Genomic DNA, 57,372 nt, shown 5'->3' on the forward strand with positions numbered 1-57,372 from the left:
GTCTTGCGGATATGGAGAGCGCCCGCACCGAGATCTATGCCTACCTGACAAAACTGATCGGCCACTATCGGAATCATCCCGCCGACAACCTGCTAAGTGCGCTCGTCGCAGCCCGCGACGAAGACGACAGTCTCATCGAGGACGAGATCGTTTCGTTCGCGGTGACTCTTCTGGTAGCCGGATACGAGACGACAGCCAGTCAGATCAGCAACTTTGTCTACCTACTGCTCACCCGTGCGGGGCTGTGGGAACGACTGCTCCGAGACCCCTCGCTCATCCCCGATGCCGTTGAGGAGTTGCTGCGCTTCGTCCCATTCGCCGCCAGCGCAGATTTTGCGCGAGTCGCCACAGAGGACCTCATGCTGGGAGGAGTCAAGATCTCTGCAGGCGACGCGGTGGTCGTCCTCGAGGCTGCGGCAAACCGAGATCCAGCGGTCTTCGATTCCGCTGATGACATTGATTTCGACCGCCCGACAAATCCACACCTGGCCTTCGGCCATGGCGTACACCAGTGCATCGGATCAGCCTTGGCCCGAATGGAGCTACGGGTGGCGCTCGAAACGCTGGTTGACAGGCTCCCAGGTCTAAGCCTGGCGGTGCCCGCCGAAGCGGTGGAGTGGCGAGAGAATCGTCTCGTCCGCGGTGTCCAGCAGCTGCCCGTCAGATGGTGAACCCATCGGCTGATTCGGTACCCCCGAGCAAATCGAATGGATCCGGGATTCAGCGTTGACGGTCCCGCCCGCGCCAGGAAACTGCCTATCTGTCGAGAGCAAGGTGTGTCGTGCCAGACGTAGCGGCGGGGGGGTGAAGACGTGCGGCAGGATGTCGGAGGGGGCAGGGCTGCGGTAGCTGCCGGTCGGTGGGCTGATGAGCCGCGCGGCGGTGCCGTAGTTGGTGGTGACGGTCGCGTCCAGCGCGAACGACAGGACGGTGGCGAGGTCCTCGATGATCGCGGTGCCGCCGGTGGAGATCATGAACTCGTCGGTGCCATCCTCGCGAACCGCTTCGAGGCGTTCGGTGAGGCAGGCAAGCATGGTCGCGACCTGTGCGGTGTAATCGGTCGTGGGAACCAGATGCCCGATGCCGAGGTCGATCCGGTCGCGTCGCCACGGTCCCCCTACATTGGTGTAGAGGGTCTGGCGATGGTGGGTCGCGTGCAGTTCGACGTCTCGGAAGTACATCCCGGTGATGACTTGCAGCATCGTGCCAGCATCGCATGGGGCACAAGCGGTTTGATCATCCGCCGGGTACCGCAAACGACGCCAGGTGCCGCAGGAGGTCGGGCGGTGGGCGGGAGCGAGCCCGCACCGCTCGCGACCGGTCATGCTCTCGCACACGTCGCGGAGTGTCAGCTGCACAACAGAATTGGGCAGCCAAGCCCGCCGGCCGAGCACCCGCCCGCAGCGACAGGTTCCAGCAGACCGGTTTACGCCCAGACGGAGGGTTCTCCACATAGAGGGTCGAAGTCGTCTTCGAGGGCGCGGCCGGCGCTGGTGAGGGCCTTGCGGACGGCGGTGAGGTCGACGGTGCCGGCGGCGACTGTGTCGAGCAGCGCCACGACCACGTGAAGACTCGAAAGCCTGTCCAGGGGAGGGGTGCTCCAGAATCGGGGCATCCATACTCGCTGACAACTAGAACGCGACAGTCACAGCGAAACCGGATCTGCCGACAATCTCACCGCGACAGCGAGCAGGGGAACCCGGAGACGCTGACAACTACAACGCGACAACCCGCTGGCGGAGGAGCGCTCCGTCTGGCTCGAAAGGGCCAGGCCGGATGGGCAATCCAGCGGATCAACTAGGCTCCAGAAGGGATCACAAGGCCTGGGGGGTGACGGTTGATCCGGATCCGCTGCCAACTGTGTCGCGACAACGGCATCGAAAGCGGATCTTCTGACAACTACACCGCGAAAACAAGCACCGATTCCGGAGGCTGACCAGCCTCAGATCCCATAGTCATGCGCATCGCGAATTTCCGCAGGTCAGATTGGTCGTGACGATCGGGGCGTGACTGACGTCTATGCTGCGACAGCGGCCTCGAAATCCGGAGACTGACACGTTCTGTGCGAAAACTGACAGATACAGTGCGAACGGATGTCCGTTCGCAGTTAAGTTGGCAGCGTTGACCTGGGGATTGACAGATTGGATGCGACGGATTCCGGGTACACTGTCTCATCCTATTTGTCAGTTCCAGACGAATTCGCGTTCTATTTGTCAGTTCCGGCGGGGTTTTGCCGCCGAGATGTGTCACTGTGACGAAAGCTGATGGCCTTCCGGGTCTGCCTGGTATCGGGATCGAAATCTGCGCGGTGGCAACTCGTTTCGGCCTGGCCGAACTGTTTGGAGCGGCGGAGGTCGATGTGGGGTGTCGGGCTGTTGAGCGGGTGCCGCGGTGTATGGCCATGTGTCGGTCCGTGCGGGCAGCCCCAAAAGCACAGGTCGACGGCCGATCTCGCAGAGGAGCTCCATGGCCAACTTGACTGCGACAGCCCGCTGAATTCCGGAATTGGTCACGTTCAGTGCGAAAATGGCCACCTACAACGCGAACGGACACGCAGATCCATTGTGGGGGAGTCCGACTAGACACTCAGAGCACGGATCCCGACACTTCAACTTGACATAGTTGCCTATTATCGGCGAAAAATGTTGCAACACAACACAACCCAGGGGAGAGGAGGCCCCCAACGCAGTCCAAAAGGACCCGAGAGTGCCGAATCTGTGCCCGATTCCGTCCAGAAAGACATGAGACCGCCGAACCCAGCCCGCCCGATCCACGCCACGAACAACCCGGCGACGGCGCAGGATCCACACACAGTTGAGAGTCCCGAAGGCCTAAAACACCAGGAAGCGAGAAGGGCCGGCCCCAACCAGCCCGGCAATCCCGACCAAACTGAGAGCTCCATACGCACCGCCAAATGACAACTCCAGTCACACCAGCTACATACGTCACAGTGACGCAACTGGATCCCGAATGACTATGCGCACCCATGAATCAAACCGAGCCCAGCACTCAGGTTTTCCCGGATTCACACCCGACGCCGAAGCACTCTCACAACTTCGTGGATTACTCTCAACTTTTCCTGGACCGAACAAACACGCTACGCACACAACATCTTTCAAGATCAACACCGTCGCCGTAAGCGCGCCGATAATCAACATTATGTTAAGTCGAAGTGTCGACCCCCGGGTCTGGCGCTCACCCATCGCCTCTCCTGCGCTGGCGTGGTCGAGCGAAGTTTGCTGGGTTCAACCACCGCTCAGGTTCGCCGCGTGCCGGCCTTTACCCGTATCGCGCGACGATTCCTTGGGGAATCCACCCTCCTACTCATCGCGGACTGCTCCGGAATCCACCCCAGCCTCCGGCGCGTTCAATCCAGGCCGACCAGTGATCAATCCCGAGTTCCAGGCCATATTACATGGCAAGCCATGTAATATGGGACTCTGAACCCGCCGACGAAGGGCAGGCATGAACCCGATCGAGAAGCAGCCGATCAATCGCACAACCTCACTGGGATACCTGGTCAACCACCTCGCGCGACTCATGGAGCAGGCATTGCGCGATCACATCGCCGAACACGGCGTAGTGCCCGGGCAATTCGCGCAGCTACTCGCGCTCTACGAGAAAGAGGGTGTCACCCAGAACGAACTGTGCGAGAAGGTCCACATCGATCAGTCGACCATGGCACACACCCTCAAACGGATGGAACGCGACGGACTGATCCAGCGCACCACCGACCCCGCCGACGGTCGGCGAGCGCAGATCCACCTCACCGACCGAGCCCGAAACCTGCACGCCCCCTTGACCACTGCCGCCGCCGAGGTCAACGCGATCGCCACCGCCGGGTTCACTCAGCAGCAGGGCGAGCAGCTATTGCGCTTGGTCGCGCAGGCGATCGGCAACCTCGAACACGCCCGCACCACCTGACCCACCGAAGAGAGGTACACCATGCTCTCTCGCATCCACCCGCTGGCCGGCGTCCTCGGATTGGCCACCAGCCTCACCTTCTGGCTCGCGACCGTCGTGACCGAGCTCAGCGGATCCGAACACGCCGTCACAACGGTCAAACAAACCATCCCCTGGGCACTGCCCATCCTGGTGCTCACACTGGCAGTCACCGGAGCCAGCGGTCTTCGACTGGCCGGAGATTCCGCCAACCCGATAATCCTGGCGAAGAGACGCCGAATGCCGATAATCGCGGCCAACGGGCTCCTGATCCTGGTTCCCTGCGCGATAACCCTTGCCATCCTCGCCGGCCGCAGCCAGTTCACGCTCGCCTTCTACTGCATCCAGGCGCTCGAACTACTCGCCGGCGCGACCAACATCGCCCTGATGTCGCTCAATATCCGCGACGGCCTCCGGCTGACCGCCCGCCGAGACGAACGGTCGGCGGCCGCCGGCGAAAGGACGGCCGCGAGCCCGAAGTGAGGCCTCTCCCCTACTACATCGGCGTGATCGCGCGGACGACGAGCATGCGCTGGGGGCTCGGGCAGATCAGGTTGTCCCAGGGCAGGGACAGGGATTCGGTGTTGTCGGGCGGGTAGACGCGCAGGGTGTTGGAGCGGAGGGCGGCGCAGTCGTTGACCTGCTTGGGGTAGCTGATGAATTCGAACTGGGCGGCGCCGCCGTTGGCGGTCAGGGTGACCAAGGTGGGCGTCGGAGCCTGGGGGCCCTTGTCTCGTTCGGCGGGCTCGCCGACCGGGTCGCCCTGGGGGCCGTTGGTCTGGGAGACGCCGGGGAAGCCTTCGAGGGTGCAGGGCGTGGAGCTCTTGTTGATGAACTTCAGGAACCAGGTTCCGCCGATCTGGCCGCCATGGCCCTTGTCCAGGATCAGTTGGGACGTTGTGCATTTCGCGGTGCCGGTGGGGGCCGTTGTGGTGGGGTCCCCTGCCGGGGCTCCGGTCGTCGGGGCCGGGGCGTCGGTGGTTCCGGGGGTGTTGCCGCCGGGCTGGGTGGGCTGGCCCGGTTGGGTGGGTTGACCCGGCTGGCCCGGTTGGGCGGTGGGTTGGGTGGTCTGGCCGGCGGGGGCCGTGGTGGGCAGTGGCTTGGGTGTGTCGGACGGGTCGCAGGCGGTGGTGCCGAGAGCGACCCCCGCGGCGAGTGCGGCGACAACCAGTGACTTGATTCCCATGAGAAACCTCCAGATGCGAAACCCGACCAAAGACATGCATGGTCCACATCAGTGGGGTCGGAGCGGCCGTTACGGGGCTTCGGGCAGGGAATCCGTGGAATCGCCTGTGGGTCAACGTGGTTCGTCGTAGACTGCCGCGAAAACCCCTGATCCGGGTGCGCTTCGCGAAACCGTTAACAGGCACCTGATCTTTTTGTGCCCCCAAAAGATGGGGCCGAACGGGGTGCTTCTCCCCCGCCACCGCCGCACGACGCGCGTGGACATCGTTCACCCTCCCCGGCCACAAAATCACCTACTGTCTGGAACAGGCCCTCAGATCGGCCGCTTCCCCGGGAATTCCCCCACACGCCGAAACCAATACTTGATTGATTCCAGAAAAAGGGGCAGACTTCGTGCTGTGCCCACGTCCACCGATTTCGAGCGCATGTTGCGCGGGGCCGCTCTGCGTGTGACCGCACCGCGGCTCGCGGTACTGACCGCTGTGCACGACCACCCCCACTCCGACACCGACACCATCCTCGGCTTCGTCCGCGAAACCCTGGGCGGGGTGTCCCACCAGGCCGTGTACGACGTACTCAAAGCCCTGACCACCGCGGGGCTGATCCGCCGAATCCAACCCATGGGATCGGTCGCGCTCTACGAAACCCGCGTCGGTGACAACCACCACCACGTCGTGTGCCGCACCTGCGGCGTCATCGCGGACGTGGACTGCGCCGTCGGCGAGGCCCCCTGCCTCACCGCCTCCGACACCAACGGCTTCGCGCTCGACGAAGCCGAGGTCATCTACTGGGGTTTGTGCCCCGAATGCTCCAAAACCGCTGCCACACAAAACAAGTAGCGGCCACACTCGTGGTCGACAACAAGATCACATCCATGGAAGGACGACACACCGTGCCTGAAACCCCGCCCATCGGTGAAGCCAATACCGAACCCGCCGCCGGTGGCTGCCCCGTCTTGCACGACCGGAATTCCGACCCGGCCGAGGGCGGTAACGCCAACCGTCAGTGGTGGCCCAACCAGCTGAACCTGAAGATCCTGCAGAAGAACCCGGCCGTCGCCAACCCCATGGACGAGGGCTTCGACTACGCCGCCGAGTTCAAGACCCTCGACCTGGCCGCCGTCAAGGCCGACATCGTCGAGGTCATGCACACCTCGCAGGACTGGTGGCCCGCCGACTTCGGTCACTACGGCCCCTTCTTCATCCGCATGTCCTGGCACGCCGCCGGGACCTACCGCATCCACGACGGCCGCGGCGGCGCCGGAGCTGGCATGCAGCGCTTCGCGCCCCTGAACTCCTGGCCCGACAACGCCTCCCTCGACAAAGCCCGCCGCCTGCTGTGGCCGGTCAAGAAGAAGTACGGCAAGAAGCTGTCGTGGGCCGACCTCATCGTCTACGCCGGCAACGTCGCCATCGAGGACATGGGCCTCCCGACCTTCGGCTTCGGCGGCGGCCGCGTCGACCAGTGGGAGCCCGAAGAGGACGTGTACTGGGGGCCGGAGACCGAATGGCTCGGCGACGCCCGCTACACCGGCAAGCGCGACTTGGAGAACCCGCTCGCCGCGGTCCAGATGGGTCTGATCTACGTCAACCCTGAAGGCCCCAACGCCAACCCGGACCCGATGGCCGCCGCGGTCGACATCCGCGAGACCTTCGCCCGGATGGCGATGAACGACGAGGAGACCGCCGCACTGATCGTCGGCGGCCACACCTTCGGCAAGACCCACGGCGCGGGCCCCGCCGACCACGTCGGCGCCGAGCCCGAAGCCGCACCGCTCGAGGAGCAGGGCCTGGGCTGGGTGTCCAGCTACGGCACCGGCGTCGGCAAGGACGCCATCACCTCCGGCATCGAGGTCACCTGGACCCCCACCCCGACCAAGTGGGACAACACCTTCCTCGAGACGCTCTACGGTTACGAGTGGGAACTGTCGGCCTCCCCCGCCGGCGCCAACCAGTGGGTCGCCAAGAACGCCGAAGCGATCATCCCTGACGCCTTCGACGGCCCGGCCAAGCTGCCGACGATGCTCACCACCGACCTGTCGCTGCGCATCGACCCGGTCTACGAGCAGATCACCCGCCGCTGGCTCGAGCACCCCGAAGAGCTCGCCGACGCCTTCGCCAAGGCCTGGTACAAGCTCATCCACCGCGACATGGGCCCCAAGGTCCGCTACCTCGGTCCCGAGGTGCCCGAGGAGACCCTGCTGTGGCAGGACCCGATCCCGGCCGTCGACCACGAGCTCATCTCCGACGCCGACGCCAAGGCCCTCAAGGCCAAGATCCTCGACTCGGGCCTGACCGTGGCGCAGCTGGTCTCCACCGCGTGGGCCGCGGCCTCGTCCTACCGTGGCTCCGACATGCGCGGCGGCGTCAACGGCGGCCGCATCCGCCTGCAGCCGCAGGCCGGCTGGGAGGTCAACCAGCCCGACGAGCTGGCCCAGGTGGTCCGCGTCCTCGAAGGCATCCAGGCCGACTTCGGCAAGCCGGTGTCCTTCGCCGACCTGGTCGTGCTGGCCGGTAACGCCGGTGTCGAGAAGGCCGCGCAGGCAGGCGGTTTCGACGTCGAGGTGCCGTTCCGCGCTGGCCGCGCCGACGCCACCCAGGAGCTGACCGACGTGGAGTCCTTCGCCGCGCTCGAGCCGGCCGCCGACGGCTTCCGCAACTGGGTCGGCAAGGGCACCCGCGTCCCCGCGGAGTACCTGCTGCTCGACAAGGCCAACCTGCTGACCCTGTCCGCGCCGGAGATGACCGTGCTCGTGGGTGGTCTGCGCGTCCTGGGCGCCAACCACTCCGGTTCGCAGCTGGGTGTGTTCACCGACAAGCCGGGCGTGCTCTCGACCGACTTCTTCGTGAACCTGCTCGACATGTCCACCAAGTGGGCTCCGGCCGACTCCGAGGACAGCAGCTACGTCGGCACCGACCGCGCCACCGGCAAGACCGTGTGGACCGCCTCCCGTGTCGACCTCGCCTTCGGCTCCAACTCGCAGCTGCGGGCCCTGGCCGAGGTGTACGCCGAGGACGACTCCAAGGAGAAGTTCGCCAAGGACTTCGTCGCGGCCTGGACGAAGGTCATGGAACTGGACCGCTTCGACCTCGCCTGAGGTTGATCCGGCCGGTGTGACCGGTTGAGACGATGCCCCCGAACCGTCCGGTTCGGGGGCATCGCGCGTCTCGGGGATCGGTCAGTCGACTACTTGGGTGCGGACGCGGCCGACGAAACGGCGCGCCACATCGGTGCCCTCGTGGTTGTAGGCGTTCATCAGATCGGTGAGTTCATCGACCAGGGCGCGCAAGGCCGCGGAGTCGAAACCGTCAGCGTCGGTGGCCCACTCGCGGGGCACAGCGCCGACCGTGATCAGAATGCCTGTCTCGGCAGGAGCTTCCACCGCGTAGGTGAGCTGGTCCGGAGCATCGTGCACAGCGTTCAGCACCGCGATGTCCTCGGTGATCATCTCCGCGATGCGCGACAGGCTCGCGTGTCGACCCGGACGCGCGTGGCGCGCACCGTAACTGCGCTCCCCCGGGCGCGCGGCGGACCGACTGGTCTTGGCCAGTATCCGATCCAGCATGCGTTGCGCGGCCGCGCGTTCGGCCGCACCGGTGCGCGGATGCTCGATCAGACTGCGCAGCCGCTGGATTCGGCCGATCGTTCCCGTGGGCATGCCCTCCCCTTTCGCCGTGGAACCTCGATCATGCCAGCGGGCCTGCCCTGTCGTGGCCGGGGTTGTCGGCCACGATCTTTCGAGTGGACAGTGACGCATACGCATGTCTGCATGCGACTATAAATCTTTTGCCGACATATCGGTGACATAACAGTGAAACCTGTTCTATCGTGGTGGAGTGGATGTCACATACGAGAACACCCGACGCGAAATCGCCACGGACAAAGGCGTTCTGCGCTACCACGAAGCCGGAGACGGCCCTCCCCTACTGCTGCTCCACGGATCCGGGATCGGCGTCAACGGGTGGCGGAACTTCCGCAACAACCTGGGCTTCTACGCCGACCACTTCCATTGCTACGTCCTGGAATTCCCCGGATTCGGCGTCAGCGACCCGGTCCCCGGACACCCCGTGCTCACCGCCGTCGACGCCGTCATCCGCTTCATGGACGCCCTGGACCTCGACTCCGCGGCCATGATCGGCAACTCCATGGGCGGCGTCGTCGCCTTCAATGTCGCCATGGCGCACCCGCAACGGGTCGAGAAGATCATCGCCATCGGCGGCGTCGGACAGAGCCTGCTCGCCATGACTCCCAGTGAAGGCACCCGGCTGCTGTCCGAATTCGCCGACGCCCCCTCGCGCGAAGGACTCATGCGGTGGCTGCGCTGCATGATCTACGACCCCAAGATGATCACCGACGACCTCGTCGAGGAGCGCTGGGCCGCCGCCACCGATCCGGCGGCGCAAGCCAGCCTGAAGGCCATGTACGGGTCGGAAGCGCTTGCGCTGCAACAGCAGTTCCTGGAAAACTCCCCCACCCCGCCCTACTGGTCCATGCTGCACAAGATCAAGAGCCCGGTCCTCATGACCTGGGGCGGCGACGACCGCCAATGCCCCACCGACATGGCCCTCATCCCCCTGCGACAGATCCCCAACGCCGAACTGCACGTCTTCCCCAAGTGCGGGCACTGGGTGATGTACGAGGCCAAGGAAGCCTTCGAACGCGTCACCCTCGAATTCCTGCATCGCTGAACAGGACCACCGGGTGGGCCGCGACCAGCCCACCCGGATCTCGATCAGCGGCTGCCGAACACCGTGGCGTGACACGAGGTGAGCAGCGCCGCCAGCTCGTCGCCCTGCTTGTCGTCCAGCACCGCGAACGCGGGCGCGATCAGATCCTCGGTGATCTGCTCGGCCTGCATCCAGCGGCCCTTCAACTCCGCGGTGATCTCGTCGAACGGCTCCGGCCAGCCGAAATTGCGCGCCTGATCCGGACCCGGCTTCAACGGCGAGCCCGCGATCAGAACCGCCTGCAGCGGGGTCAGACCGCTGCCCAGCACGCCGATCAGATGCAAGCCGCCGCGCAGCTCCCGCAGAATGTGGATCAGCTGCAGCACCAGGCCCGGCGCGTCCTCCGCCAGCGGCAGCGCCCGCCACCCGGCGAACAACGGCACACCCGCCGGATTCGCCGCGGCCACCACCGGTAGCAGTAGCTCCGCCAGCCGGCCCGAATCATCGAAGTCGGCCAGCTTGCGGCGGCCGAAGTCCTGGCAGGCCTTCAGATAGCCCGCCGCGCCCGCCTCCGCCGTCATCCCCGCGGTCGACTCCCACGCCTGCCGGATGGCATCGGGACGGAAGAACCCGAACGCCGCGGTCACCACGTCCGCGTCCACATCACCCAGCACACCGCCGCGGCCACGCGTATAGCCCGGCAGGAAGCCGGGGACACCGGTGCTCTCGGCGAAGGATCGGGCCTCCCGGGAGAACATGAATCCCCCGCCGATCTGCTGAATCTGATCCTTCACCGCGGACGCTACCGACATGTCCGATCCTCTCTGAACGGAAAGCGCAATCGATCCGAGACTATTGGAGGCCCGCCACCCCCTGCACCCGGGTCACCCGAAAGCGATCCGGAACACACCCCGAAAACCAAACCGGCTGCCCTGAAAAGGGATTCGAACCCGTACGTTAACCTTCAAGTGGTGCTAGGACATTCACATGCGACCAGCGGCGCGCTCGCCTGGTCGGCGGCTGCCGCGGCGCTGCCGCTCACCGTCTTGACCTATCCCGCAGTGCAATCCGGGGCCATCGGCTCCGTCGATCTGGTGATGGGCACCTTCCTCACCGCGGGCGCGGCGCTGCTCCCCGACGCCGACCACCCCTCGGGAACCATTTCCCATGTGCTCGGGCCGGTCTCGCACTACGCGTGCAAGTTCATCTCGTGGATCTCCGGCGGGCACCGCCACGGCACCCACTCCTTCGCCTTCGTCGCCGCCGTCACCTACGGCACCTGGGCCGGGGAACACCTGCTCGGCCGCAACTTCACCCTCGCCCTCGTGTTCTTCCTGCTCGCTCTCGCGGTCAAGGCGCTGGGCCTGGCCCCCAGCGGCGACGGCCTCAAATCCTGGGGCACCGTCGTCATCCTCGCCGTCTGCGGCACCTTCGCCATCGACCACTGGATCAGCGACAAACCGCTCTGGCTGCCGTTCTCCGTCGGCCTCGGGGCTCTCGCCCACCTGATCGGCGACTGCCTCACCGACCGCGGCTGCCGGCTACTGTGGCCGCTCAAACTCCGCACCCGCGTCCCGATCATCGACCGCACCGGCAACAAGGTCGAAACCATGGTGCTGGTACCGCTGTTCGCCCTCGCCACCCTCGCCCTGCTCTGGTACACGATCACCCACCAGCCCTGACCCCGGCTCGTATGATCACGAAGACCACCGCAGCGGCCAGAACGGAGTCGAGCATGAGCGATCGCGAAGAACTGAGCTGGGAACTGTTCGGAAACGCCGGCCGGGAACTGGCCCAGCTCATCGCCGACGACGGCTTCGAACCCGACCTCATCCTCTCCATCGCCCGCGGCGGGCTCTTCGTCGCCGGCTCCCTCGGCTACGCCCTCGACGTCAAGAACCTCCACGTCATGAACGTCGAGTTCTACACCGGCGTCGACCAGCGCCTGGACCTGCCGGTCATGCTGCCGCCCGTGCCCAGCGCCGTCGACCTGACCGGCGCCACCGTGCTGGTCGCCGACGACGTGGCCGACACCGGTAAGACGCTGAAACTGGTGCGCGACTTCTGCTCCGACCACGTCGCCGAGGTCCGCTGCGCGGTCATCTACCAGAAGCCGCATTCCGAAGTGGACTGCGAATACGTGTGGAAACGCACCGACAAATGGATCAACTTCCCCTGGTCGGTACAGCCGCCCGTGGTGGAACGCAAACACCGCGTCCTGGACGCCTGAGCCAAACCTCGTACGCGGCAAAGACAACGGCCCGGAACCATCAGGTTCCGGGCCGTTCGTTGAATTGTCGCGAGTAGGTCAGACCAGCTCGGCGGACAGGATGGTGATGGCCTCGACCGGGACATCCTGGTGGCCGGACTTGTTGCCGGTCTGCACACCCTCGATGGCGTCCACGACGGCCTCGCCGTCGACGACCTTGCCGAACACCGCGTACCCGAAGCCGTCCTGGCCCGGGTAGTTCAGGAAACCGTTGTTGCTGGTGTTGATGAAGAACTGCGCGCTGGCCGAATGCGGGGCCGAGGTGCGCGCCATGGCGACGGTGTACTTGTCATTCTTCAGGCCGTTGGCGGCCTCGTTCTCGACCGTCTGCGGGGCCGGCTTCTGCTGCATGTTCGCAGTCAGGCCGCCACCCTGAATCATGAAGTTCGGGATCACGCGGTGGAACACGGTGTCCGCGTAGTGGCCCGACTTCACGTAGTCGACGAAGTTGGCAACGGTCTTCGGTGCCTTGGCGTCGTCCAGTTCCAGGGTGATGTCCCCGGCGGAGGTCTTCAGGAGCACTTTGGTCATGTTGCCCATCGTATGGGAGCGCCCAATCCAGCGACCGAGCGGCATCGAATACCCGCTCCCCTCTTCGAGGTTCGCTGGTGATGGGTGTGGTCAGGAAGGTGCGCGCGGTAGTGCGTACCGGAGGTGGTTCGAAACGGAGCTACATGCGTAGATGCGCATAGTTCCATTTCCTAATGGTCGAGTTAGAAGGTCCCGGCGGGGCCGGGATCCAACCTCATGCTTCGTACAGTTCGAGCGGCAGTCCGTCGGGATCGGCGAAGAACGCGAACCGCTTCCCCGTGTACTCGTCGACCCGCTCCTCCTCCACGGCCACTCCCCTCCCCCGCAGCTCGGCCAGGGCCTCCCCCACATTCGGCACCACGAACGCCAGGTGCCGCAGGCCGGCCGCCTCGGGGCGCGAGGGGCGTGGCGGCGGCTCCGGAAACGAGAACAGTTCCAGCTGCCCGCCATCCGGCAGGGCGAGATCCAGCTTGTACGAGCGCCTTTCAGCCCGATAATTCTCCGCGAGAATCCGCAGGCCGAGAATTTCGGTGTAAAAGGACTTCGACTTCTCGTAATCCGACGCGATGATCGCGACGTGGTGAATTCGCAGCAGCTGCACCTCCGCAACGCTAGCGCACACCATTTCGCAAGGCGGGAATGGCGAGGTCGAGGAATTCGCGGACGAGTTTGGCCGGGTCGGCGGCGACGGCCAGACAGGTTTCGGAGCCGGGAGCGTCGGCGACGGGGCGGTGGACGAGGTCGGGGCGGACGTAGGCGCGGGCGACGCTGCGCGGAACGATGAGGAGGCCGTGGCCGGAGGCGATGAGTTCGAATTTCTCCTCGAGGGTGGGGGTTCGGCGGGCGGCGACGTCGAGCATGCGTTCGCCGTCGAGGTCGGCGAGGGTGAGTTCGGGGCGCGCGGCGAGGCGGTGGGCGGCGGGGAGGCAGGCGACGCCGGGGTCGTGGCCGATGGGGATGACGCGGAGGCCGGTTTCGTCGAAAGGCCGCCGGAGGTAGGCGATCTGGGCGCGACCGTCGCGCAGGGGTGCGTCGCGTTCCCACCAGCGGGCAGGCACGACGTCGGTTTCGACGTCGGGGTGGCGGGTGGAGAAGTCGCGGAGGATCTCGGAGACGTGGAGTCCGACGGAGAAGGCGACGACGAGGCGGCGGACGCCGCGGTCGGCGTTGTGGACGCGGCGGAGGGCGGCGTCGACGGCGGCGAGGATGCCTTGGGCTTCCTCGTAGAGCTGGTGGCCGGCGGCGGTGAGTTCGACGCTGCGGGTGGTGCGGATGAGCAGGGTGCAGTCGAGTTCGCGTTCGAAGGCCTTGATCTGGCGGCTGAGGACGGGTTGGGCGATGTAGAGCTGTTGCGCGGCGCGGCCGAAGTTGCGGTGCTCGGCTACGGCGGCGAAGTAGCGGAGCTTGCGCAGGTCCAGATCCATACCCTCACGGTATCAATTGCTGGAAAGGGTCTTGGACGTCGCGACGGCCGGTCACGAGACTCGAAGCATGATCGTTCTTACCGCTCCCACCGGGCACATCGGTGGCCAGTTGTTGCAGATACTCCTCGAAACCTCTTCTCGCACCGATGAATTACGTGTGATCGTGCGTGATCCGGCGAAGTTGCCGGAGTCGGTCCGGTCCCGGGTCGATGTCGTCACCGGGTCGCACGGTGATCCCGATGTGGTGGATCGGGCGTTCGCCGGTGCCGACGCGGTCTTCTGGCTGGTTCCGCCGGATCCCGCCGGGGCGAGTCTGGATGCCGCGTTCTCCGGGTTCACCCAGGCCGCGGCGAAGGCGTTCACCGCGCACGGGGTCGGGCATGTGGTGGGTGTGTCCGCGCTCGGACGCGGGACTGCGGTGGCGGGTCGTGCCGGGCATGTGACGGCGTCGCTGGCGATGGACGACCTCATCGCGGGTTCGGGTGTGGCGTATCGGGCGCTGGCCAACCCGTCGTTCATGGACAACCTGGTGTGGCAGGCGAACTCGATCCGCGAGGACGGGGTGTTCACCGGCACGGTGCCGGCCGATCGCAAGGCCCCGACGGTGGCGACGCGTGATATCGCGGCGGCGGCCGCGGGTCTGCTGCTGGACCGTTCCTGGTCGGGCGCCGGGGAGGTGGCGTTGCTGGGGCCGGAGGATCTGTCGCCGAACGATATGGCGCACATCGTGTCCGAGGTGCTCGGCCGGTCGGTGCGGTACGAGCGTCAGTCTCTGGAGCAGGCTCACGCCGTGCAGATCGCGCGTGGGGTGAGTGAGGCGATGGCGACCGCGTTCGTGGACATGATGCGTGCCAAGAACGAGGGTCTCGATGATGGTGTGCCGCGCGCGGAGGCGGCCGCGAGCCCGACGACGTTCCGTGCGTGGTGCGAGCAGGTCCTGGCTCCCGTGGTCGGTGCCTGACCGATCCGCGAGAGCTGAGACGTCAGCCCGCGAGGGCTGAGGCCGCGGCGGCGAGCAGCATCCCGCGATAGGACCCGCCGAAGAGCACCACGTGCACCAGCAGGGGATGCAGCTGGTGCAGTGGGACCCGTTGCCGCCAGCCCGAACTCAGGGGTGCGGCGTCCTGGTACGCGCCGAGGATGCGGTCGAGGTAGGGCGCGCCGAACAGGGCGAGCATGGCGAGGTCCGTCTCCCGGTGTCCGCCGTGTGCGGCCGGGTCGATGAGCAGTGCGCGGCCGGCCGACCACAGGATGTTTCCGGACCAGAGGTCTCCGTGCAGGCGGGCGGGTGGTTCGGGTGGTCCGGCGAGGTCGGTGATGCGCTCCATGACGCGTTCGATCAGGCGTTGGCCGTCGCGGCCGAGTTCGGGGGCGGCGGCGGGGAGGTAGGGGGCCAGGCGGTGTTCGGCGTACCAGGTTCCCCACTCCCCTGTGCCGGGTGTGTTGTCCAGGGGCAGGGTCGCGATGTATCCGGGCCAGGGCGCTCCGAATGTCTCGGGGTGGGTCGTGTGCAGGGTGGCGAGGTCGTGTCCGAGGTGTTCGGCGGCTGCGGGGTCGGCGGGTTGTGGTGGCTGCCAGGGCAGGACGAGCATGCGTTCGTCGGCGGCGACGACGGTGGGGACGAGGCCGGCGTGCCCGGTGGCGAGCCAGTGCAGCCCGGCGGCTTCGGCGGTCAAGATTCCGTCGATGCCCGGGTCGTTGTCGTCGACGGCTTTGACGAACAGTTCTCGTCCGTCGGTCATGTCGGCGCGGTGGAGGGTCCAGGCGTGGCTGTGGCCGAGTGGGTGCAGGTGCGCGACGGGGGTGCCGGTGAGGTGGGCGAGGTGCGCGGGCACGTCCATGGATCCTCATTGTGCGGTATCGGACCACCCGCGCGGACCGACTAGTCGGATGGAGTGAGTCGTTCCCGGAGCAGGGCCGCGGTGGCGGCGTCGGCGGGCAGGAACGCTTCGATGGCGAGTTCGGCGACGGTCACGTTCATGGGTGTGCCGAAAACCGTGGTGGCGCTGAGGAAGGCGAGTTCGTGTCCGTCGAGCCGCATCCGCAGCGGCACCACGGCCTGGTCGGGTTCGGGCAGGCCGGGGCCGTCCTCGCCGCCGGGGTAGGTGCGCATTTCGTCGAGCAGGTCGGTGAGTTCGGGTGATCCGGTGACGTCGATCTGGCGTTGCAGCCGTTCGAACAGGTGGCCGCGCCATTCGGCGAGGTTGATGATGCTGCCCGCGAGGCCGTCGGGGTGCAGGGTCAGTCGCAGGGCGTTCACCGGTGGGCGCAGCAGCGCCGGGTCGAGTCCGTCGAGGAACAGGGCGATCCCGGCATTGGCGTCGATCATGGTCCAGGCGGCGTCGATGGCGAGGGCGGGGTGGGGTTCGAGGCCGGTGAGGATCTGCCGGACGGCGTCGCGGATGGGGCGCATGGCGGGGGTGTCGAGTTCGGGTTCGGCGTACACGGGGGCGTATCCGGCGGCGAGCAGCATCCGGTTGCGTTCGCGCAGCGGGATGTCGAGTTCGTCGGACAGGTGCAGCAGCATGTGGCGGCTGGGGGTGGCGCGGCCGGTTTCGATGAAGCTCAGGTGCCGGGTGGAGGTGTCCGCGCGGCCGGCGAGTTCGAGCTGGCTGAGCCGGCGCGCGGTGCGCCAGTGTCGCAGCAGGTCGCCAGCGGTGGGTGTCGCCATCCTCCGATCCTACGAACGATCAACCACGCCAAGCCATTACCCCGCGGGTAATGCTCACAGTTCGCGGATGACGCGGGCCGGGTTGCCCGCGGCGAACACCTTGGCGGGCAGGTCGCGGGTGACGACGCTGCCCGCGCCGACGACGGTGTTGGCGCCGATGGTCACGCCCGGGCAGACGATGACTCCGCCGCCGAGCCACGCGTTGTCGCCGATGCTGATGGGTGCGGCGGTTTCCCAGCGGGCGCGGCGCAGTTCGTGGTCGTCCATGGGGTGCAGGGCGGTGAGCAGTTGGGCGCGCGGGCCGATGGAGACGTCGTCGCCGATGGTGACCGGGGCGCAGTCGAGGATGATGGCGTCGTAGTTGAGGAAGCTGTTGCGGCCCAGCCGGATCAGGTGGCCGTAGTCGCATTGGAAGCGCGGCATGATCCAGGAGCCCTCGCCGATGGCGCCGAGCAGTTGTTCGAGTACGGCGCGCCGTTGTGCGTCCTCCCCGGCGCGGGTGGCGTTGAAGGTGTCGAGCAGTTCTTGGCAGCGGCGGCGTTCGGCGACGAGTTCGGGGTCGTTGTCGCGGTAGAGCTCGCCGGCGAGCATGCGGTCCTTGTGTTCACCCACGCTCCCATCCTGTCTGGTATCACCGGAGGAGTGAAAATTGGTTTCTCGCTTCCACAGTTCGGTGCCCAGGCCCGGGAGGGCGCACGGATCGCGCAGTACGCGACGGCGTTGGAGGAGGCGGGCGCCGACAGTTTGTGGGTGGGTGACCGGCTCATCGCCGCGACCAACCCGTCGGTCGGGTACGGCGGGACCGACCGGATTCCCGACGAGTTCAACGCGGTGCTGGATCCGTTCCTGGTGCTGGGGATCGCGGCGGCGGTGACCGAGCGGGTGCGGTTGGGCGCGAATGTGCTGATCGCGCCGATGTATCGGCCCGCGCTGCTGGCGCGGTCGCTGACCACGATCGATGTGGTGAGTCAGGGGCGGCTGATTCCCGGATTCGGGATCGGGTGGTCGCCGGAGGAGTACGCGGCCGCGGGTGTGCCGTTCGCGCAGCGCGGGGCGCGGCTGGACGAGACCCTGGACGCGCTCGAGGCCATCTGGTCCAGCGACCCGGCCGGGTACGAGGGCCGGTTCGTGTCGGTGCCCGAGCATCGCAGCGAGTTGAAGCCGGTGCGGCGGCCCCCGATTCACCTGGGCGCGTTCAATCCGGCCGCGTTGGCCCGCATCGGGCGGCGCGGGGACGGGTGGCTGCCGGTGGTTCCGGTGCCGGGTCCGCCCGGATGGGGCAAGCAGCTGCTGGCTCTGCGGGGGATGATCGACGACGCGGCGGTGGCGGCGGGTCGTGATCCGGCTGCCATCGGGACGGTGCTGCGGGTGAACGTGGCGGCGGGCACCGATCTCGAGCAGGTGGCGCAGACCGTCGAAACGGTCGCGGCCGATACCGGATTCGACGACTTCTTCATCGACCTGCTCTACGTCACCGACTCCGTCGACGGCATGCGGGACGCGGCGTTGCGGCTGCTGGAGCGGCTGAACGGCTGAAACGCCTGGCATCGGTCCGGTGCGGGCGGACGGCCCGGTACCGTCGAGTCGGACGAAGCTCTCTCCCCGAGCTACGGAAGGGTGGCCGTACATGACAGAGCCCGAGACCGTCGACGACTATCTGGCCGCCCAGCCCGCCCCGGCCCGCGCCGCCCTCGAGAAGATTCGCGCCACCATCCACGCCGCCCTGCCCGACGCGTCGGAGACCATCAGCTACCAGATCCCCGCGGTGCAGGTGAACGGCAAGGCCGTCATGTATTTCGCGGGCTGGAAGACCTTCCTGTCGGTGTACCCGGTGCCCGCCGGTGACGACGGGTTCCAGCGGGCGATCGCGCCCTACCTGAAGGGCAAGGGCACGTTGAAGTTCCCGCTGCGCGACCCCATCCCCTACGACCTCATCGGGGACGTCGCGGTCCGGCTGGCCGCGCAGCGCGGAGGCCGCTGACCTCGGGATGGGCGTAACCGGCCGGCAACGGGCATACTCGATCCCGTTGTGCCACAGGGCCGCCGGGCGACCGTCCGGGAACACGGCCCGGGTTCGTGTCGAAGGGAGTCCCGACCGGTGCGGTTGCGGGCGAATCCGGTCGTACTGGCCGGAGTCATCGGGGTCGGAATGCCGGTGCTCGCGGCGGGGGTGATCGCGGGGCTCACCATCGACGACGGTGACAGTGGGCCGGACTCGGCGAGCAGAACCACGACCACACCGGAGGCGGCGACTCCCCAACCCACATCTGCGGCGCCGACCGCGACTCCGGTGGCCACGCTCGCCGCGGACCCGGATCCGGTGGGCTTCCAACCCGATTCGATCAACTTCGTCTCCGCGGACGAGGGCTGGGTGCTGGGCCGCAGCTATCCGTGCCCGGCCCTGCTGTGCCAGGCGTTGCGGCACACCACCGATGGGGGGCGCACCTGGCGGGAGATGCCGCTCCCGGCACCGCTGCGCGACGCCGGTCACCATGGTGGATGGGTGAAGTTCGCCGACGCCCGCAACGGCTGGATCGGGACCCGCGACAAGCTGTTCGCCACCCACGACGGCGGAACCAGCTGGCGTGAGACCGATATCGACATCAAGACGGCGGAACCGGCCTGGTCGCTCACCGTGTCCGAGGGCGCCGTCTGGGTGGCGGCCGCGCGAGCCGATGAGCAGACCGCGGTGTTCACCAGCCCCATCACTCGCGACGCGTGGACCGGACCGATCGAGGTCGCGGTGCCCGGCGCCGGCGGCCCCTACCCGGTCCCCGTGGTGTCGGCTGCCGGAAGCCGTGCCTGGATGGTGGTCACCGGCCGCGGCAGGAACGGCGCCCGCATGGTCGACGGCACCTGGACGCCGTGGCAGTTGCCGTGCGGGAGCAGCGGGCCCGCCGACTGGCACGCGGTATCGGAGAAGCGGCTCGTGGCGCTGTGTGGTCTCCCGGCATCCGCTGACGGCAGCGCCACCCGGGTGGTGACCTCGGTCGACGGGGGCGTCACGTTCACCGAGACCGGGCAGCTGTCCCCGTCCCGGTCCGCCAAGGCCGTGTTGCTGCCCGCCGATGCCGCCCATCTGGTCGCCGCCGTCGACGAACACCTGCTGACATCCACCGACGGCGGCGAGACCTGGACCACCGCCTACACCGCACCCGACCGCGGCTGGCAGCCGGTCTCGGGTGAGTTCGTCACCGAGACAACCGGTTTCGTGGTGCTGAGCCGCCCCGGAAACGGACCGGTGCCCACCATGATGCTCGTCACCCGCGACGCGGGTCAGAGCTGGACACCGGTCGGCTTCGGCTGATCAGCGGGTCGCGGTCGCGCGCGAGAAGTTCCAGCCCTGCCAGGAATCGTCCTTCAGGCGTTCGCGGACGGCATTCGCGATGGCGGAGCGCTGGGGCTCGGGCAGCCGGTCGGTGGCGGGCAGCACGTCCGGGGACAGGTCCGACAGGTAGTAGGTGTCGAGGGGCTTGCCCGACTGCCAGCGCGCGATATTGCGGTCGGCGACGAAACCCTCCGGGTTCAGGACCGACAGGGCGAGCAGGGTCGTCAGGGCGGCGCCGACGGCCACGCGCGGCACCCAGTACCGGCGCAGGCGCACCAGGCTGGCGAGCAGCATCAGGTACACCAGGGCGATCCAGCCTTCGAACACCTGCACCAGCAGCCGCAGCAGGGTGAACCCGTACGCCTGCTGATAGGTCCACATGCGGTGCATCGCCGACGCCACGATCACCAGCGCCAGGCCGATCACCACGGCGATCGCGATCCGCAGCCAGCGGCGCTCGGTGACATCGTCCTGCGCGGCGAAACGCAGCACGACACCGATCACGGCGAGAGTCAGCAGGCTCACGACCAACAGCTGCCAGAAGCCGCTGCGCGCGTACTCGGCGTAGGTGAGGCTCGCGGTGCGCTGCACGTAGCCGTCGCCACCGAACAGCACCGCCACCTGGGTGGCCACGAACGCCGCGAACACGATCGTCAACGCGCCCACCGGGATTCCCCACTCCAGCGGCGAGAACCGGCGCACGCCCCGGCCCTGGCCGGAGTGCGAGTCGTCGTCCACCGCCGCCGGAGGCGGACCGGCCAGCAGGTACAGCGCCCCGGCCACCCCGGACCCGGCGACCAGGAACACCGCACCCCACCGCATCACGGCCGGAACGTCGACGGCCGGGATCAGCCCGTCCACCAGACCCGCGAACACCGCGTCGGCCCCCGCCAGCAGCGGCACCATGATCAGCAGCAGCGCGGCAGCCGCACCGATCGACCACCACACCCGCGCGGTGCCCGTTCCCACCCGCTCCCGAGTGCGGGTCATGGCCCGATACAGCCACGGCCACGAATTCAGGCCCGCGAACGGCACCGCGAGCACGTCGAACCAGGCCCCGTACGCCGACCGCGGCACCACCGCCAGCGACCCGGCCACCGCCGCACCGGCCAGGCACAGCACGAAAAGCCAGGGCGCGGCCCGGAAAGCACCCACCGACAGCAGGGCCAACGCCACACCCGTCCACCAGACACGACCCCAGGGCACGTCCCCGAGACCGGCGGGCAGCAGGCCACCGATACCCGTGACAGGCCCGGTGTTCGCCGACGACGGTGTTTCGGCCGCTGCCTGATCGGCGCGGGCCGCGCGGTCACTCGCGACATCGTCGCGGGCGTCACCGGGTTCGCCCGCTCCGCTCAGGCGCGTCTGCGGTCCCTCGTCCACGCGGTCGACGTCACTCCGGTCCGAGTCGTCCTCGGCGTTCCGCGCCGCGTTCCGCGCCGCGCGATCGACCGCGTACACCGTGCCGGTGATCGCGATGCCGGCGAGCAACCATCCGATGCCGGGACGATCCAGGGGTACCAGTACCGCGGCCGCACACCCCGCAGCGGCCGTGGCGGCAAGCAACCCGTTCGGCGCCGGAACACGCTCCGACCGCGACGGAATCCGTTGCGGCGCAGCACGAAACGGCCACGGCTGAGCGGATGGTGGAACTGCGGCGGTACGGGGCTGCCACGCGCCCGGCCACGCGGCCGGCCACTGCGCGGGACCACCGGCACCCGTCGGCGCGGCACCCGCCATCGCAGGCGCCTGCTGCGGTACCGCGGCCGCCGAGACCAGAGGCCGGGTCGGATCGGCGAGTGCGGGATCGGCGATCGCCCCTCCCACCACGGGCACAGCCGCGTTCTCGGTGGCCATGGCCGGTTCGGGAACCGGCGCGGCGGCACGCTCGGCCGACGCCGCCGGATCAAGGGCGGCCGATTCGACAGCCGGAGTCTCGGTGGCGGAGGAGCTCACCGATGCCGATGCCGTGGGATCGGGAGGTGGTGTTGGTGTGGGTTTGTCGGGCATAGGTTCCTCCATCGGGGTGTGCGGGACCGGCCCGGGGAGCGCGGTGCGCCGCCGGGACACGGTCGGGAATGGGTGAAAAGACTGTCGGTCAGGATGAGGGCAGGGTGATGCGGATGCGGGAGCCCGGGTCGGCGACGGCGATGGTGCCGCCGTGCAGGTCGACGATCCAGCGGGCGATGGCCAGACCCAGGCCGGTGCCGCCGCCGCTGGCGCGGCCGCCGCGGGTGAAGCGTTCGAAGACGCGGGCGCGTTCGGCGGCGGGAATGCCGGGGCCGTCGTCGGAGACCTCGATGACGACGCGGCCGTGGAAGGTATGGGCGTGGACGCGGACCTCACCGTGGGCGGGGCCGTGACGGGTCGCGTTGTCGAGCAGGTTGAGCAGCACCTGGTGCAGGCGGGCGGGGTCGGCGTGCACGGTCAGGCCGGGGGCGACGGCGACGGTGAAGCGGACCGGCCGGTCCACGGCGGCGGCCATCACCTCCGCTTCGGCGACCACCTCGCTCAGCAGCGGCTCGAGCTCCACCGGTTCGCGGTCCAGACGCACCGCGCCCGCCTCGATGCTCGACAGGGCGAGCAGTTCCGAGACCAGCAGGCTCAGCCGCTGGGTCTGGGCGAGGGCGGTGCGCAGGGTCGCCGGATCCGGTTGGGCGACACCGTCGACCAGGTTCTCCAGCACCGCGCCCAGGGCGGTGATCGGGGTGCGCAGTTCGTGGGACACATTGGCGATGAACTCGCGCCGCTGCTGATCGGCGGCGGCCAGGTCGGCGGCCATCTGGTTGAACGCCACCGCCAGCTGACCGACCTCGTCGCGGGAGGTGGCGCGCACCCGGCGCGAATAGTCGCCCTGCGCCATGTGTTTGGCGGCGGCGGTCATCTCCCGCAATGGCATCGTCATCCCGTGGGCCAGCACCTGGGAGATCAGCAGCGCGAACACCATGGCGACGACGGTGGCGCGCGGCGGCAGCACACCGATGCGGATCGCGAAGTAGCCGAACGCGGCCGTGCCGGAGCCGACCATGAGGATCGCCAGTTTCGCCTTGATCGACGGCACCCGGTCCAGGGGCCGCGGCAGGCGGGCCGCCACCCGGTTCGCGAACGCCCGCACCCCGCTCGCCGGAGCCGCGGTCTCGCCGATCACCGGGTCTCCAGGGCGTAGCCGACGCCGTGTACGGTGCGAATGAGGTCCGCGCCCAGCTTGCGGCGCAACGCCTTGATGTGGCTGTCCACCGCACGCGTGCCCGAGGCGTCGGACCACCCCCACACCTCGCTGAGTAGTCGTTCGCGCGCGAGCACCGTGCGCGGCCGCCGCGCCAGGTGCACGAGCAGTTCGAATTCCAGTGGTGTGAGCTGGGTTTCGCTGTCCGCGCGCCACACCCGCCGCTGATCGGTGTCGATGCGCAGGTCACCGACGAGGATGGTGGCCACGGTCGCGGCGGTGCGTTCCACCCGGCGCAGCAGGGCGTGGACGCGGGCGGCGAGCACCCGCATGGAGAACGGTTTGGTCAGATAGTCGTCGGCGCCGACGCCGAGCCCGACGAGCATGTCGGTCTCGTCGGTGCGGGCGGTGAGCATGAGCACCGGGACCGGGCGGCGCGCCTGGATGCGGCGGCACACCTCGAGTCCGTCGAAACCGGGCAGCATCACATCCAGCACCACCAGGTCCGGATCCCCGGCCGCCTCGGCCGCCACCCCGGCGGGACCGTCGTGGGCGATGTCGACGACGTAGCCCTCGGCGCGCAGGCGGGCGGCGATCGATTCGGCGATGGTCGGCTCGTCCTCGACCACCAGGATCCGGCGCGCACTGGTTTCCATGCAGCCGACATTAGGCAACCGGCGTGGAGATCGAACGCGCCGCGTGTGGAGATGTTGTGGAGACCCAGGTCATACCACCTGGAAACATCGACGACGACACGACGTCGTAGCATGACGCGGTGCGCTCACCGACGGATCACACCGCGCGCCTGCGCGGCGCTGCCGTCGGCGCGTCCTCGGGGGCGGTCGCCATTCTCGCGCACGGACTCGGCGGTGGCGCGACCCTGACCCAAGGCTCCGCGCTACCCCTGCTGGTGGGCGCGTGCACGGTGATCGGGGTCGTGGTGGCGACGCTGCGGCCACGCTACGGGCTCGCCGGGACCATGGGTCTGCTGGCGGCCGGGCAGGCCCTCGGGCACGCGGCATTGTCGATGCCGCCCGGGCACCATCATCATTCGACGCCCGCGGGCATGCTGATCGCCCACCTGGTGGCGATCCCGGTGGGCGCGCTGGTGATTCGCGCCGCCGAGACCGGCCTGCGCCGCGCTGTCACCGGTGTGCGGCGGTTCCTGCTCGCTCTCGGCGCGGTTCTCACCCCGCCGACACGGCCCGTGCACGCGCGGGTGGCCGATGATCGGGCCGAAGCGCGGCGTCTGCTGGTCAGTCCGGGGATCGGACGTCGCGGCCCGCCGGTGGCCGCCGCCTCGTCCATCCACCTCGCGCCGATCTAGGTCCGCGACACCCGTTTCCCGCGCCGTCGATGAGCTCCACGGGCTCGCTCGACGAATCAGCGCTGCGCCGAACGGGGTTCGCCCGGGACCGATCCGGGGTGGTCCTTCCTTCACCCCTGACCTACGGAGTACCCCCATGTCCCAGATGCCCTTCTGCCACGGATTCCGGTTGCGCACCGGCGGGTTCGCGCGCCGCGTGGGCGCGGCCGCCGCGATCTCGACACTGGCCCTGCTGCCCGTCGCCTGCTCGAACTCCCCGTCCGCCTCCGACACCGCGGGCACCGCCGCCGAGCAGATCACCCTGACCGATCAGTGGATCAAGGCCGTCCCGACCGTGAACCCCGCCGAGCACCCCATGTCCGGCGCGTTCGGCGTCTTCCACAACAAGTCCGACAAGCCGGTCAACCTGGTCGCGGCCACCAGCCCCGCCTCGGAGACCGTCGAGATCCACGAGACCGCGCCCAACGGGGCGGGCGAGAAGATGATGCGCCCCAAGGCCGGTGGCCTGGTCATCCCCGCCCACGGTGACGCCACCCTCGCACCCGGCGGCGACCACCTGATGTTCATGGGCCTCAAGGCCCCGCTGCGCACCGGCTCGGAAACACCCATCACGCTGACCTTCTCCGACGGCTCGACCACGACCGTCACCGCGCAGGTGCGCGACTTCGCGGGCGGCAAGGAGAGCTACCAGCCCTCCGGCGACGGCGCGGGTTCCGGAGACAAGGCCGCCCACGGTGGCTGACCCGGCACAATCCCCCGCGCGAGTGTCGCGGCGGCGACTACTCGGCGGCGGGGCCGTCGCGGCGAGCGCGGCCGGCGTCGCCGGGATCGGCTGGGGCGCGGCCACACTCACCCACCGTGAACACGACCGCGACCCCGGACTGGACACCGTCGCCTTCCACGGCCCCCACCAGGCGGGCATCGCCACCGAACCGCCCCGGCACGCCACCTTCGCCGCCTTCGATCTCGCGCCGGGCGCGGGCCGCGAGGACATCATCGGGCTACTGAAGATCTGGACCGATGACGCCGCGCGTCTCACCCAGGGCAAACCCGCGCTCGCCGACACCGAACCGGAACTGGCCGCCCGGCCCGCCCGGCTCACCGTGACGGTCGGGTTCGGGCCAGGACTGTTCACCGCCGCCGGGCTCGACGCGCACCGCCCGTCCTGGCTGAAACCCTTGCCGCCGTTCACCATCGACCGGCTCGATCCCGCCTTCTGCGGCGGCGATCTGCTGGTGCAGGTGTGCGGGGAGGAGGCCACCACGGTCGCGCACGCGGTGCGGGTGCTGTCCAAGCACGTGAAATCGCTGGTGTCGATCCGGTGGGTGCAACGCGGGTTCCGGGACGCGCCGCGCGGGCAGACCATGCGGAATCTGATGGGGTCGGTCGACGGGACCGTCAACATCGCCCCGGCCACACCGGATTTCGATCGCCTGGTGTGGGACGACGGGGCGCGGCAGCCGTGGCTCGCGGGCGGCACGTCGATGGTGTTGCGGCGCATCGCCATGAACCTCGACACCTGGGACGAGCTCGACGCCGACGGGCGCGCCCTCACCGTCGGGCGCACCGTCGACACCGGCGCGCCGCTGTCGGGGACCCGCGAATTCGACGAACCCGATTTCGCGGCGACCGACCGTTACGGCATCCCGAAGATCCCGCCGTCGTCGCACATCGCGCGCGCCCACCACGCGCACGACGGGGAACGGTTCCTGCGCCGCGGCTACAACTACGACGACGCGCCCGCACCCGGGCAGGTGTCGAAGTCAGGGCTGCTGTTCGCGTCGTTCCAGCGCGACGTCGACGCCCAATACCTGCCGGTGCAGCAGCGGCTGGCCGAGTTCGACGCGCTCAACCAGTGGACCATCCCGGTCGGTTCGGCGGTGTTCGTCATCCCGCCCGGGGTGCCCGGGCCGGGCGGCTACCTCGGGCAGCGACTGTTCGAGAACGCCCCGGCGCGACCGTGATCGGCCCCGGCCGGACCGCACGCGAGGCGGTCCGGCCGGGGATCGCGCCCGGACTCTAGGGTGTGCTCCCATGACCGTGTTGCGATCGATCGTGTTGTTCGGGCTGGCCGCCGTCGCCGAAATCGGTGGCGCCTGGCTGATCTGGCAGGGGGTCCGGGAGCACCGCGGCTGGGCGTGGATGGGCGCGGGCGTGATCGCGCTCGGCTGCTACGGGTTCGTCGCCACCCTGCAACCCGACGCCCACTTCGGCCGGATCCTCGCCGCCTACGGTGGCGTGTTCGTGGCGGGATCACTGCTGTGGGGCATGGTATTCGACGGATTCCGGCCCGACCGCTGGGATGTGATCGGGGCGCTGGTGTGCGGGCTGGGGGTCGCGCTCATCATGTACGCGCCACGCCCGGCATGAAATACACCGGCGCATTGCTCCACGTGAAACCGGCTGCGCCCGAACTGCATTCACGCACTCCGCGCATTCAGGTCGAGGGTTGGCGATCAGTGCATCGAGTGCAATAAAGCCATGCGCGAACCGATCACGAATTCCCGCAGGTCACAGCCATGATCACCGCTGAGGCGCGGAACCGAGCAGGCCGTCGATGATCGCGCGCGCCGTCGGCAGTGCCGCCTCATCACCCAGACGGGTCGCGGTGTTCGCCGCCGACACCACCGCGTCGAACTGGAACGCGACTGCCCGCGGATCCAGTCCGGTCATCGCGCCCTGCTCCTGGGCGCGGCCGATCTCCTTGGCCAGCACCGTGAACCAGTCCGCGCGATCGGCGGCCAGCGCGTCACGCACCGGGCCGGGACGGCTGTCGAACTCCGGCTGGCAGGCGCCCCGGAAGCAGCCGCCGGGCAGCACCGGCTCACCGATGTAGTCGAACCAGCGGTCCATCAGCGCGCGCAGCCGCGGCAGGCCCGGGTCCGCGGTGAGGGCCGGGCGCACGACATTGTCGATGAACACCTCGCGCGCGGCGGCCACCGCGGCCAGTTGCAGGTTCTCCTTGCTGCCGAACAGGGTCGCCACCCCGGACTTGCTGACCCCGAGGTCCTCGGCCAGCCGGCCCAGACTCAGCCCCGTCAGCCCCTCGACGGAGGCGACGTCGGCGGCGTGGCGGGCGATGCTCGCGCGGGCCCGCGCGCCCTTGAGCCGACGCTGATCGGAAATCTCCTGGTCGGAAGCGCGCACCGGTTCGTCCATGAATCCATCCTCGCATCACCTGTTGCGTAAACGCACGATCGGTCGTACTTTTCAACAATACGAACGATCGTGCGTACTGTTTTGATCCCGCTCCCGACCCTCACGCAGAGAGCCCGTCATGACCGACACCACCCACCGTCCGAGCGCCGACGCCTCCCCACCCGCACCCGCCACCACCGGCACCCCCGCGACCGCCCCCGCCGACTCCGGCCGCGCGGCCAAACTCGCCCTGCTCGTCGCCTCCGGCGCGGCCTTCATGTCCTTCCTCGACCTGTCCGTGGTCAATATCGCCTTCCCCGAGATCACCCGCGACTACCCCGACACCGCCGCCGGCACCCTCACCTGGGTGGTCAGCGGCTACGCCGTCGCCTTCGCCGCCCTGCTCACCCCCGCCGGGCAACTCGCCGACACCCTCGGCCGCGGCCGCGTATTCCTCACCGCCCTGACCGGATTCGCCCTCACCTCCCTGCTGTGCGCCCTCGCACCCGGCGCCGAATGGCTCATCGCCGGACGGTTCCTGCAAGGCGGCACCGCGGCCTTCCTCATTCCCGCCGGTCTCGCGCTCGTCCTGAGCAGCAGCCCACCCGAACGCGTCGGCATGGCCATGGCCGCCTGGACCGCCGCGGGCGGATTCGCCGCGACCGTCGGCCCGGCCGTGGGCGGGGCACTCGTGGACTGGTTCGGGTGGCGGTCGGTGTTCGTCATCAACGTGCCCGTCGCGGCCGTGCTCATCGCCGCCGGATGGCGACTGGCCCGCGGCGAGCACCGGCAGCCGCACGGACTGCCCGATCTCCTCGGGGCCGTCGCCACCGGACTCGGCATCGGCACCGTCGTCGCCGCGGTCACCCAAGGACAGCAATGGGGGTGGACCGACGCCCGCACCCTGGGCAGCGCGCTGATCGGAGTCGTCCTGCTGAGCCTGGCGTTGTGGCGGTCGCGGCGGCATCCGCGCCCGGCCATCGCCATCGGACTGTGGCGCAGCCGCGCCTACGCTCTCGTCAACGCCGTCTCGTTCGTCTTCGGCGCCACCATGTTCGCGTGGCTGCTGGCCGGACCGCTGTGGCTCGACGCCATCTGGCAGTACTCCGTGCTGGAGTCCGCGGCGGCCATGAGCATCGGCGCGGGCGCATCCATGATCACCGCGGTCGTCGCCGGCCGCGCCCCCGTGCCGTGGCAGCGCTGGCTCGGCGCGCTGGGCGCGTCGATGTTCGCCGCGTCCACCTTCTACATGAGCACCGGGGTCTTCGACACCGAGCCCGCGCTCTGGTCCGGGTGGGTGCCCGCCGGAATCCTGGGCGGCGGCGGCATCGGCATCCTCGTCACCGTGCTGGGCACCGCCGCCGCGCGGGCGCTGCCGCCGCAGCGGTTCGCGGCCGGGGTCGGCATGAACATCACCGCCCGCCAGTCCGGCGGCGCGCTCGGGGTCGCGCTGCTGGCCGCGGTGTTCGCCGCCCATCCCGGGCAGCCGCTGACCGCCTTCCACACCCTGTTCGCGTGCTGTGCCGCCATCGCCGTCGTCACGGCCGTGCTCGCGGCGCTGCCCATCCGCAACGAGGAGACCCCCTCATGACCGACCGCACCGAGACCACCGATCCCTACACGCTCTCCGATGCGGCGGCCGTCGCCATGATGCGCGCGGTGCCGTTCCGCCGCCTCGCCGTCATCGGCGACTCCACCGCCGCGGGCACCGGCGACCCGTGGCCCGGCTACGAAACCGTGTCGTGGGCGGACCGATTGGGCCGCTGGCTGCATGCCGCGCACCCCGACGCCGCCTACCTCAACACCGGCGTGGTCGGTGCGGTCATCGCCGACGTGCGCGCCGGGCAACTGCCCGCGCTCGAGGAGTTCGGGCCGGATCTGGTGGTCGTCTCCTGCGGCGGCAACGATCTGTTCCTGCGCGACGCCGGCCCGCTGACCGTGGAAGCCGATCTCGACGATCTGTGTGCGAGCGTCGCCGCCACCGGCGCGCGGCTCGCGCTGTTCACCCTCGCCGACGCCTATATCGGGCGACTGGCCCCGCTGCGGCCGCGGTTCGCCGAATTCGCGCAGTCGATCCGCCGCATCGCCCACCGCCGCGACGCCGTCCTCACCGAATTCTGGGACCACCCCGCGCGGCTGCGCGAGGACTGGCTCTCGGCGGACCGCATCCACCTCACCATGGCCGGGCACGCCGTGGTCGCGGCCGAACTCGCCAAGAGCCTGGCCCGTCACCACGCCCGCGAGGTTCCGCCCGAACTCATCGGACGGCCCTGACCCCGAAACGACCGATGCCGCATCGGGTGCACGTACGCACCCGATGCGGCATCGCCGTCATTTCGCTATGTCGTCTCGCAGGCCCTCTCGCGGAGGATCACTTCCAGAGGGCGGCGATCAGCACGTTCAGGATCGCCAGGCCACCCGCGGCGTGGGTCATCCACGCGACCTCCTTGCCGCGCTTGGCGTCGGCGCGACCCATCTCGGCGAACGCGGCCACCGCCACGGCCACCACCAGCTTGGTGATGATCTTCGCCATGTTCGGGTCCTTGTGCAGCGAGTCGATCGACTCGGCCATGCCCACCAGGATGACGCCGGTGAGGACCTGCACGCGCGCGCCCCACACCATCAGTTCCGACACGCGCGGCTGCGCGGCGGCGTATCCGCCGACCACGGCCGCCATACCCAGCAGATGAGCCGTCACCATGAGGTTGTAGACGAAGGTCATGAGTGTCACGGTAGTCGATCGGAACCCCACAACGACAGCCGGTAGTACCCGCGATTTTTCGCGAATCGGACACGGAGGCACCGACTGTCCGTGCGGACCGGTCCGAGGGTTTCGCCCCCGGACAGGCCGGGTAGTCCTCACCCGATGGTCCCCGCACGTGGTGGATCAAGGCGTTGTGGGCAGCGTGGCCGGCTAGGAGAGGTTCAGTGGCGGTTGTACTAGTGCTGCGAGCACGTGGACTCGGTGATCTGCTCACCGCTGTTCCCGCGTTGCGCGCGTTGCGCCGGGCCCGGCCCGGTGACCACATCGCGCTCGCCGCCCCCCATCGCCTCAAACCGATCGTCGACCTCATCGCCTGCGTCGACGAGATGATCCCGGTCGGCGACTTCGGGCTCCGCTGGGACGGCCCCGCGCCCGCGCTGGCGGTCAACCTCAACGGCCCCGGCGCCGAGGGCATCGTAGAACTCTCGCGCACCCGCCCCGAACGCATTCTGTCCTACCGCAATCCGGCCTTCCCCGACCTCGCCGGGCCCGCCTGGGAGCCCGATATGCACGACGTGGACCGCTGGTGCCATCTGCTCGAATACGACGGCATCGCCGCCGACCGCCGCAACCTCGGCCTGGTGCCCCCGGTCGCCACCACCAGCCACCGCGACGCCGTGGTCGTCCACATCGGCGCGGGCGCACCCGCCCGCCGCTGGCCACCCGACCGGTTCGCCGCGGTGGTCCGGCATCTGCTGGTGCAGGACCGCGAAGTCGTGCTGACCGGTGACGAATCCGAACGCGAGACCGCTTTCGGCGTCGCCTCCCGCGCGGGACTCTCACCGGCACGAGTCCTCGCGGGGCAGCAGAACCTCATCGAACTGGCCGCCACCGTCGCCGAAGCCGCGCTCGTGGTCTGCGGCGACACCGGCGTCGCGCACCTGGCCGCCGCTTTCGGCACCCGCACCGTGCAGCTGTTCGGACCCAACCCGCCCAGCCGCAGCGGCCCGCCCCCGCATCTGCTCGGCCGCCACGCCGTGTTGTGGGCCGGACAGTCCGGCGACCCGGACGCCGACGCCATCGACCCCGGACTGCTGAAGATCGGTGTCCCCGAGGTGATCAACGCCGCCGACAAGCAACTGCGCAAACGCCCCTGGCCCGGCACCGGCCTCGACCGCCGCGCCCAGCAGGCCTACCGGCGCGTCGGCTAGACCCCCGTATCGGCGGCGGGCACCCGCGGATCCCGTTGCCCGGCACTGATACTCAACGCCGCCATCACCAATCCGATCCCGGCCAGCTCCGCCGCGCCGGGCCGCTGGGCCAGCGCGACCGCCCCGATCACCGCCGCCGTCGCGGGCAGCAAGGCCAGCAACAGCGCGAACCGGGCACGACCCACCCGGCGCAACACCACCTGATCCAGGGCATAGGGCACCGCGCTCGACAACACCCCGACACCCACGCCCAGCAGCCAGGTCCGCGGATCGGCGAAAACGGCCGGGGCGAGCGCACATTGGCGGGTCACCAGGATCGGGGCCAGCACGATCGCCGACACCGTCGTCCCGATCGCCAGCGCGTCCATCCCCGAACCCGTATCGGCCACCCGCTTGCCGAGCAGGATGTAGCCCGCCCACAACACACCCGCCAGCACCGCGAACCCGACACCGCCCGGCCCGGCTTCCGACGACACCCCCGCCAGCAGGAAGACACCGGCCCCCACGAGCGCGACGGCCAGCAGATCGCGGGCCCGGCGTGAACCCAGCGCCGCCACCGCGATCGGGCCCAGGAATTCGATGGCCACCGCGGTCCCGAGCGGAATCCGCGCGATCGCCTCATAGAAGGCGATGTTCATACCGAGGGTGACCACCCCGAACCCGGAGGCCACCAGCACCGCGCGACGCGTCCAGCGGGCGCGCCACGGCCGCCGCCAGATCAGCAACGCCACCCCGGCCGCCGCGGCCCGCAGCCAGGCGACCGTCGCCGGCTCGACCGTATCGAACAACCGCACGCCGATCGCGGCGCCCGCGTACAGCGACACCCCGCTGACGATGAAGACGAAGGGGACCGACCAGCCGGGCAGACCCACATGGCGTTGCCGCTGCACTCCGACCGACGTACCCACCTCGACACCGTATCGCCCGCTCGAGCAGGCGGACCGCGGCACGGCCGCACGTTCCCGGACTGCGGGACGCCACCGCGTCGGCGCACGGGCCCGGCGGTCTACTCCCCTTCCGGTGCGGCCTTCGCCTCCGACAGCGCGGCCGAGTAGGCGGCGATGGCGCTGGGCCAGAACTGCTCGAGATAGTCGCGGGCGTCGGCCAGGCCGCGCGGGTCCAGGGAGTACAGGCGGCGGTTGCCCTGCGGGCGCATCATCACCAGACGGGCCTCGCGCAGCACCTTCAGATGCTGCGAGACCGCCGAGCTGGTCACGCCCAGGGCCTCGGCGATCTCCCCGACGGCCTTGGGGCCTTGCGGCAGGGACTCGAAGACCGCGCGCCGGGTGTCGTCGGCGAGCGCACTGAGCACCTTCACTCCATTAGTGGGCACTTACATAGAGTGCCGCCAAGTCGATCGACGGTCAATACATGCGTTATCAACACAAGCCAACGTCATCGCAAAATTACCTGCGTGTCGTTATCAATCCGTAACAGTCGAACTGGGCTTTTGTACCAATGTGACGGTCGCAACAGGGTTTCTGAACGGAAGCTGAGATCTCGTAGCTTCGAGACATGCCCGTAACCGATTCGTTATCCCGCTTCCGGGGAACCAGCCGATACCGAGCAGCCGCGACCCGTGCCGTTGCCGTGACCGCCCTCGTCGGCGCGTCCATGGCCGCCCTCGTCGCCACCGACCCCGACGTCGCGCACGACTCCGTCGCCAACGCCGCCGTCGTGGAAGGCCAGTTCACCGCGTTCACCCCGCCCGAGGCCCAGCAGCCCCAGATCGTGCCGCAGGAAGTCATCGACTACCTCAACGGCCTCAACATCCCGCTGCCGCCGCTGCCCGGCATTCCGCCCGCACCGGCCCGGCCCGCCACCGTGCGGCCCGTCGACGGCCCGCTGACCTCCGGCTTCGGCATCCGCTGGGGCGCCATGCACGCCGGCATCGACTTCGGCGACGGCTTCGGCACCCCGATCCGCGCCATCACCGACGGTACCGTGATCGAGGCCGGCCCCGCGTCGGGCTTCGGCCTGTGGGTGCGCGTGCAGCAGGACGACGGCACCATCGGCGTCTACGGCCACATGCAGGACATCCTGGTCGGCGTCGGCCAGCAGCTGCGCGCCGGCGACGTGCTCGCCACCGTCGGCAGCCGCGGCTACTCCACCGGCCCGCACCTGCACTACGAAGTGCACACCGCCCCCGGCGCGCCCATCGACCCGATCGGCTGGCTGGCCGACCGCGGCGTCGACTTCGGTTTCGCCCCGGCGGACTAGACCCACCCGAACCCCTCGGCCACTCCGAGCACCGATGAGGGGTGCACGGATCGGTTTGTGCGACAACGTCGTCCGCACGATGGAGAACGGCCCCGGCGCTACCGCCGGGGCCGTTTCTCATACCCGGGTACGGGGTGCCCACACCACCGCCGGGGGACGTGCGCCGGCGGATCGCGAACCTACCGTCAGCCTCATGACCACGCTCGATCGTCCGACGCTCGCGCCGCTCACCGACTCCGCCCCCGGCCGCCGACTGCACCGGCCCCTGCTCGCCACCACCGCCGCCATGGCCGCCCTGGCCCTGTTCTGCCTGTGCGCCATGGTCTTCGACGACCGCGCGCTGCTCGGCGAGACGGTGTGGCTCAAACCCCTCAAGTTCGCCATCGCCATGGTCCTGTACTGCGGCACCCTGGCCTGGCTGGTGTCCTTCCCGCACCGCGGGCAGCGCCTGACCTGGTGGATGGGAACGGTCTTCGCCGCCACCGCCGTCGCCGACGTCGGGTTCGTCGTCGTGCAGGCCGCGCGCGGCACCTTCAGCCACTTCAACACCGAGACCGACGCGTTCAACACGATCGGCCAGAAGGTGTTCATGACCGGAGTACCGGGACTGTTCCTCGCGAATCTGGTGATCGCGGTGACCCTTTCGTGGCAGCGCGTCACCGACCGCCCCACCTCCATGGCCATCCGCACCGGCCTGGGCATCGCGGTCTTCGGGATGGCGCTGGGCTACACGATGGGCTACAGCGGCAAACAGCACACCACCGACGCCTACGGGCACCCGGTCACCCTGGCCGCCGGCCACACCGTCGAACACGGGCAGCCGACCGTCCGCGACGGGGTCGCGGGCATGCCGGTCACACACTGGAGCACCACCGGCGGTGACGTGCGGATCGCGCACTTCGCGGGCCTGCACGGCATCCAGCTGCTGATCATCGCCGCCATCGTGCTGGCCCGCCTCGCCCCCACCGTGGGGTGGCTGCGCGCCGAACGCACCCGCGCCCGGCTGATCGGGGTGCTCGCGCTCGGCTACACCGGCCTGGTGGCGACGCTGCTGTGGCAGGCGCTGCGCGGACAGCCCGTGACCTCGCCCGATGCCGAAACCCTCACCGCGCTCGGTCTTGTCGCCGCCGTCACGGCCGCGGGGATCGCGATCGTGTACGCGCTGAGCGGACGCACCGGCGAGCTCAGCGCAGCCGTTCGGCCTCACGGGTCAACGCCACCAATGTCGCGGTGAGATCGGCGAGTTCGATCATCTCCGCGCCTTCGGAGACGGCGGTGGCCACATCCTCGGCGGCACAGCGGGCGGCGAACCAGCGGTCGGACAGATCCGACACCTCCTGGGCGCTCAGGACCACCGAATCCTCGGGAATACCGGTGCCCTTCACACTGTTCCGATGCTCGTACGCCCGCTGGCGACACGATTGCCGGCAGTACCGGCGGCGGCGTCCGATCTCCGATTCGGCGATCTCCCGCCCGCACCACTGGCAGCAGGACAGCACGCGTCGAGACATGGTCCGAGACAATAGCGGTTTCCGGCCCCGACCGGGTGCAGTGGCACGCCGCAGCAAACCGGGCGACCCGCACGGGTAGGATGGCAGGGTTCTCCCCACGGGAACCGAAACGTGCGCGGCGGCGTTGACACTACGTACCGCAGCTGCAGAAACACTGAAGTAGAACATTGCCGACAGGCGAGAAGGGACCGCACTCATGGCAGATCGCGTACTCCGGGGGTCTCGGCTCGGAGCGGTGAGCTACGAGACCGACCGCGACCACGACCTGGCGCCGCGTCGGATGGCGCGGTACCGCACCGACAACGGCGAGGAATTCGACGTCCCGTTCGCCGACGACGCCGAAATCCCCCCGACCTGGCTGTGCCGCAACGGCCAGGAGGGCACCCTCATGGAGGGCACCACCCAGGAGCCCAAGAAGGTCAAGCCGCCCCGCACCCACTGGGACATGCTGCTCGAGCGTCGCAGCAAGGAAGAGCTCGAGGAGCTGCTGCAGGAGCGCATGGACTTGATCAAGTCCCGCCGCCGCGGCTAGCCGCCCAGCGACACGACGACACGGGTCCCCCGCACCATCGGTGCGGGGGACCTTGTTCTGTGTCGGGGGTCAGTGGGGTGAGCCGTAATGGGCGGCAAGCAGATTGGCCACCAGATCGCGGCGGCTGCGCACCCCGGACTTCTCGAAGATCGACTTCAGGTGCTGCTGCACCGTCAACGGTGAGACCACCAGGGTGTCGGCGATCCGGCGGGTCGAGTTGCCCGCCAGCACCAAGGCCACGATCTGGTGTTCGCGCGGGGTCAGCGGGTAGGCGGCCAGTTTCAGGGGCGCGATCTCCGGGGCGCGGGCCGGTTCGAGGATGACCGCGATCGGGCCCTCGGGGTCCGCACCCGGGTCCGTGTGCAGCCGGGAGGCGTGGGCCACCAGCCAGCGACCCGCACGGGTGCGCAATCGAACACGGGGCACCGCAGGCGAATTCGGGTCCAGTTCCAGACTGCGCAGGCGCATGGCGACCGCCACGATCGCCTGCGGCAGGGTCTCGCGCGCGGGTTGGTCGGCGAGCTCGGCCAGCAGGACGCTCGCCTCGGGGGTGCGGGCCAGCACGGTCCCGGCGTCGTCGAGCAGCAGCAGGCCGGGCGTGGGCTGCCCGTCCGCGGTCTCCACCTCCGACAGCAGCACCGCCGCGCGCAGGCCCTCGGCCAGATGCGCGGTCATGGCGTGCACGAAACCCACCTCATCCGCGCGAAAGCCCTCCGGCGAGGGCTCCCGATGCAGGCACAACACACCCCAGCAGCTCTCCCCGGTCCGCAAAGCCGCGCGCAGTTCGTCGCCCATACCGAGTGGGGCGAGGATGTCGCGATAGCGGGCGCTGGTCTCGGGGAGGCCCCGGGTGGCGTCGAACAGGGTGCGGACCGGGTCGGGGGCGGCGGCGAGCGCCCGGAAGTGGTTCACGTCGTCGTCGAGGAACTCGTTGGCCAGGAACAGCGGGGTGGCCGCAGCCGGGATCTCGTCGATGACCGAGCCGGTGAACAGGACGGTGGCCGGGTCGGTGGTGGCCGCCCAGTAGGCGGCGATCGGGACGGCCGCGCGCAACGCGCTCAGCGATTCGGTGAGAACCGTGCCCGCGTCCAGCCCGGAGTGGCACAGGCGGACGATCTCACGCCGTGCCCGATCCGTCGATCGGTGCTGCCCCACCATCTCAGGCTACGGCCGCACCCGCGCCGACGGGATACCAGGTTTCTGGAATGTTCCCGGCGGCCGCGAGCGCGCACAGTCGGTACGAGGGCTCACCGCGAGCCCCGACCACCGATCGAGGAGTGATCATGTCCGAGTCGAACAAGGCGCTGATCGAGCGCTTCGTGAACGAATTCTGGAACGCGGGCCGGCTGGCGGTGGCCGATGAGCTGATGGCCCCCGATGTCGTCATCCACGCCCCCGAGGTCGGCGGGATCGAGGGCCTCAAGGCGTTCAACACCGCCATGCGCACCGCCTTCCCCGACTGGCATTCGACGCTGGAAGAGGTGGTGGCGGAAGGTGATCGGGTGGCCGAACGCTGGACCGGCCGCGGCACCCAGCTCGGCGAGTTCCAGGGAATCCCGGCGACCGGCCGCACGGTGGCGGTGCCCGGCGTCGTGTTCTACCGGGTCCGCGACGGCCGGATCACCGAATTCCGTGGCTCTTTCGACATGTTCGGCCTGCTGGGCCAGCTCGGAGCCGTGCCGCAGGCCCAGCCCGCTCAGTGACTGGCGACCTTGCGGTACTGCACCAGGGCCAGCGGCACCGCGATCGCCAGGATGCCCACCGAGCAGAGGATCGAGTACTCGACGCAGTGGTCGGCGACCCAGCCGGTGGCCGGGGTGAACGAGGGCGGTGACCCGTTGCCGAACAGTTTGCGCCCGGCCGCCGACACCGCGGTGATCGGATTCCAGGCGGCCACCGTGCGCAGCGGACCGGGCAGCGTCTCCCCGGAGATGAACGCCGAGGAGATGAAGGTCAGCGGGAAAAGCCAGATGAGCCCGGCACTCTGGGCCACCTCCACACTCGGCGACATGAGCCCGGTGATCGCGCCCACCCACGACATGGCGAAGGCGAACAGCAGGATGACGGCGAAGGCCAGCACCGCGTCCATGATCGCCCCGTTGATCCGCCAGCCGACCACGTACCCGCACGCCACCATGACCGCCAGCGCCAGGATATTGACCACCAGGTCGGACAGGGTGCGGCCCATCAGCACCGCCAGCCGCGACATGGGCAGCGTCCGCATCCGGTCGATGATGCCCTTGTGCAGATCGTTCGCCAGGCCGACGGTGGTGAACGCCGCGTTGAAAGCGACTGTCTGCGTGAAGATTCCGGCGAGCAGGAACTCCCGGTACTGGCTGCCGCCCAGCGACGCGCCGAAGATGTAGGCGAACAGGAACACGAACATCAGCGGCTGGATGGTGGCGGTCACCAGCAGGGTGGGCACGCGCAGGATGGTGATCAGATTGCGATAGGCGACGATCGCGCTGTCCCGCACCACCCGCGGTAACAGGATGGCGGGCCCCTCACCGGCCGGGCGGACGTTCTGCTCCTCGGCGGTGGCCGCGGCTTCCTCGCCCGGAGGCGCTTCCGGGTCGGCGGGCAGGGTCGTCACGACAGGATCTCCTCTTGAACTGACTCGGTGGCGGGCACATCGATCTTGCGGTCGGCGGATTTGCCGGTGAGAGACAGGAATACGTCGTCGAGGCTGGGGCGGTGCACGGTCGCGTCGAGCACGTGCACCCCGACGTCGTCGAGCCGGCGCAGCGCTTCGACCATGGTGCGGGTGCCGTCGCTCACCACCACGGTCAGCCCGTCGGTGGACTCGTCGTACTCGGGTTCGCCGATGCCGACCCCGGCCAGCACGCGGCGGGCGGGGGCGGGATCCTGCCCGGCGGCCAGGGTGACGGTCAGCTTGTCGCCGCCGATGGAGGTCTTGAGTTCGTCGGCCGAGCCGCGGGCGATGACCCGCCCGCGGTCGATGACGGTGATGCGGTCGGCCAGCAGATCGGCCTCTTCCAGGTACTGGGTGGTGAGCAGCACGGTGGTGCCGTCGTCGACGAGTTCGCCGATGACGCGCCACATGTCCAGTCGCCCACGGGGATCCAGCCCGGTGGTGGGCTCGTCGAGCACCACCACCGGAGGTCTGCACACCAGCGCCCCGGCGAGGTCGAGACGCCGCGCCATACCGCCGGAGTAGGTGCCGGCCCGCCGCCCGGCCGCGTGGTCGAGCCCCAGCGCCGATAAGAGCTCGGTGGCGCGGTCGGTGGCCTTCTTGTGGTTCATGCCGTACAGCCGGGCCACCATGCGCAGGTTCTCGAAGCCGGACAGATTGGCGTCGATGGCCGCGTACTGGCCCGACAGACCGATCCGGGTGCGGGCGCGCGCCGGATGCTTCAGCACGTCGACGCCCGCCACCTGCACCGTGCCGGAGCTCGGGCGCAGCAGGGTGGTGACGATCCGCACGGTGGTTGTCTTGCCCGCACCGTTGGGCCCGAGCAGTCCCATCACGGTGCCGCTCGGGATCGCCAGATCGATCCCGTCCAGCACCCGCACCTTGCCGTAATACTTCACCAGCCCTTGGACTTCCACGGCCAGACTCATCGCGTACCCTCCCGCCGGGCTTCGATCTCCGCCAGCTGATCCCGCAGCACCGGCCCGATGACGGCGAGGGATTCCGGCGTGGTCATGCCGGCGTGCGTGCAGCGCACCAGCTGGTCGTGCACCATGCCGGTGACGTGGGGTTGCCAGGCCGCGGCGCAGCGCGCCGGGTCCGCCCGGTTGATCTCGTCGTCGGCGGCGGTGAAGAACACCAGGTCGCCGTCGAAGACCCGCGGCCGGAAGCCGTGCGCCTGGGCCGTGCCGTTCTCGTATCCGGTGTAGAGCCGTTCCAGGTGTTCGATCGTGAGTGCCGCGAACGGCCCGGAGCGACCGCGCAGCAGTTCGGCGGCCTCCTGCAGGGTCAGGCGCGGATCGATGTCGGCGTCACCGCCGAGCAGGTCGGATCCGAATTCGGCGATGATCGACGCCACCGACGGCATGGCCTGCTCGAGCCACCGGTCCGAGAGCTGGTAGCTGTCCATCATGCCGAGCAGCGCCACCTCGTCGCCGCCCTCCTGCAGCTGCACCGCCACCTCGTGGGCGATGAGTCCGCCCAGCGACCAGCCCAGCACGTGGTACGGGCCTTCCGGCTGCACCGATTTCATGTGCGCCACATAGTATTTCGCGGCTTCGGCGATGGTCCGGTGACTTTCCTCGCCCGCCACGTGCGGCGCCTGCAGGCCGTACACCGGCCGTTCGGGTGGCAGGTGCGACAGCAGTCCGGCGAAGCACCAGGACAGGCCGATCGCCGGATGCACGCAGAACAGCGGCGGCACCGTCGAATCCGTGCTCGGTCGCAACGGCAGCACCGCGCCGAGCGCCGCGGTTAGCGCCGCCCCGACATCGCCGTCGGCTGAGGACAGGCGGGCGGCGATGTCGGCCGGCGTGGATTCGCCGAACATGGCCTGCACGGGCAGGTCGATCCCGGCGGCCCGCAACTGCGCGACCACCTTGGTGGCCAGCAGCGAGTTGCCGCCCAGTTCGAAGAACCCGTCGTCCACGCCGACCTGGCGTTCCTCGCCGAGGCCGAGCACGTCCGCGAACGCCGAGCACAGGGCGGCCTCGATCGGACCGGTCGGCGCCCGGTAGCCCTCGCGGGCCGCGAACACCGGCGTCGGCAACGCCTTCCGGTCGAGCTTGCCGACCGGCGACAGCGGCACCCGGTCCAGCAGCATGATCGACTGCGGCACCATGTAGTTGGGCACCACGGTGGCCATGTACGCGGTGAGTTCGGCCGGGGTGGGCGCGGTGCCGGTGCGCGGCTTCACGTACGCCACCAAAGCGGTGGACCCGGCCGGGGTGCGGTGGCCGATGGTGGTTGCGAACTCCACCGCCGGATGCTTGGCCAGCGCCGCGTCGATCTCGCCGAGCTCGATGCGGAAGCCGCGGATCTTGACCTGGTGGTCGGTGCGGCCCACATAGTCCAGATCCCGTGCGCTGCCGTCGCGTTCGAGCCAGCGGACCAGGTCGCCGGTGCGGTACATGCGGGCGCCCGGCTTGCCGAACGGGTTGGCCACGAACCGCTGCGCGGTCAGGCCCGGGCGGCGCAGGTAGCCGCGGGCCAGGGCCGCGCCCGCCAGGTGCAGTTCACCGGTGACCCCGGCCGGGGCCGGGTGCAGGCGCGTGTCCAGGACGGTCGCGCCGACACCGCGGATGGGCCCGCCGATGGTGATCTGCCCGCCGGGCGTCAAGGGCTGCGAGATCACCGTCACGATGGTGGTTTCCGTCGGCCCGTACACGTTGTAGAGCTTGCGGCCGGAAGCCCACCGGGTGACCAGGTCCGGCGGCAGCGCCTCGCCGCCGACCAGCACGTGGCGCATCGCGGTCACGGCCGACGGGTCGACGGTGCCCAGCGCCGAGGTGGTGATGAAGGCGTGGGTGATGCCCTCGTCGACGAACACCTTCCCCAGCTCCTCGCCGCCGACCACGCCGGGCGGGGTGATGACGAGGGTCGCGGCGCCGCCGAGCGCGAACAGCAGGTCGAGCATGGCGGCGTCGAAACTCGGTGTGGCGAAATGCAGCACGCGGCAGCCGGGTCCGACGTCGAACCGCTGCGCGGTCTCGGCGGCGAAGTTGGACAGGCCGCCGTGGGTGACGACCACGCCCTTCGGGATACCCGTGGACCCGGAGGTGTAGATGACGTACGCCGGGTTGTCCATGCGCAGCGGCGAGATCCGCTCGCTGTCGCGGATGGGCGCGTCGGAGGTGGCCAGCACGCGACGCCGGAACGACGGCGCGTCCAGCACGGTCCAGTTGGCGCCGTCGGGCATGCGCTCGCGGTGCGTGGACAGGGTGATGCCCACGGCCGCACCGGAATCCAGCAGCATGTGGCTGATCCGCTGCTCCGGGTACCCGGGGTCGACGGGCACGAAGGCGGCGCCGGCCTTGGCGATGGCGAGGGTCACCGCCACCGATTCGGCCGACCGCGGAATGCCCATGGCGACCAGGGTTTCCGGCCCGACGCCGTAACCGATCAGGACCCGGGCGAGCCGGTTGGTCCAGCGGTCGAGGGCGTCGTAGGAGATCTGGGTGCCCGCCGAGCGGACCGCGATGGCGGCCCGGTTCAGGTTGGCGGCGGCCTCGAACACCTCCGGGAAGGTGATCGGCAGACCGGGTTCCGCGCCGCGCACCGGCGCGAGGTCCGTCCATTCGGTGGTGTCGAGCAGGTCGAGATCGCCGATCGCGGTGGCCGGGTGCCCGGCGGCCGCGCCGAGCAGCCGCACGAACCGCTGGGCCAGTCCCTGGGCGGTGTCCTCGTCGAACAGGTCGGCGGCGTAGTTGACCGAGACGGTGATGCCGTCGGGTTCGCGTGCCGCGGTCCAGGATTCGGTGAGGGTGAACTGCAGGTCGAACTTGGCGATGCCGGGGTCGGCGTCGTCGGCCTCGATCCGCAGGCCCGGCAGTTCGAGCACCCGGACGGGCTGGTTCTGCACCGACAGCATCACCTGGAACATCGGGTGATGGGCCTGCGAGCGGACCGGGTTGAGCACCTCGACCAGCCGCTCGAACGGCACGTCGGCGTGCGCGAAGGCTTCCAGGTCGGTGTCGCGGACCCTGCGCAGCAGATCGGCGAAGCTGACGCCGCCGTCGATGCCGGTGCGCAACACCAGGGTTCCGACGAACATGCCGACCAGCCGGTCCAGCGCGGGGTGGCCGCGCCCGGCGATGGGCGTGCCCACGGCGATGTCGTCGGCGGCGGTCAGTCGATGCAACAGTGCCGCGAGCGCCGCGTGCAGCACCATGAACATGGTGACGCCGTGCTCGGCTGCCAGCTCCTGCAATTCGCGGTGGGTGAACGAGTCCAGCGCGCATTCCACCGTGCCGCCGCGATAGGTCGGGGCGGGCGGGCGCGGGCGGTCCGACGGCACCGCGAGCAGCTCGGGCAGACCGTCCAGGGCGCGCCGCCAGTAGTCGAGCTGGCCGCTGATCACCGATTCCGGATCGTCCTCGCGGCCCAGCACATCCTGCTGCCACAGCGTGTAATCGGCGTACTGGATGGGCAGTTCGGGCCATTCGGGGGCCTGCTTGGCGACGTGCGCCCGGTAGGCGGCGGCCACGTCGGCGGCGAGCGGTTGCAGCGACCAGCCGTCCATGGCGATGTGGTGCACGACCAGCACCAGCACGTGCTCGGTCCGGTCGCCCGGCAGCCGCAGCAGGGCCGCGCGCAGCGGCACGCTGGTGGCCAGGTCGAACCCGCCGGCGGTGACGCGGCGGATCTCGCCCGGCACCTCGGCCTCGGTCACGGACCGGATCGGCAGCCCGACGGAGGCGTCACCCGGTTCCAGGATCTGCTGGCAGGGTTCGCCGTCGATCTCGGGGAACACAGTGCGCAGGGTCTCGTGCCGTTCCTGCACCTCGTGCAGGGCCGCGCGCAGTGCCGCGACGTTCAGTTCGCCGTGCAGGCGCAGGGCGACCGGAACGTTGTAGGCGCCCAGTGCTTCCCCGTTCTCCCCGGAGGCGTTGAACTTCTCCAGGAACCACAGCCGTCGCTGCGCCGCGGAGAGCGGGATCCGCTCGGGCCGGGTGCGCCGGCGCGGTTCCGGGCGCAGGTCGTCCGAGGCGGAACCGGCGTCCAGCGCGGCCGCGAGCCCGGCCACGGTCGGGGTGGCGAACACGGCCCGCACCTCGAGCCGCACCCCGGTGGCGGTGGCCAGCCGGGCCACCAATTGGGTGGCAAGCAGCGAGTTTCCGCCGACCTCGAAGAAGCTGTCGTCCGCGCCGACCCCCGGCGCGCCGACCAGTTCCCCGATCACCTCCGCGACCAGGCGCTCGGTGTCGGTCTCCGGTGCGCGCGAGACCGAGGCGAGCAGCGCCGCGGGCGGCGGCAGCGCGTCACGGTCCAGCTTGCCGACCGGGGTGAGCGGAATGTGGTCGAGCACGGTGAGCGAACTCGGAACCATGTGCGCGGGCAGATGTCCGGCGCAGTGGCCGCGCAGCTGCTCGAGGTCGGGCGTGCCGCCGTCGGCGGGCAGCACGAACGACACGATGCGCCGCACGCCCGCGATCTCGCGGACCTCGGTGTGCGCGAAGCGGATCGCGGGATGCGCGGTGAGCACGCCGTCGATCTCGCCGAGTTCGATGCGGAAACCGCGCACCTTCACCTGGTGGTCGGTGCGGCCCAGGTAGACGATGTCGCCGTCGGCGCTCCAGCGCACCACGTCACCGGTGCGGTAGACCCGCGACCCGGGCGGGCCGTACGGGTCGGCCACGAAGCGGGCCGCGGTCAGCTCGAACCGTTCGAAATAGCCGCGCGCGCCACCCTGTCCGCCGAGGTACAGCTCGCCGGGGACGCCGACCGGGACCGGCCGCAGGCGTTCGTCGAGAACCAGCGCCCGCGCGCCGCGCACCAGCTTACCGATGGTGACCGGCTCCCCGACCGCGAGCGGCCCGGCGATGGTGATGACGACAGTGGTCTCGGTGGGCCCGTAGCCGTTGAACATCATGCGGCCGGGAGCCCAGCGCGCCACCAGTTCCGGACCGCAGGCCTCGCCGCCGACCATGACCGACCGCAGGTGCGGCAGCGGCCAGCGCTCGCGGTCGATGGTGGCCAGCGCGGCCGGGGTCATGAAGGTGTGGCTGACCTGTTCGCGGTCCATGAGCGAGGCCAGTTCGTCGCCACCGTACACGTCGGGCGGGACGATGATCATGGTCGCGCCGGAGCCGACCGCCAGCAGCAGGTCGAAGATGGCGGCGTCGAAGCTCGGGGACGCGAAATGCATGGCCCGCGAGTCCCGTTCGACCCGCATGCGCTCGCGGATCTCGTCGGCGAAGTTGGACAGGCCGCCGTGGGTGACGGCCACGCCCTTGGGTTTTCCGGTCGAACCGGAGGTGTAGATGATGTAGGCGAGGTCCACCGTCCACAGGGTGGCGGTGCGCTCGGCGTCGGTGATCGCGGTCTCGTCGAGCACCTCGAGCACTTCGAGCAGCTCGTGGTCGTCGAGCAGCAGCCAGTCCACCGGGTGCTCCCCGGCGGCGGCGTGCAGCGCGTCCGCGTGCTCGGTCATGCTGATCCCGACCCGGCAGCCGGAGTCGGTCAGCATGTGCCGCACCCGATCCGCCGGATAGTTCGGGTCCACCGGCACGAACGCGGCGCCGCACTTCGCGACGGACAGGGCCGCCAGCACCGATTCCACCGAGCGGGTCAGGCCGAGCGCCACCCGGTCGCCGGGGCCCAGGCCGCGGTCGATCAGGGCCCGCGCCAGGCGGTTCGAGTAGATGTCGGCTTCGCGGTAGGTCAGTTCGGTCTCGTCGAGGCGCAGGAACACCCGGTCCGCGTGGAGGTGCGCGGTGGCCGCGAAGTAGGCGGCCAGACTGCACTGCGGTTCGGGCACCGGACCCCAGGCCGGGGTGAACATCTCGCGCTCGAGTTCGGTGCGCGCGTCGATGTCGCGGACCCGCACCCGCGCGTCGCCGGTGACGGTCTCGAACACCCGGACCAGGCGTTCGGCCAGGACGGTCACCGTCTGCTGCTCGAACAGCTCGGCGGCGTAGACGAATTCGAAGACACGTGCGTCGGCGGCGAGGCCGGGCAGCACCCGCAGTTCGAGGTCGAACTTGGCCAGCGCGATGTCGAGTTCCTCGGCGTGCAGCGACAGGCCGGGCAGCCGCAGCACAGGCGCCGGGGTGTCCTGCACGCTCAGCGCCACCTGCAGCAGCGGGCTGGCGCCGAACCGGCGGTGCCGGTCCTCGCCGGACTGCAGTTCCTCCACGACCCGCTCGTAGGGCACCTCGGCGTTGGCCATGGCGGCCAGTTCGGTGTCGCGGTCGGTCTGCAGCAGTTCGGCGAAGGTGCGGTCGGGGTCCACGTCCGAACGCAGGATCAGCGTGTTGACGAACATGCCGACCAGGTCGTCGAGGCGGGTGTCGGAGCGCCCGGCGACCGGGGTGCCGATGACGATGTCGCGGCCGCCGGTGACCACCCGCAGCATGACGGCCAGGGTGGAGCGCAGCACCATGAACAGGCTGACGCCGTTGGCTCGCGCGACCTCGGTGAGCCTGCGCTGCAAGGCTTCCGGCACCTCGAACCGCACCGTCCCGGCCCGCCCGGTGGGTTCGGCCGGACGTGGACGGTCGTAGGGCAACGGCAGTTCCTCGGGCAGGTCCGCGAGTGCGGCGCGCCAGTAGGCGAGCTGCGCGGCGGCGGCGCTCTCGGCGTCGGTGTCGGCGCCGAGGATGTCGCGCTGCCACAGGCTGAAGTCGGCGTACTGCACCGGCAGCGGCGTCCACGCGGGGGCCACGCCGCCGTGGCGGGCGGCGTACGCGATGACCAGGTCCTGGGTCAGCGGACCCAGCGACCACCCGTCGGCGGCGATGTGGTGCAGCGCGATGCCGAGCAGGTGCCGGCGGGTTCCGGTGCGCAGCAACGCCATCCGCAGCGGGATCTCGTGCGCCAGGTCGAACCCGCGCCGGGCCAGCGAGCGCAGCGCCTTGCGGGCGCCGACATCGTCGGTCTCGACGACCTCGGGCACCGGCAGGCAGCCCGCGGTGTCGAGGACGACCTGGTAGGCGCCCTGCTCGTCCTCGGGGAAGACGGTGCGCAGCACCTCGTGGCGTTCCACCACGTCGGCCAGGGCGGCCCGCAGCGCGTCGATGTCCGGATCGCCATCGATCCGCAGCACGAATGCGATGTTGTAAGCACTGGATTCCGGGGAATATCTGTTGAGGAACCACAGTCGCTGTTGCGGCAGCGACAGTGGTACGCGTTCCGGGCGCGGCGAGTGCACAGCCAGCGCGACACGCTGCGCCCGGGGCGCTTCCGCCAGACGCACGGCCACCCCGGCCACGGTGGGCGACTCGAAGATGTCGCGCACCGGCAGCTCCACCCCGAATTCGGCGTGCAGCGCCGCGGTGAGGCGGGTCGCCAGCAGCGAGTTACCGCCGATCTCGAAGAAGTTGTCGTCCGCGCCGGGCGCGATCCCGCCCAGGATCGAGCCGAACACGAGCGCGACCTGCTGTTCCAGTTCGGTTTCGGGGGCGCGGGAGGCCGCGGCGGCCATGAACTCGGGCGCGGGCAGCGCCTTGCGGTCCAGCTTGCCCGACGGGGTGACGGGCATGGCGTCGAGCACGGTCAGCGCCGAGGGCACCATGTAGCCGGGCAGTCGTCCGCGCGCGGTGTCGAGCACCCGGGCCGCGTCGACGGCGATGTCGGCGGTGAGATAGGAGACCAGGCGCGGGATTCCGCGCTCGTCGTGGTGGACCAGGGTGAGCGCGAACGTGACGCCCGGGTGCGCGGCCAGCACGTGGTCGATCTCGGCGAGTTCGATGCGGAAGCCGCGGATCTTGATCTGGTCGTCGGCGCGGCCCAGGAAGCGCAGCTGCCCGGCGCCGTCGGCGACCACCAGATCGCCGGTGCGGTACATGCGTTCGCCGCGGCGGCCGTGCGGGTTGGCCGGGAAGCGTTGCGAGGTCAGGGCGTGCCGGCCCAGGTAGCCGCGCGCCAGGCCGGGCCCGGACAGGTACAGCTCGCCCGCCACGCCCGGCGGCACCGGGTGCAGGCGGCCGTCGAGCACGAACAGCCGCATCCCGCGCACGGGCAGGCCGATCGGCACCGGCTGCCCGGCCACCATGGGTCCGGTGGCGGTGGCGGCGACGGTGGCCTCGGACGGGCCGTACATATTGTGCATGCGCCGGGCGGGCTGCCCGGGCCGCGATTCCGGTGCGGTCCACACCGTCACCAGGTCCTCGGGGCAGGCCTCGCCACCGACGATGACGGCTTCCAGCTCGGGCAGGTCGCCGGCGGGCACGGTGCCCAGGGCGGCGGGGGTGACGAACGCGTGCGTCACGTGCTCTTCGCGCAGGATGCGCGCGAGCTCCTCACCGCCGAAGACGCCCGCGGGCACGACCACGATGGTGGCCCCGGCCGCGAACCCGAGCAGCAGCTCCAGCACCGAGGCGTCGAAGCTGGGTGACGAGAAGTGCAGGGTGCGAGCCGAATCGGTGACCTTGAACAGATGCATCTGCTCGTGCGCCAGCGAGGCGATGCCCGCGTTGGTGACCACCACGGCCTTGGGCTTGCCGGTGGAGCCGGAGGTGTAGATGAGGTAGGCCGGGCCGGCGGTGCGCAGCGCGTGGTGGCGTTCGACGTCGGTGACCGCGGTGTCGGGGAACTGCGCGCATTCCGCGCCGAGCTGTTCGGAGCCGAGCAGCAGCCAGTCCACGTAGCTCTTGCGGTGCCGTCCCCGGTTGCCGGGCCAGGTGGTCGGCATGTCCGGTCGCCGTTCGGCATTGGTGATGCCGAGCATGGCCCCGGAGTCGGCGAGCATGTGGGCGATGCGGTCCGACGGGTAGTCGGGGTCGATGGGCACGTAGGCGGCGCCGGTCTTGGCGACCGACCACACCGCGAGGATGCTGTCGAGGCTGCGCGGCAGCGCGACGGCGACGACCACCTCGGGCCCGGCGCCGTGTTCGATCAGCACCCGCGCCAAGCGGTTCGAGCGTTCGTCGAGTTCGCGGTAGCTGGTGTCCTCGCCCAGGTAGCGCACGGCCACCGCGTCGGGGACGCGTTCGGCGGTGTCGGTGAGCAGCCGGGCCAGGGTGGTGGCGGGTTCGCCGGGCGCACCCATGATGGGCACCAGTTTCGCGGTCTCGCGCACGTCCAACAGCGGCAGATCGCCGACCGGCAGTGCGGGCTCGGTGACCGCGGCGGCCAGCAACGCGCCGAAGCGGCGGGCGATGGCCGCGACCGTGGCGTGGTCGAAAACATCTGCGGCGTAACCGAACTCGGCCGACAGCCCGGCGTCCTCGGCCGGGGTCCCGGACGGCTCGTGCACGGTCAGCTGCAGGTCGAACTTGGCGACGTCGGTGGCCATCGGCACCACTTCGCTGTCCACGCCGGGCAGGTCGACCCGCGTCTCGGGGCCGTTGTCGTAGGACAGCATGACCTGGAACAGCGGGTGCCGCGACGCGGATCGCTCCGGGTTGACCACCTCCACGAGCCGCTCGAACGGCACGTCGGCGTTGGCGAAGGCGTTGAGGTCGGTGTCGCGGACCTCGGTGAGCATGCGGTCGAATCCGGCGGCCGGATCGACCCGGGTGCGCAGCACCAGGGTGTTGACGAACATGCCGACCAGGTCGTCGAGCGCGGGGTCGCTGCGCCCGGCGATCGGGGTGCCGATGGCGATGTCGGCGGTGTTGCACAGGCGCGAGAGCACCACGGCCAGCGCGGCATGCAGCACCATGAACGTGCTGACTCCGCGGTCGTGGGCCACGGTGGCCAGGGCGCGGCGGACCTCGGCGGGGATGGTGAATTCGACGGTCCCGCCGTCGGTCGAGCGCTGCCGCGGACGCGGGCGGTCCAGGGGCAGGTCCAGCTGGTCGGGCAGGTCGGCGAGGGCGGCACGCCAATAGGCCAGCTGCCGGGCCAGGGCGCTGGCCGGGTCGGTCTCGTCACCGAGCAGTTCCCGTTGCCACAGCGCGAAATCGGCGTACTGCACCGGCAGCGGCGTCCACACCGGGGCCTCGCCCTGGGCGCGGGCGGCGACCGCGGTCATCAGGTCCTTGGTCAGCGGGTCGATCGACCAGCCGTCACCGCTGATGTGGTGCAGCACCACCAGCAACAGGTGGGTGTCGGGGCCGGTGCGGTACAACGCCACCCGCACGGGGGCCTGACTGCGCAGATCGAAACCGTACCCGGCGAATTCGGTGGCCAGCGCGACGGCGTCGGCGTCCACGGTGGCGTCGATCGGATCGAGGGTGAGCGGGATCTCGGCGGCCGGGTGGATGAGCTGGCAGGGCCCGTCGGGGGTGTCGGGGAAGGTGGTGCGCAGGCTCTCGTGCCGTTCCAGCACGTCCAGCAGTCCGGCGCGCAGAGCCGGAATGTCCAGCGGCCCGGTCAGTTTCACCGCGAACGGCATGTTGTAGGCGGCCGCGTGCTCGGCGAACCGGTTGAGGATCCACAGCCGCTGCTGGGCCAGGGACAGCGGAATCTGCTGCGGCCGCGGCCCGGCCGTCAGCAGCGGTTCGGGGCGCGCGGTCCCGTCGAGCTGCGCGGCGGAGAGCCGGGCGGCGAGCGCGGCCACGGTGGAGGTTTCGAACAGGTCGCGAATGGTGAGCGAGACGCCGAGCGCCGCATTGACGCGCGCCATGGCGCGGGCCGCGGTCAGCGAGTTGCCGCCCAGGTCGAAGAAGCTGTCCTGGACGTCGAGTTCGTCGGTGCCGAGCACCTCGGCGAAGATGCCGAGCAGCTGGCGTTCCATATCGGTGCTGGGCTCGGCCGCGGGCCGGTCGGGGCGTCGGGCCCCCGCGTCCGGCTCGGGCAGGGCCTTGCGATCCACTTTGCCGTTGGCGCTCAACGGTAGTTCGTCGAGGACCATCACGACCGAGGGCACCATATAGCCGGGCAGGGTGCGGCGCAGCCCGGCGGTGAGCTCGATGGGGTCCAGCACCTCGACGCCGGGGCCGGCGACCGCGTAGCCGACCAGCTCGTCGCCGCCGCGGCCGCGGCGGGCCACGCACACCGCGCGCGCGACGCGGGGGTCGGCGAGCAGGGCGGCCTCGATCTCGCCGAGTTCGATGCGCAGGCCGCGCACCTTGACCTGGAAGTCGCTGCGGCCCAGGTACTCCAGTACGCCGGAGCTGCCGTTGCCCCGCCAGCGCACCAGGTCACCGGTGCGGTACATGCGGGCGCCGGGGGTGAAGGGGTTGGCCACGAACCGGTCGCCGGTGAGGGCGGCGCGGCCCAGGTACCCGCGGGCCAGCTGTACGCCCGCCAGGTAGAGCTCGCCGACCACGCCGGGGGCGACGGGCTGCAGGCGGGCATCGAGGACATAGGTGCGGGTGTTCCAGACGGGCGCGCCGATCGGGACGTCGGTGGCGCCGGGCGCGCAGTGCCAGGCGGTGACGTCGACGGCGGCCTCGGTGGGCCCGTAGAGGTTGTGCAGTTGCGGCGCTTCGGGTCCGGTGCCCAGGGCGGCGTGGAATTCGGCGACGGTGGCGGCGGGCAGCGCCTCACCACTGCAGAACACCCGCTCCAGGCCGGTGCAGCCGCTCACCTCGGTGTCGGTGAGGAACACCGACAGCATGGACGGCACGAAGTGCGCCGTGGTGACGCCCTTCTCGGCGATGACGTGGGCCAGGTAGGCCGGATCGCGGTGTCCGTCGGGGGCGGCGATGACCAGACGGGCGCCGATCTGCAAGGGCCAGAAGAACTCCCACACCGACACGTCGAAGGTGGCGGGCGTCTTCTGCAGCACGACGTCGGAGGGGTCGAGCGGGTAGGCGTGCTGCATCCAGCGCAGACGGTTCACGATGGCGGCGTGGCTGACGCCGACACCCTTGGGCTTGCCGGTGGAGCCGGAGGTGAAGATGACGTACGCCAGGTGGTCGGCACGCAGCGGGCCGGTGCGATCGGCATCGGTGACCAGGCGGCCGGAGTGCGCGGACAGATCGGCGGTGTCGATGTCGAATCGCGGTGCGAGATCGGGCAGTTCGATGCCGTCGGCGGCGGTGGTGAGCACGCACAGCGGCCGTCCCTGTTCGAGGACGGCGGCGATGCGGTCGGCCGGGTGGTCGGAATCGATGGGCAGGTAGGCCGCGCCCGCCTTGATGACGGCGTACATGCCGACCAGCAGGTCGAGGCTGCGGCGCATGGCCAGGCCGACGAGGGTGTCGGGACCCGCGCCGCGCGCGACGAGTTCGCGGGCGAGGCGGTTGGCGCGCTCGTCGAGGGCGCCGTAGGTGAGGGTCTCGCCCTCGAAGTCCAGCGCGATCCGGTCGGCGGACATGGCCGCCCGGTCGGCGAACAGCCCGGCCAGGGTGCCCTCCTGGCGGGCGACCTCGGTCGAATTCCATTCGTGCAGGACCTGTTCGCGTTCCCCGTCGGTGAGCACCGGCATGTCCACGACCACGGATTCGGGTGCGGCGGAGACGAATCGGCCCAGATAGTCCAGGAACCGGCCGTGGTGCATGGACAGTTCGGTGTCGCCGTAGAGGCGCGGATTGGCCTCGAAGTCGATGTGGGTGCGGTCGCCCAGGCCGTTGTAGAGGTTGATCGAGAGGTCCTCGACCGGGCCGGTGGACAGCACGTTGATCGAGCCCATCAGGCTGCCGAACTTCAGCTCGCTGTGGAAGAGCATGAGGTTGACCATGGGCCCGAAGAAGCCGCGCGAATCGCGCGAATAGCCACAGTCGCGGCGGATGTCGTCGCTGCGGTAGCGCTGGTGGCGCAGCGCGCCGGTGATCTGCAGTTCGACCGCGCGCACGGTGTCGGCGACGGTCTCGGTGCCGGTGAACTGCACGCGGATGGGCACCACGTTCGACACCACACCGGCCGAACGCCGCAGCGCCACCGTGGTGCGCGCGGAGACGGGCAGGCTGAGCACCACGTCCTGGGTGCCGGTGACCGCGCGCACGTAACCCGCCAGGGCGGCGACGAACAGCGCGGAGGAGTTGGAGCCGAACGCGGTGGCGGCCGCCTCGATACCGGCCTCGACCTCGGGGGTGAGCACGGCGGTGGCGCTGCGGCGTCCGGCGTCGGAGATCGGGGCCACGGTGCCGTTGGCGGACAACGTGAGTGGTTCGCCGACGCCGGCGAGCTGGGCGCGCCAGTAGTCGCCGTCGGAGACGAAGCGGGTGGTGTCGCGGTAGCGGTTCTCGTCGCCGTAGATGGTGGCCAGCGGCGTGGCGCGGGAGACCGTCGGTTCGGTGTGGTCCTCGAGCGCGGTGTAGATCTCGGCGGCGCGGGTGGTGGCGTTCATGGCGCCGTAGCCGTCGATCACGATGTGGTGGCCGCGGGTGTACCAGATCCAGTCGGCGTCGCCGATCTGGATCACCACGTTGGTGGTGAGCGGGTCGTGCTCGATGTCGATGGGCGAGCTGGCGTGCTCGTGCATCCAGGCCTGGGCCGCGGCGCGCGGGTCCGGCTCGCCGCGCAGGTCGACCCGGCCCCAGCCGGGGCGGCGCTCGAGGTCGACCACCTGGTGCGGGACGCCGTCGATCTCGAGCAGGCGGACGTGGCCGACCTCGCTCTCGGCGCCGAAGCGTTCGATGGCGTAGAGCAGGCGGCCGACGTCGAGGTCGCCGTGGATCTCGACGAACTGCGCGATGGTGAGGGGAATATCCGGCCTGATTCGCTGGGCGTACCAGAGGGCTGTCTGCGCTGGGGAGAGCACGAAAGGTTGGGCCGAGAATTCACCCGAAGAACATTGGTCGACACGGTCGGTGGCCAATGAACTCATCAAACACTCCGTTCTGACGCTGTAGACGCAACTCCCCGAGCCCCGAAAGAGTGATCACAAGGTCCTGGATGCCCGGCGTGCGCGCGCATGCGCGAGCCGTAGGACGTGATCCACGTCCTATGATTCGGAGCATCCCGCCGAGTGGATCGGTGGTGATCTCGAGTTGCCGCAACGAACAGCGTTGGCGGAACGCGGCATTAGTTCAGTTACCGAACAGCAAACCTCACACTATGCGTCCAGCTCGCATAATGGAACGGTTTTGATTCGGACCTATCGGGACATTAAACAAGCCCTGGCAAAGAACTGGCGAATCTCAGTCGCCGAGTACGGGAACGGCCCTCACACACGTGCCCGCGGTACCGCGCCGGATGAATTGTCCGGCCGTCCGGTTTGGTTATGACCGATTCAGATATCACCCGCGCGGGGTGCTATAACGCCTCCGGAACAGCGCGGCCGCTGTAGCAGCCGCGGCCAGAATACACACAACAGTCTCGGGCGTGGGGCCCAAACGGGACGCGAGTGTCGTGTTGTCCCGCAGCGGCAACGTCGCGACCAGCGCCGCCGGTTCGAACTGCGGCGTCTGCTGCTGGATCACGCCATCGGCGGTGATCATGGCGCTGACGCCGGTGGTCACCGACACCACCACCGCGCGGCCGTGCTCGACCGCGCGCACCCGTGACATGGCCAGCTGCTGATAGGTCATCTCGCTGCGGCCGAAGGTGGCGTTGTTGGACGGCACGGTGAGCAGTTGCGCGCCCGCGCGCACCGATTCCCGGAAGGCGCGGTCGAAGGTGACCTCGTAACAGGTGGCCACGCCGATGGCGACCGGGGCGCCGCCGCCCGCGGGCCGCACGTGGACCACGCCGTCGCCGGTGCCGGGCACGAAATAGCCCGCGCGGTCGGCGTATTCGGAGAAGTGGCGGAAGAACTCCCGGTAGGGCAGGTATTCGCCGAAGGGCTGGATGATCTTCTTGTCGTGCCGCTCGGCCGGGCCGGCATCGCCGTTCCACACGATGACCGAGTTGGTGGTGGTGCGGTCGGCGTTCACGAGCACCGCGCCCACCAGGATGGGGGCCTTCACCGCGACCGACGCCTGCGAGATCTCCTGCGCCGCATCGGCGTTGCGCAGCGGATCGATATCGGAGGAGTTCTCCGGCCAGATCACCACGTCCGGTTGCGGGGCCTTCCCGGCCGCGATGTCGCGGGCGAGTTCCTCGGTGCGCTTGACGTGATTGTCGAGAACCGCGCGGCGCTGGGCATTGAAGTCCAGGCCCAGGCGCGGCACGCTGCCCTGGATGGCGGCGACCGTGATCGGCCGGTTGCCGTCCTCCGGGCCGGGCAGCGCGGTCCGGAGGATCACTCCGGCGAGGGGAACTATAGCCACAAGCATTGCCGCAGCAACAATCCGGTTCCACGATGTGAGATGCGATGCTCCCCATCTGGGAGAATCCGATGTGGCCCCGGCCACTCCTCCGCTATCGCCGGCGCGGGCGGTGAGGCGACCCGGCAATCCCGCGGCGAGCGCGGCGAGTCCGGTGCCCGTGAGCGCCACCGCGAAACTCACCAGCGGCGCACCGCCCACCATCGCGTACGGCAGGTACCAGCCGTCGGCCTGACCGAAAGCCAGCTTCCCCCAGGGAAACCCGCCGAACGGGAAACTGGCGCGTCCCCATTCGGTGAGCGACCACACCGTCGCCACCCACAGCGGCCACCCCGGCAGGGTCGCCACCCACCGGGTCAGCAGCCCGAAAAGCCCGACATAGACGGCACATACCGCCGACAGGGCGAGCCACGGCGCGGGTCCGACATAGATCCCGGTCCACGGCAGGAGTGGCACGAAGAACGCAAGCCCCGCCACGTAGCCGTACCCGAATCCCGCACGCGCCCGGCCGGTTCCACGCACCACGAGCGTCAGGATCGCGATCCCGACCGGCGCGAGGAACCACAAGGTCCGCGGCGGGAAGCTCGCGTACAGCAGCAATCCGGCCACGACCGCCGCGAGGAGCCGCGCCGACCTCGGCCACCGCGTCGCCACCGCGGTGACCGCCGCGATCGACCTGCCCACCCGCGACTCCGGCGGCGCGGTGCCGTCGGCCGAACCGTCGGCGCGCGAGCCGGATTCGGGCGCACCGCCCGGATCGGCGGCGGAATCCGCTGCGCGGAGGTGGTTCTCGGGATCGGTGTCAGGCTTCATGGATGGTGACCCCGCGGTGCACGGTGCGCAGGCACTGCGGCAGGGTGGCGTCCGGGCTGAGCGGCGGCAGGCCGGGGACGCGGGAGCGCGGGTCGGTGGACCAGCGCTGGACGGTGTCGGCGGCGGCCGCGACGACCAGTTCGCGGGAGTCCCAGATCGCGTAGGAGGCGGGTGCGCCGGGGACCAGGGTTCCGGCGACGCCGTCGCGGACGCCGCCGGCGCGCCAGGCGCCCCGGGTGGCGGCGGCGAAGGCGGCGCGCGGGGAGATCTGGTGGCCGCGGGTGCGGTGGTTGACCGCGGCGCGCAGCGCTTCCCACGGGTTCAGGGCGGTGACCGGGGCGTCGGAGCCGATGGCGAGGGAGATGCCGGCGGCGGCCATGGCGGCGAAGGGGTTCAGGGTGGCGGCCCGGTCCGCGCCGAGGCGGGTGGCGTACATGCCGTCGGGTCCGCCCCAGACGGCGTCGAATCCCGGTTGGACGCTGGCGATCACGCCCCAGGCGGCGAGTTGGGCGATCTGGTCGGGGGTCATCATCTCGGCGTGTTCGAGCCGGTGCCCGCGCGAGGCGACGGCCGGTCCTCCGAGGGCGTCCACGGCCCGTTCGAATCCGGTGACGACGGCGTCCATGGCGGCGTCGCCGATGACGTGGAAACCGGTCTGGATGCCGGCTTCGGTGCAGGCGAGCACATGGGCCGCGACGGCGTCGGCGTCGAGGTAGGCGGTGCCGGTGCTGTCGCGGTCGGCGTAGGGTTCGCGCAGCCAGGCGGTGTGCGAGCCGATGGCCCCGTCGACGAACAGGTCGCCGCCGAGGGCGTGCACGCCGAGTTCCTTGACCAGGGTGCGGGCTTCGTCGGCGGTGCGGACGGCCTGCCCCCAGTAGGCGCGGACCTCGACGCCGTGGGTGAAGTCGAGGAGTTCGCGCACGTCGTCGGCGCCGGAGATCTCGGGTCCCGCGCATTCGTGCACGGCCACAACCCCGTTGGCGGCGGCCGAGTCCAGTGCCGCCTGCCGGGCCGCGTCGCGCTGCGCCCGGCTCAGCGCGCCGAGTGCGGCCCCGCGCACCCGGTGATGGGCGTCGCCGCGCAGCGGCTCGCCGCGGGTGAACCCGTCGGCCTCGGTGATTCCGGCGACGGCGTCGAGCAGTGCGGTCGAGGCGACGGCCGAATGCGCGTCCACGCGAGCCAGATACACCTGTCGTCCCGGCGCGGCCGTATCGAGTTCCTCGCGGGTCGGGGCCCGGCCCTCGGCCCAGCGGGTCTCGTCCCAGCCCTCACCGAGGATCACGCCGTCGGGGTGGCCGGAGGCGAAGTCCCGCACCAGTTCCAGGCAGTCCCGCAGTGAACCGGCTTGCGCAAGATCGAGTCCCGTCAGCTTCAACCCGAGTGCGGTGACGTGCACGTGCGGGTCGACGAATCCCGGCGCGACGAACGCCCCGTCGAGGTCGATGATCTCCGCGTCCGGATGCAGCGCCCGCCCCGGCTTGTCCAGCCCGACCCACACCACGGTCCCGTCGGTGACGGCCATGGCCGTCGCGTCGGGATTGCTCGAACTGTAGATACGGCCGCCGACCAGCAACTGGGTACTCACGACTGCCCAGTCTGCCGCACGGCCCGCCGGTCCCGGCAATCGCACTCGCCGACTGTGACCAGGACCCCTGCCATGACGCCGCGGGGCCGATCACCGGGTAGGTGATCGGCCCCGCGGGCGGTGGGGATCGACGTGTGGGTTCCCGCTCAGCGGGGATCGATCATCTTGTATCCGTTGCCCTGACCGTCGTCGTAGTACTCGGTGACCACGGTCGCGTCGATGACCTCGCCGTCGGGATCGATCACCACATTGCGGTACCCGTACGGTCCGACGGCGGTGGCAACCCGGTTCAGCCGGCGCGCCGCGAAGGCGGCCACGATCGGGCGGAGCAGGAATCGGGTGAACGGCAGCAGTGCCAGCAGGCCGAGCACGGTGGTGAGCAGGCCGGGCACGAACATCAGGACCGCGCCCACGCCGACCAGCGCGCCGTCGGCGACGGCGGTGCTGGGTTCGAGCTCACCGCGCGCGGCGCGTCGGAATCCCTCGAACACGCGGCGGCCCTGCGAGCGCACGAG

49 protein-coding genes (2 of these 49 only partly in view) are annotated in these 57,372 nt (G+C 69.8%); 23 read left to right on the top strand and 26 right to left on the bottom strand.

Translation table 11 applies throughout. The features are described 5' to 3' along the window. Positions 1–671, top strand: partial view of a cytochrome P450 gene (locus ACQP06_RS18895; protein ID WP_433665860.1) — the 3' portion only. Its footprint begins 526 nt before the window's first position; 671 of the gene's 1,197 nt are visible here — the last part of the coding sequence; the start codon falls outside the window, past its left edge; its stop codon occupies positions 669–671. Here ACQP06_RS18895 and ACQP06_RS18900 read toward each other — a convergent pair. Both ACQP06_RS18900 and ACQP06_RS18905 read right to left on the bottom strand, forming a co-directional pair. Then, positions 585–1,325 carry a hypothetical protein gene (locus ACQP06_RS18900; RefSeq protein ID WP_433665861.1) on the bottom strand — a complete coding sequence of 247 codons (741 nt, stop codon included), beginning with the start codon at positions 1,323–1,325 and terminating at the stop codon, positions 585–587. The two genes, ACQP06_RS18895 and ACQP06_RS18900, sit on opposite strands and share 87 nt — an antisense overlap. A 101-nt stretch (positions 1,326–1,426) precedes the next feature. Next, the gene (locus tag ACQP06_RS18905) at positions 1,427–1,615 is read right to left on the bottom strand and encodes a hypothetical protein (protein WP_433665862.1); all 189 of its coding nucleotides are present in this window, start codon (positions 1,613–1,615) and stop codon (positions 1,427–1,429) included. A 1,850-nt stretch (positions 1,616–3,465) separates the two neighbouring features. Here ACQP06_RS18905 and ACQP06_RS18910 point away from each other — a divergent pair. Both ACQP06_RS18910 and ACQP06_RS18915 read left to right on the top strand, forming a co-directional pair. After that, the gene (locus ACQP06_RS18910; protein WP_433665863.1) at positions 3,466–3,924 is read left to right on the top strand and encodes a MarR family winged helix-turn-helix transcriptional regulator; all 459 of its coding nucleotides are present in this window, start codon (positions 3,466–3,468) and stop codon (positions 3,922–3,924) included. 21 nt (positions 3,925–3,945) lie between these two features. Next, positions 3,946–4,425, top strand: coding sequence for a hypothetical protein (locus ACQP06_RS18915; RefSeq protein WP_433665864.1), 480 nt, complete (start codon positions 3,946–3,948; stop codon positions 4,423–4,425). Between the two features lie 13 nt (positions 4,426–4,438). Here ACQP06_RS18915 and ACQP06_RS18920 read toward each other — a convergent pair whose 3' ends face one another. Next, positions 4,439–5,128 carry a DUF4232 domain-containing protein gene (locus ACQP06_RS18920; protein WP_433665865.1) on the bottom strand — a complete coding sequence of 230 codons (690 nt, stop codon included), beginning with the start codon at positions 5,126–5,128 and terminating at the stop codon, positions 4,439–4,441. A 424-nt stretch (positions 5,129–5,552) separates the two neighbouring features. On the opposite strand from ACQP06_RS18920, the gene ACQP06_RS18925 reads away from it, so the two are divergent. Both ACQP06_RS18925 and katG read left to right on the top strand, forming a co-directional pair. Continuing rightward, positions 5,553–5,966, top strand: a complete 414-nt coding sequence (locus ACQP06_RS18925; protein WP_379100286.1) for a Fur family transcriptional regulator — start codon at positions 5,553–5,555, stop codon at positions 5,964–5,966. A 35-nt stretch (positions 5,967–6,001) separates the two neighbouring features. Next, on the top strand, positions 6,002–8,224 hold the full coding sequence (gene katG, locus ACQP06_RS18930; protein ID WP_433665866.1) for a catalase/peroxidase HPI: 2,223 nt from the start codon (positions 6,002–6,004) through the stop codon (positions 8,222–8,224). 81 nt (positions 8,225–8,305) lie between these two features. Here katG and ACQP06_RS18935 read toward each other — a convergent pair whose 3' ends face one another. Continuing rightward, entirely contained in the window at positions 8,306–8,785 is a 480-nt protein-coding gene (locus ACQP06_RS18935) for a DUF7504 family protein (RefSeq protein ID WP_433665867.1), read from the bottom strand. Between the two features lie 178 nt (positions 8,786–8,963). Here ACQP06_RS18935 and ACQP06_RS18940 point away from each other — a divergent pair, with 178 nt between their 5' ends. Further along, positions 8,964–9,815 carry an alpha/beta fold hydrolase gene (locus ACQP06_RS18940; RefSeq protein ID WP_433665868.1) on the top strand — a complete coding sequence of 284 codons (852 nt, stop codon included), beginning with the start codon at positions 8,964–8,966 and terminating at the stop codon, positions 9,813–9,815. Between the two features lie 44 nt (positions 9,816–9,859). Here ACQP06_RS18940 and ACQP06_RS18945 read toward each other — a convergent pair whose 3' ends face one another. Beyond that, the gene (locus ACQP06_RS18945) at positions 9,860–10,606 is read right to left on the bottom strand and encodes an SCO6745 family protein (protein WP_433665869.1); all 747 of its coding nucleotides are present in this window, start codon (positions 10,604–10,606) and stop codon (positions 9,860–9,862) included. A 159-nt stretch (positions 10,607–10,765) separates the two neighbouring features. Between ACQP06_RS18945 and ACQP06_RS18950 the strand changes: the two genes are divergently transcribed. Together ACQP06_RS18950 and ACQP06_RS18955 are read left to right on the top strand one after the other, a co-directional pair. After that, entirely contained in the window at positions 10,766–11,476 is a 711-nt protein-coding gene (locus ACQP06_RS18950; RefSeq protein ID WP_379099898.1) for a metal-dependent hydrolase, read from the top strand. A gap of 53 nt (positions 11,477–11,529) precedes the next feature. Then, positions 11,530–12,024, top strand: a complete 495-nt coding sequence (locus tag ACQP06_RS18955) for a phosphoribosyltransferase (protein ID WP_433590296.1) — start codon at positions 11,530–11,532, stop codon at positions 12,022–12,024. Between the two features lie 78 nt (positions 12,025–12,102). Here the strand turns inward: ACQP06_RS18955 and ACQP06_RS18960 are convergent, their stop codons facing one another. The 3 genes from ACQP06_RS18960 to ACQP06_RS18970 form a co-directional block, all read right to left on the bottom strand. Next, complete coding sequence (locus ACQP06_RS18960) at positions 12,103–12,594, bottom strand: peptidylprolyl isomerase (RefSeq protein ID WP_357085817.1); 492 nt, start codon at positions 12,592–12,594, stop codon at positions 12,103–12,105. Between the two features lie 214 nt (positions 12,595–12,808). Then, entirely contained in the window at positions 12,809–13,195 is a 387-nt protein-coding gene (gloA2, locus tag ACQP06_RS18965; protein WP_433665870.1) for an SMU1112c/YaeR family gloxylase I-like metalloprotein, read from the bottom strand. A 10-nt stretch (positions 13,196–13,205) separates the two neighbouring features. Next, complete coding sequence (locus tag ACQP06_RS18970; RefSeq protein ID WP_433665871.1) at positions 13,206–14,018, bottom strand: LysR family transcriptional regulator; 813 nt, start codon at positions 14,016–14,018, stop codon at positions 13,206–13,208. Between the two features lie 67 nt (positions 14,019–14,085). On the opposite strand from ACQP06_RS18970, the gene ACQP06_RS18975 reads away from it, so the two are divergent. Continuing rightward, positions 14,086–14,979, top strand: a complete 894-nt coding sequence (locus tag ACQP06_RS18975) for an NAD(P)H-binding protein (RefSeq protein WP_433665872.1) — start codon at positions 14,086–14,088, stop codon at positions 14,977–14,979. Positions 14,980–15,001: 22 nt separating this feature from the next. Here the strand turns inward: ACQP06_RS18975 and ACQP06_RS18980 are convergent, their stop codons facing one another. From ACQP06_RS18980 to ACQP06_RS18990, 3 genes are read right to left on the bottom strand one after another with little or no spacing between them, the layout of a single operon-like run. Beyond that, on the bottom strand, positions 15,002–15,859 hold the full coding sequence (locus tag ACQP06_RS18980) for a fructosamine kinase family protein (RefSeq protein WP_433665873.1): 858 nt from the start codon (positions 15,857–15,859) through the stop codon (positions 15,002–15,004). Positions 15,860–15,900: 41 nt separating this feature from the next. After that, complete coding sequence (locus ACQP06_RS18985; protein ID WP_433665874.1) at positions 15,901–16,689, bottom strand: helix-turn-helix domain-containing protein; 789 nt, start codon at positions 16,687–16,689, stop codon at positions 15,901–15,903. 54 nt (positions 16,690–16,743) lie between these two features. Next, a complete protein-coding gene (locus ACQP06_RS18990; protein ID WP_433665875.1) occupies positions 16,744–17,301 on the bottom strand; it encodes a sugar O-acetyltransferase in 558 nt (185 codons plus the stop codon). A gap of 30 nt (positions 17,302–17,331) precedes the next feature. Here ACQP06_RS18990 and ACQP06_RS18995 point away from each other — a divergent pair, with 30 nt between their 5' ends. The 3 genes from ACQP06_RS18995 to ACQP06_RS19005 all read left to right on the top strand — a co-directional run bounded on the left by ACQP06_RS18995 (position 17,332) and on the right by ACQP06_RS19005 (position 19,996). Then, positions 17,332–18,225 carry a TIGR03619 family F420-dependent LLM class oxidoreductase gene (locus tag ACQP06_RS18995; protein WP_433665876.1) on the top strand — a complete coding sequence of 298 codons (894 nt, stop codon included), beginning with the start codon at positions 17,332–17,334 and terminating at the stop codon, positions 18,223–18,225. A gap of 91 nt (positions 18,226–18,316) precedes the next feature. Beyond that, positions 18,317–18,670 carry an iron chaperone gene (locus ACQP06_RS19000; protein ID WP_433665877.1) on the top strand — a complete coding sequence of 118 codons (354 nt, stop codon included), beginning with the start codon at positions 18,317–18,319 and terminating at the stop codon, positions 18,668–18,670. A gap of 117 nt (positions 18,671–18,787) precedes the next feature. Next, a complete protein-coding gene (locus ACQP06_RS19005; RefSeq protein WP_433665878.1) occupies positions 18,788–19,996 on the top strand; it encodes a hypothetical protein in 1,209 nt (402 codons plus the stop codon). Here ACQP06_RS19005 and ACQP06_RS19010 read toward each other — a convergent pair whose 3' ends face one another. The 3 genes from ACQP06_RS19010 to ACQP06_RS19020 form a co-directional block, all read right to left on the bottom strand. Further along, positions 19,997–21,973 (bottom strand): DUF4153 domain-containing protein, encoded by a 1,977-nt coding sequence (locus tag ACQP06_RS19010; RefSeq protein WP_433665879.1) that lies wholly within the window; start codon positions 21,971–21,973, stop codon positions 19,997–19,999. It abuts the gene before it with no gap. A 142-nt stretch (positions 21,974–22,115) separates the two neighbouring features. After that, the gene (locus tag ACQP06_RS19015; RefSeq protein ID WP_433673362.1) at positions 22,116–23,045 is read right to left on the bottom strand and encodes a HAMP domain-containing sensor histidine kinase; all 930 of its coding nucleotides are present in this window, start codon (positions 23,043–23,045) and stop codon (positions 22,116–22,118) included. A 116-nt stretch (positions 23,046–23,161) separates the two neighbouring features. Further along, the gene (locus ACQP06_RS19020; RefSeq protein ID WP_433665880.1) at positions 23,162–23,839 is read right to left on the bottom strand and encodes a response regulator; all 678 of its coding nucleotides are present in this window, start codon (positions 23,837–23,839) and stop codon (positions 23,162–23,164) included. Between the two features lie 119 nt (positions 23,840–23,958). Between ACQP06_RS19020 and ACQP06_RS19025 the strand changes: the two genes are divergently transcribed. The 4 genes from ACQP06_RS19025 (at position 23,959) to ACQP06_RS19040 (ending at position 26,880) form a co-directional block, all read left to right on the top strand. Continuing rightward, the gene (locus tag ACQP06_RS19025) at positions 23,959–24,510 is read left to right on the top strand and encodes a hypothetical protein (RefSeq protein WP_433665881.1); all 552 of its coding nucleotides are present in this window, start codon (positions 23,959–23,961) and stop codon (positions 24,508–24,510) included. 145 nt (positions 24,511–24,655) lie between these two features. Then, positions 24,656–25,252 (top strand): copper chaperone PCu(A)C, encoded by a 597-nt coding sequence (locus tag ACQP06_RS19030; RefSeq protein WP_433673363.1) that lies wholly within the window; start codon positions 24,656–24,658, stop codon positions 25,250–25,252. Beyond that, a complete protein-coding gene (locus ACQP06_RS19035) occupies positions 25,245–26,474 on the top strand; it encodes a Dyp-type peroxidase (RefSeq protein ID WP_433665882.1) in 1,230 nt (409 codons plus the stop codon). The genes ACQP06_RS19030 and ACQP06_RS19035 overlap by 8 nt, the downstream gene beginning before the upstream one ends. Before the next feature lie 70 nt (positions 26,475–26,544). Then, positions 26,545–26,880, top strand: a complete 336-nt coding sequence (locus ACQP06_RS19040; protein ID WP_379277844.1) for a YnfA family protein — start codon at positions 26,545–26,547, stop codon at positions 26,878–26,880. Positions 26,881–27,033: 153 nt separating this feature from the next. Here ACQP06_RS19040 and ACQP06_RS19045 read toward each other — a convergent pair whose 3' ends face one another. Beyond that, positions 27,034–27,669 carry a TetR/AcrR family transcriptional regulator gene (locus ACQP06_RS19045; protein ID WP_433665883.1) on the bottom strand — a complete coding sequence of 212 codons (636 nt, stop codon included), beginning with the start codon at positions 27,667–27,669 and terminating at the stop codon, positions 27,034–27,036. 118 nt (positions 27,670–27,787) lie between these two features. Here ACQP06_RS19045 and ACQP06_RS19050 point away from each other — a divergent pair, with 118 nt between their 5' ends. Together ACQP06_RS19050 and ACQP06_RS19055 are read left to right on the top strand one after the other, a co-directional pair. Continuing rightward, positions 27,788–29,239 (top strand): MFS transporter, encoded by a 1,452-nt coding sequence (locus tag ACQP06_RS19050; protein WP_433665884.1) that lies wholly within the window; start codon positions 27,788–27,790, stop codon positions 29,237–29,239. Further along, a complete protein-coding gene (locus ACQP06_RS19055; RefSeq protein ID WP_433665885.1) occupies positions 29,236–29,922 on the top strand; it encodes an SGNH/GDSL hydrolase family protein in 687 nt (228 codons plus the stop codon). The genes ACQP06_RS19050 and ACQP06_RS19055 overlap by 4 nt, the downstream gene beginning before the upstream one ends. A gap of 97 nt (positions 29,923–30,019) precedes the next feature. Here ACQP06_RS19055 and ACQP06_RS19060 read toward each other — a convergent pair whose 3' ends face one another. After that, complete coding sequence (locus ACQP06_RS19060) at positions 30,020–30,370, bottom strand: hypothetical protein (protein WP_213555781.1); 351 nt, start codon at positions 30,368–30,370, stop codon at positions 30,020–30,022. A gap of 206 nt (positions 30,371–30,576) precedes the next feature. Here ACQP06_RS19060 and ACQP06_RS19065 point away from each other — a divergent pair, with 206 nt between their 5' ends. Next, the gene (locus ACQP06_RS19065) at positions 30,577–31,563 is read left to right on the top strand and encodes a glycosyltransferase family 9 protein (RefSeq protein ID WP_433665886.1); all 987 of its coding nucleotides are present in this window, start codon (positions 30,577–30,579) and stop codon (positions 31,561–31,563) included. Here the strand turns inward: ACQP06_RS19065 and ACQP06_RS19070 are convergent. After that, positions 31,560–32,471 carry an EamA family transporter gene (locus tag ACQP06_RS19070; RefSeq protein WP_433665887.1) on the bottom strand — a complete coding sequence of 304 codons (912 nt, stop codon included), beginning with the start codon at positions 32,469–32,471 and terminating at the stop codon, positions 31,560–31,562. The two genes, ACQP06_RS19065 and ACQP06_RS19070, sit on opposite strands and share 4 nt — an antisense overlap. 98 nt (positions 32,472–32,569) lie before the next feature. Beyond that, on the bottom strand, positions 32,570–32,896 hold the full coding sequence (locus ACQP06_RS19075) for an ArsR/SmtB family transcription factor (protein ID WP_379099958.1): 327 nt from the start codon (positions 32,894–32,896) through the stop codon (positions 32,570–32,572). A 257-nt stretch (positions 32,897–33,153) separates the two neighbouring features. Here ACQP06_RS19075 and ACQP06_RS19080 point away from each other — a divergent pair, with 257 nt between their 5' ends. Continuing rightward, entirely contained in the window at positions 33,154–33,783 is a 630-nt protein-coding gene (locus ACQP06_RS19080; protein WP_433665888.1) for a M23 family metallopeptidase, read from the top strand. A gap of 193 nt (positions 33,784–33,976) precedes the next feature. Further along, a complete protein-coding gene (locus tag ACQP06_RS19085) occupies positions 33,977–35,017 on the top strand; it encodes a hypothetical protein (RefSeq protein WP_433665889.1) in 1,041 nt (346 codons plus the stop codon). Here ACQP06_RS19085 and ACQP06_RS19090 read toward each other — a convergent pair. Continuing rightward, on the bottom strand, positions 34,968–35,294 hold the full coding sequence (locus ACQP06_RS19090) for a hypothetical protein (RefSeq protein WP_033086730.1): 327 nt from the start codon (positions 35,292–35,294) through the stop codon (positions 34,968–34,970). The two genes, ACQP06_RS19085 and ACQP06_RS19090, sit on opposite strands and share 50 nt — an antisense overlap. 196 nt (positions 35,295–35,490) lie before the next feature. Between ACQP06_RS19090 and ACQP06_RS19095 the strand changes: the two genes are divergently transcribed. Next, positions 35,491–35,826 (top strand): RNA polymerase-binding protein RbpA, encoded by a 336-nt coding sequence (locus tag ACQP06_RS19095; RefSeq protein WP_213555785.1) that lies wholly within the window; start codon positions 35,491–35,493, stop codon positions 35,824–35,826. A 69-nt stretch (positions 35,827–35,895) separates the two neighbouring features. Here the strand turns inward: ACQP06_RS19095 and ACQP06_RS19100 are convergent, their stop codons facing one another. Further along, complete coding sequence (locus ACQP06_RS19100) at positions 35,896–36,981, bottom strand: response regulator transcription factor (protein WP_433665890.1); 1,086 nt, start codon at positions 36,979–36,981, stop codon at positions 35,896–35,898. A 128-nt stretch (positions 36,982–37,109) separates the two neighbouring features. Between ACQP06_RS19100 and ACQP06_RS19105 the strand changes: the two genes are divergently transcribed. After that, a complete protein-coding gene (locus tag ACQP06_RS19105) occupies positions 37,110–37,529 on the top strand; it encodes an ester cyclase (RefSeq protein ID WP_433665891.1) in 420 nt (139 codons plus the stop codon). Here ACQP06_RS19105 and ACQP06_RS19110 read toward each other — a convergent pair. The 6 genes from ACQP06_RS19110 to ACQP06_RS19135 all read right to left on the bottom strand — a co-directional run. Continuing rightward, positions 37,523–38,305, bottom strand: coding sequence for an ABC transporter permease (locus tag ACQP06_RS19110; protein ID WP_433673364.1), 783 nt, complete (start codon positions 38,303–38,305; stop codon positions 37,523–37,525). The two genes, ACQP06_RS19105 and ACQP06_RS19110, sit on opposite strands and share 7 nt — an antisense overlap. 110 nt (positions 38,306–38,415) lie before the next feature. After that, positions 38,416–39,408, bottom strand: a complete 993-nt coding sequence (locus ACQP06_RS19115) for an ATP-binding cassette domain-containing protein (RefSeq protein ID WP_357085763.1) — start codon at positions 39,406–39,408, stop codon at positions 38,416–38,418. After that, positions 39,405–53,078: an amino acid adenylation domain-containing protein gene (locus ACQP06_RS19120; RefSeq protein ID WP_433665892.1), complete on the bottom strand. Its 13,674-nt coding sequence runs from the start codon at positions 53,076–53,078 to the stop codon at positions 39,405–39,407. Before ACQP06_RS19120 ends, ACQP06_RS19115 begins: the two co-directional genes overlap by 4 nt. 412 nt (positions 53,079–53,490) lie before the next feature. Then, the gene (gene lnt / locus ACQP06_RS19125) at positions 53,491–55,272 is read right to left on the bottom strand and encodes an apolipoprotein N-acyltransferase (protein ID WP_433665893.1); all 1,782 of its coding nucleotides are present in this window, start codon (positions 55,270–55,272) and stop codon (positions 53,491–53,493) included. Next, positions 55,262–56,857 (bottom strand): amidohydrolase, encoded by a 1,596-nt coding sequence (locus ACQP06_RS19130; RefSeq protein ID WP_433665894.1) that lies wholly within the window; start codon positions 56,855–56,857, stop codon positions 55,262–55,264. Before ACQP06_RS19130 ends, lnt begins: the two co-directional genes overlap by 11 nt. A gap of 146 nt (positions 56,858–57,003) precedes the next feature. After that, positions 57,004–57,372 carry the 3' portion of an FxsA family protein gene (locus tag ACQP06_RS19135; RefSeq protein ID WP_433665895.1) on the bottom strand. It continues 126 nt past the right edge of the window, so only the last 369 of its 495 coding nucleotides appear in the window; its start codon lies off the right edge, out of view; it ends in the stop codon at positions 57,004–57,006.

The sequence above is a fragment of the Nocardia sp. CA-136227 genome, from assembly GCF_050955695.1.
In the GTDB taxonomy this organism is placed as follows: Bacteria; Actinomycetota; Actinomycetes; order Mycobacteriales; family Mycobacteriaceae; genus Nocardia.

Bases quoted from the DNA above. Each gene is read 5' to 3' on its own strand.
- ACQP06_RS18900 (WP_433665861.1), bottom strand. From the start codon at position 1,325: ATGACCGGTCGCGAGCGGTGCGGGCTCGCTCCCGCCCACCGCCCGACC.
- ACQP06_RS18905 (WP_433665862.1), bottom strand. From the start codon at position 1,615: ATGCCCCGATTCTGGAGCACCCCTCCCCTGGACAGGCTTTCGAGTCTT.
- ACQP06_RS18910 (WP_433665863.1), top strand. From the start codon at position 3,466: ATGAACCCGATCGAGAAGCAGCCGATCAATCGCACAACCTCACTGGGA.
- ACQP06_RS18915 (WP_433665864.1), top strand. From the start codon at position 3,946: ATGCTCTCTCGCATCCACCCGCTGGCCGGCGTCCTCGGATTGGCCACC.
- ACQP06_RS18920 (WP_433665865.1), bottom strand. From the start codon at position 5,128: ATGGGAATCAAGTCACTGGTTGTCGCCGCACTCGCCGCGGGGGTCGCT.
- ACQP06_RS18925 (WP_379100286.1), top strand. From the start codon at position 5,553: ATGTTGCGCGGGGCCGCTCTGCGTGTGACCGCACCGCGGCTCGCGGTA.
- katG (WP_433665866.1), top strand. From the start codon at position 6,002: ATGGAAGGACGACACACCGTGCCTGAAACCCCGCCCATCGGTGAAGCC.
- ACQP06_RS18935 (WP_433665867.1), bottom strand. From the start codon at position 8,785: ATGCCCACGGGAACGATCGGCCGAATCCAGCGGCTGCGCAGTCTGATC.
- ACQP06_RS18945 (WP_433665869.1), bottom strand. From the start codon at position 10,606: ATGTCGGTAGCGTCCGCGGTGAAGGATCAGATTCAGCAGATCGGCGGG.
- ACQP06_RS18955 (WP_433590296.1), top strand. From the start codon at position 11,530: ATGAGCGATCGCGAAGAACTGAGCTGGGAACTGTTCGGAAACGCCGGC.
- ACQP06_RS18960 (WP_357085817.1), bottom strand. From the start codon at position 12,594: ATGACCAAAGTGCTCCTGAAGACCTCCGCCGGGGACATCACCCTGGAA.
- ACQP06_RS18970 (WP_433665871.1), bottom strand. From the start codon at position 14,018: ATGGATCTGGACCTGCGCAAGCTCCGCTACTTCGCCGCCGTAGCCGAG.
- ACQP06_RS18975 (WP_433665872.1), top strand. From the start codon at position 14,086: ATGATCGTTCTTACCGCTCCCACCGGGCACATCGGTGGCCAGTTGTTG.
- ACQP06_RS18980 (WP_433665873.1), bottom strand. From the start codon at position 15,859: ATGGACGTGCCCGCGCACCTCGCCCACCTCACCGGCACCCCCGTCGCG.
- ACQP06_RS18985 (WP_433665874.1), bottom strand. From the start codon at position 16,689: ATGGCGACACCCACCGCTGGCGACCTGCTGCGACACTGGCGCACCGCG.
- ACQP06_RS19000 (WP_433665877.1), top strand. From the start codon at position 18,317: ATGACAGAGCCCGAGACCGTCGACGACTATCTGGCCGCCCAGCCCGCC.
- ACQP06_RS19015 (WP_433673362.1), bottom strand. From the start codon at position 23,045: ATGGTCGGCTCCGGCACGGCCGCGTTCGGCTACTTCGCGATCCGCATC.
- ACQP06_RS19020 (WP_433665880.1), bottom strand. From the start codon at position 23,839: ATGGAAACCAGTGCGCGCCGGATCCTGGTGGTCGAGGACGAGCCGACC.
- ACQP06_RS19030 (WP_433673363.1), top strand. From the start codon at position 24,656: ATGCCCTTCTGCCACGGATTCCGGTTGCGCACCGGCGGGTTCGCGCGC.
- ACQP06_RS19040 (WP_379277844.1), top strand. From the start codon at position 26,545: ATGACCGTGTTGCGATCGATCGTGTTGTTCGGGCTGGCCGCCGTCGCC.
- ACQP06_RS19045 (WP_433665883.1), bottom strand. From the start codon at position 27,669: ATGGACGAACCGGTGCGCGCTTCCGACCAGGAGATTTCCGATCAGCGT.
- ACQP06_RS19050 (WP_433665884.1), top strand. From the start codon at position 27,788: ATGACCGACACCACCCACCGTCCGAGCGCCGACGCCTCCCCACCCGCA.
- ACQP06_RS19055 (WP_433665885.1), top strand. From the start codon at position 29,236: ATGACCGACCGCACCGAGACCACCGATCCCTACACGCTCTCCGATGCG.
- ACQP06_RS19060 (WP_213555781.1), bottom strand. From the start codon at position 30,370: ATGACCTTCGTCTACAACCTCATGGTGACGGCTCATCTGCTGGGTATG.
- ACQP06_RS19085 (WP_433665889.1), top strand. From the start codon at position 33,977: ATGACCACGCTCGATCGTCCGACGCTCGCGCCGCTCACCGACTCCGCC.
- ACQP06_RS19090 (WP_033086730.1), bottom strand. From the start codon at position 35,294: ATGTCTCGACGCGTGCTGTCCTGCTGCCAGTGGTGCGGGCGGGAGATC.
- ACQP06_RS19095 (WP_213555785.1), top strand. From the start codon at position 35,491: ATGGCAGATCGCGTACTCCGGGGGTCTCGGCTCGGAGCGGTGAGCTAC.
- ACQP06_RS19105 (WP_433665891.1), top strand. From the start codon at position 37,110: ATGTCCGAGTCGAACAAGGCGCTGATCGAGCGCTTCGTGAACGAATTC.
- ACQP06_RS19115 (WP_357085763.1), bottom strand. From the start codon at position 39,408: ATGAGTCTGGCCGTGGAAGTCCAAGGGCTGGTGAAGTATTACGGCAAG.
- ACQP06_RS19120 (WP_433665892.1), bottom strand. From the start codon at position 53,078: ATGAGTTCATTGGCCACCGACCGTGTCGACCAATGTTCTTCGGGTGAA.
- lnt (WP_433665893.1), bottom strand. From the start codon at position 55,272: ATGAAGCCTGACACCGATCCCGAGAACCACCTCCGCGCAGCGGATTCC.